43 protein-coding genes and 3 tRNA genes are annotated in these 44,758 nt (G+C 49.1%); 34 read left to right on the forward strand and 12 right to left on the reverse strand.

Translation table 11 applies throughout. The features are described 5' to 3' along the window. Positions 1 to 253 (reverse strand): hypothetical protein (locus B3P58_RS09925; RefSeq protein ID WP_286717281.1); only part of this gene is annotated, 253 nt, incomplete at its 3' end. Positions 254 to 264: 11 nt separating this feature from the next. On the opposite strand from B3P58_RS09925, the gene B3P58_RS09930 reads away from it, so the two are divergent. The 6 genes from B3P58_RS09930 (at position 265) to B3P58_RS09955 (ending at position 6,924) form a co-directional block, all read left to right on the forward strand. Next, complete coding sequence (locus B3P58_RS09930; RefSeq protein ID WP_286717283.1) at positions 265 to 1,431, forward strand: nucleotide sugar dehydrogenase; 1,167 nt, start codon at positions 265 to 267, stop codon at positions 1,429 to 1,431. Between the two features lie 145 nt (positions 1,432 to 1,576). Beyond that, entirely contained in the window at positions 1,577 to 2,875 is a 1,299-nt protein-coding gene (gene tviB, locus B3P58_RS09935) for a Vi polysaccharide biosynthesis UDP-N-acetylglucosamine C-6 dehydrogenase TviB (protein ID WP_286717284.1), read from the forward strand. Positions 2,876 to 2,892: 17 nt separating this feature from the next. Beyond that, positions 2,893 to 3,849 (forward strand): Gfo/Idh/MocA family oxidoreductase, encoded by a 957-nt coding sequence (locus B3P58_RS09940; protein ID WP_286717286.1) that lies wholly within the window; start codon positions 2,893 to 2,895, stop codon positions 3,847 to 3,849. After that, the gene (gene wbpD / locus B3P58_RS09945; protein WP_286717287.1) at positions 3,846 to 4,427 is read left to right on the forward strand and encodes a UDP-2-acetamido-3-amino-2,3-dideoxy-D-glucuronate N-acetyltransferase; all 582 of its coding nucleotides are present in this window, start codon (positions 3,846 to 3,848) and stop codon (positions 4,425 to 4,427) included. The genes B3P58_RS09940 and wbpD overlap by 4 nt, the downstream gene beginning before the upstream one ends. 144 nt (positions 4,428 to 4,571) lie before the next feature. Beyond that, a complete protein-coding gene (locus tag B3P58_RS09950; RefSeq protein ID WP_286717289.1) occupies positions 4,572 to 5,654 on the forward strand; it encodes a DegT/DnrJ/EryC1/StrS family aminotransferase in 1,083 nt (360 codons plus the stop codon). 1 nt (position 5,655) lies between these two features. Next, positions 5,656 to 6,924 carry a lipopolysaccharide biosynthesis protein gene (locus tag B3P58_RS09955; RefSeq protein WP_286717290.1) on the forward strand — a complete coding sequence of 423 codons (1,269 nt, stop codon included), beginning with the start codon at positions 5,656 to 5,658 and terminating at the stop codon, positions 6,922 to 6,924. A 14-nt stretch (positions 6,925 to 6,938) separates the two neighbouring features. Here B3P58_RS09955 and B3P58_RS09960 read toward each other — a convergent pair whose 3' ends face one another. Next, positions 6,939 to 7,175 carry a hypothetical protein gene (locus tag B3P58_RS09960; protein ID WP_286717291.1) on the reverse strand — a complete coding sequence of 79 codons (237 nt, stop codon included), beginning with the start codon at positions 7,173 to 7,175 and terminating at the stop codon, positions 6,939 to 6,941. Between the two features lie 295 nt (positions 7,176 to 7,470). Between B3P58_RS09960 and B3P58_RS09965 the strand changes: the two genes are divergently transcribed. The 14 genes from B3P58_RS09965 to pgm all read left to right on the forward strand — a co-directional run bounded on the left by B3P58_RS09965 (position 7,471) and on the right by pgm (position 19,965). Beyond that, on the forward strand, positions 7,471 to 8,133 hold the full coding sequence (locus tag B3P58_RS09965; protein ID WP_286717292.1) for a hypothetical protein: 663 nt from the start codon (positions 7,471 to 7,473) through the stop codon (positions 8,131 to 8,133). 98 nt (positions 8,134 to 8,231) lie between these two features. Continuing rightward, complete coding sequence (gene wecB, locus B3P58_RS09970) at positions 8,232 to 9,293, forward strand: non-hydrolyzing UDP-N-acetylglucosamine 2-epimerase (RefSeq protein WP_286717294.1); 1,062 nt, start codon at positions 8,232 to 8,234, stop codon at positions 9,291 to 9,293. Between the two features lie 7 nt (positions 9,294 to 9,300). Then, complete coding sequence (locus B3P58_RS09975; RefSeq protein WP_286717296.1) at positions 9,301 to 10,422, forward strand: glycosyltransferase family 4 protein; 1,122 nt, start codon at positions 9,301 to 9,303, stop codon at positions 10,420 to 10,422. After that, positions 10,412 to 11,200, forward strand: coding sequence for a glycosyltransferase family 2 protein (locus tag B3P58_RS09980; RefSeq protein ID WP_286717330.1), 789 nt, complete (start codon positions 10,412 to 10,414; stop codon positions 11,198 to 11,200). The genes B3P58_RS09975 and B3P58_RS09980 overlap by 11 nt, the downstream gene beginning before the upstream one ends. A gap of 10 nt (positions 11,201 to 11,210) precedes the next feature. Then, complete coding sequence (gene rfbB, locus B3P58_RS09985; RefSeq protein WP_286717297.1) at positions 11,211 to 12,329, forward strand: dTDP-glucose 4,6-dehydratase; 1,119 nt, start codon at positions 11,211 to 11,213, stop codon at positions 12,327 to 12,329. After that, positions 12,329 to 13,210 carry a glucose-1-phosphate thymidylyltransferase RfbA gene (gene rfbA, locus B3P58_RS09990; RefSeq protein WP_286717299.1) on the forward strand — a complete coding sequence of 294 codons (882 nt, stop codon included), beginning with the start codon at positions 12,329 to 12,331 and terminating at the stop codon, positions 13,208 to 13,210. The genes rfbB and rfbA overlap by 1 nt, the downstream gene beginning before the upstream one ends. Further along, positions 13,207 to 13,605 (forward strand): sugar 3,4-ketoisomerase, encoded by a 399-nt coding sequence (locus tag B3P58_RS09995; protein WP_286717300.1) that lies wholly within the window; start codon positions 13,207 to 13,209, stop codon positions 13,603 to 13,605. The genes rfbA and B3P58_RS09995 overlap by 4 nt, the downstream gene beginning before the upstream one ends. After that, positions 13,602 to 14,123: a GNAT family N-acetyltransferase gene (locus tag B3P58_RS10000; protein WP_286717301.1), complete on the forward strand. Its 522-nt coding sequence runs from the start codon at positions 13,602 to 13,604 to the stop codon at positions 14,121 to 14,123. Before B3P58_RS09995 ends, B3P58_RS10000 begins: the two co-directional genes overlap by 4 nt. Further along, a complete protein-coding gene (locus B3P58_RS10005) occupies positions 14,120 to 15,238 on the forward strand; it encodes a DegT/DnrJ/EryC1/StrS family aminotransferase (RefSeq protein ID WP_286717303.1) in 1,119 nt (372 codons plus the stop codon). Before B3P58_RS10000 ends, B3P58_RS10005 begins: the two co-directional genes overlap by 4 nt. Before the next feature lie 2 nt (positions 15,239 to 15,240). Then, the gene (locus B3P58_RS10010; protein WP_286717305.1) at positions 15,241 to 15,834 is read left to right on the forward strand and encodes a GNAT family N-acetyltransferase; all 594 of its coding nucleotides are present in this window, start codon (positions 15,241 to 15,243) and stop codon (positions 15,832 to 15,834) included. Continuing rightward, complete coding sequence (locus B3P58_RS10015) at positions 15,831 to 16,991, forward strand: DegT/DnrJ/EryC1/StrS family aminotransferase (protein ID WP_286717307.1); 1,161 nt, start codon at positions 15,831 to 15,833, stop codon at positions 16,989 to 16,991. Before B3P58_RS10010 ends, B3P58_RS10015 begins: the two co-directional genes overlap by 4 nt. Next, on the forward strand, positions 16,984 to 17,577 hold the full coding sequence (locus tag B3P58_RS10020) for a sugar transferase (RefSeq protein WP_286717308.1): 594 nt from the start codon (positions 16,984 to 16,986) through the stop codon (positions 17,575 to 17,577). Before B3P58_RS10015 ends, B3P58_RS10020 begins: the two co-directional genes overlap by 8 nt. A gap of 76 nt (positions 17,578 to 17,653) precedes the next feature. After that, positions 17,654 to 18,163 (forward strand): RNA methyltransferase, encoded by a 510-nt coding sequence (locus B3P58_RS10025; RefSeq protein ID WP_286717309.1) that lies wholly within the window; start codon positions 17,654 to 17,656, stop codon positions 18,161 to 18,163. Between the two features lie 140 nt (positions 18,164 to 18,303). Then, positions 18,304 to 19,965, forward strand: coding sequence for a phosphoglucomutase (alpha-D-glucose-1,6-bisphosphate-dependent) (pgm, locus tag B3P58_RS10030; protein WP_286717332.1), 1,662 nt, complete (start codon positions 18,304 to 18,306; stop codon positions 19,963 to 19,965). A gap of 690 nt (positions 19,966 to 20,655) precedes the next feature. Here pgm and B3P58_RS10035 read toward each other — a convergent pair. After that, positions 20,656 to 22,551, reverse strand: coding sequence for a polysaccharide biosynthesis protein (locus B3P58_RS10035; protein ID WP_286717310.1), 1,896 nt, complete (start codon positions 22,549 to 22,551; stop codon positions 20,656 to 20,658). A gap of 159 nt (positions 22,552 to 22,710) precedes the next feature. Then, positions 22,711 to 22,786, reverse strand: a tRNA-Asn gene (locus tag B3P58_RS10040). Positions 22,787 to 22,985: 199 nt separating this feature from the next. On the opposite strand from B3P58_RS10040, the gene B3P58_RS10045 reads away from it, so the two are divergent. Further along, entirely contained in the window at positions 22,986 to 24,479 is a 1,494-nt protein-coding gene (locus tag B3P58_RS10045; protein ID WP_286717311.1) for a hypothetical protein, read from the forward strand. A gap of 77 nt (positions 24,480 to 24,556) precedes the next feature. Here the strand turns inward: B3P58_RS10045 and dcd are convergent, their stop codons facing one another. The 4 genes from dcd to purM form a co-directional block, all read right to left on the reverse strand. After that, positions 24,557 to 25,138: a dCTP deaminase gene (dcd, locus tag B3P58_RS10050; RefSeq protein ID WP_286717313.1), complete on the reverse strand. Its 582-nt coding sequence runs from the start codon at positions 25,136 to 25,138 to the stop codon at positions 24,557 to 24,559. Positions 25,139 to 25,213: 75 nt separating this feature from the next. Next, positions 25,214 to 26,008, reverse strand: a complete 795-nt coding sequence (locus B3P58_RS10055) for a DUF3108 domain-containing protein (protein ID WP_286717314.1) — start codon at positions 26,006 to 26,008, stop codon at positions 25,214 to 25,216. Between the two features lie 45 nt (positions 26,009 to 26,053). Continuing rightward, positions 26,054 to 26,728 carry a phosphoribosylglycinamide formyltransferase gene (gene purN, locus B3P58_RS10060; RefSeq protein ID WP_225690793.1) on the reverse strand — a complete coding sequence of 225 codons (675 nt, stop codon included), beginning with the start codon at positions 26,726 to 26,728 and terminating at the stop codon, positions 26,054 to 26,056. Continuing rightward, positions 26,725 to 27,777 carry a phosphoribosylformylglycinamidine cyclo-ligase gene (purM, locus tag B3P58_RS10065; RefSeq protein ID WP_145470276.1) on the reverse strand — a complete coding sequence of 351 codons (1,053 nt, stop codon included), beginning with the start codon at positions 27,775 to 27,777 and terminating at the stop codon, positions 26,725 to 26,727. The genes purN and purM overlap by 4 nt, the downstream gene beginning before the upstream one ends. Positions 27,778 to 28,041: 264 nt before the next feature. Between purM and B3P58_RS10070 the strand changes: the two genes are divergently transcribed. Both B3P58_RS10070 and hda read left to right on the forward strand, forming a co-directional pair. Then, the gene (locus B3P58_RS10070) at positions 28,042 to 29,052 is read left to right on the forward strand and encodes a DUF2066 domain-containing protein (RefSeq protein ID WP_230331466.1); all 1,011 of its coding nucleotides are present in this window, start codon (positions 28,042 to 28,044) and stop codon (positions 29,050 to 29,052) included. 9 nt (positions 29,053 to 29,061) lie between these two features. Further along, positions 29,062 to 29,760 carry a DnaA regulatory inactivator Hda gene (gene hda, locus B3P58_RS10075; RefSeq protein WP_304650349.1) on the forward strand — a complete coding sequence of 233 codons (699 nt, stop codon included), beginning with the start codon at positions 29,062 to 29,064 and terminating at the stop codon, positions 29,758 to 29,760. A gap of 150 nt (positions 29,761 to 29,910) precedes the next feature. Here the strand turns inward: hda and B3P58_RS10080 are convergent, their stop codons facing one another. Then, the gene (locus B3P58_RS10080) at positions 29,911 to 31,095 is read right to left on the reverse strand and encodes a pyridoxal phosphate-dependent aminotransferase (RefSeq protein WP_286717333.1); all 1,185 of its coding nucleotides are present in this window, start codon (positions 31,093 to 31,095) and stop codon (positions 29,911 to 29,913) included. Between the two features lie 113 nt (positions 31,096 to 31,208). On the opposite strand from B3P58_RS10080, the gene uvrB reads away from it, so the two are divergent. Further along, positions 31,209 to 33,239, forward strand: coding sequence for an excinuclease ABC subunit UvrB (uvrB, locus tag B3P58_RS10085; RefSeq protein WP_286717317.1), 2,031 nt, complete (start codon positions 31,209 to 31,211; stop codon positions 33,237 to 33,239). Between the two features lie 136 nt (positions 33,240 to 33,375). Here the strand turns inward: uvrB and B3P58_RS10090 are convergent. From B3P58_RS10090 to B3P58_RS10100, 3 genes are all read right to left on the reverse strand, one after another. Next, positions 33,376 to 33,452, reverse strand: a tRNA-Val gene (locus B3P58_RS10090). 152 nt (positions 33,453 to 33,604) lie between these two features. Beyond that, entirely contained in the window at positions 33,605 to 34,567 is a 963-nt protein-coding gene (locus tag B3P58_RS10095; RefSeq protein WP_286717318.1) for a GGDEF domain-containing protein, read from the reverse strand. Between the two features lie 232 nt (positions 34,568 to 34,799). Next, positions 34,800 to 35,669 (reverse strand): sterol desaturase family protein, encoded by an 870-nt coding sequence (locus tag B3P58_RS10100; RefSeq protein WP_286717319.1) that lies wholly within the window; start codon positions 35,667 to 35,669, stop codon positions 34,800 to 34,802. A gap of 180 nt (positions 35,670 to 35,849) precedes the next feature. On the opposite strand from B3P58_RS10100, the gene B3P58_RS10105 reads away from it, so the two are divergent. The 10 genes from B3P58_RS10105 to B3P58_RS10150 all read left to right on the forward strand — a co-directional run bounded on the left by B3P58_RS10105 (position 35,850) and on the right by B3P58_RS10150 (position 44,539). After that, positions 35,850 to 36,845, forward strand: coding sequence for an AraC family transcriptional regulator (locus tag B3P58_RS10105; protein ID WP_286717320.1), 996 nt, complete (start codon positions 35,850 to 35,852; stop codon positions 36,843 to 36,845). A 115-nt stretch (positions 36,846 to 36,960) separates the two neighbouring features. After that, positions 36,961 to 38,892, forward strand: coding sequence for a threonine--tRNA ligase (gene thrS, locus B3P58_RS10110; protein WP_145470285.1), 1,932 nt, complete (start codon positions 36,961 to 36,963; stop codon positions 38,890 to 38,892). Between the two features lie 2 nt (positions 38,893 to 38,894). Continuing rightward, a complete protein-coding gene (gene infC, locus B3P58_RS10115) occupies positions 38,895 to 39,437 on the forward strand; it encodes a translation initiation factor IF-3 (RefSeq protein ID WP_371736697.1) in 543 nt (180 codons plus the stop codon). A gap of 130 nt (positions 39,438 to 39,567) precedes the next feature. Next, a complete protein-coding gene (rpmI, locus tag B3P58_RS10120) occupies positions 39,568 to 39,762 on the forward strand; it encodes a 50S ribosomal protein L35 (RefSeq protein ID WP_145470287.1) in 195 nt (64 codons plus the stop codon). A gap of 21 nt (positions 39,763 to 39,783) precedes the next feature. Continuing rightward, a complete protein-coding gene (rplT, locus tag B3P58_RS10125) occupies positions 39,784 to 40,137 on the forward strand; it encodes a 50S ribosomal protein L20 (RefSeq protein WP_145470288.1) in 354 nt (117 codons plus the stop codon). Positions 40,138 to 40,276: 139 nt separating this feature from the next. Then, positions 40,277 to 41,281 (forward strand): phenylalanine--tRNA ligase subunit alpha, encoded by a 1,005-nt coding sequence (gene pheS, locus B3P58_RS10130; RefSeq protein WP_145470290.1) that lies wholly within the window; start codon positions 40,277 to 40,279, stop codon positions 41,279 to 41,281. A 26-nt stretch (positions 41,282 to 41,307) separates the two neighbouring features. Continuing rightward, a complete protein-coding gene (pheT, locus tag B3P58_RS10135) occupies positions 41,308 to 43,701 on the forward strand; it encodes a phenylalanine--tRNA ligase subunit beta (RefSeq protein ID WP_286717324.1) in 2,394 nt (797 codons plus the stop codon). Between the two features lies 1 nt (position 43,702). Next, entirely contained in the window at positions 43,703 to 44,008 is a 306-nt protein-coding gene (ihfA, locus tag B3P58_RS10140) for an integration host factor subunit alpha (RefSeq protein ID WP_015487305.1), read from the forward strand. Beyond that, positions 43,986 to 44,354 carry a MerR family transcriptional regulator gene (locus tag B3P58_RS10145; protein WP_145470294.1) on the forward strand — a complete coding sequence of 123 codons (369 nt, stop codon included), beginning with the start codon at positions 43,986 to 43,988 and terminating at the stop codon, positions 44,352 to 44,354. The genes ihfA and B3P58_RS10145 overlap by 23 nt, the downstream gene beginning before the upstream one ends. A 108-nt stretch (positions 44,355 to 44,462) precedes the next feature. Beyond that, a tRNA-Pro gene (locus B3P58_RS10150) sits at positions 44,463 to 44,539 on the forward strand. Positions 44,540 to 44,758 lie beyond the last annotated feature (219 nt).

Here is a 44,758-nt window from a genome sequence, read left to right on the forward strand (position 1 = left end):
CGGACCATGCCTGCTGAAACAAATCGTAGGAGCGGGCCATGCCCGCGAAGCGCTCAAATAAATCGTAGGAGCGGCATTTTGCCGCGATAAATCGTAGGAGCGGGCCATTCCTGCCGTAATAAATCGCAGAAGCGGACCATGCCTGCTGAAACAAATCGTAGGAGCGGGCCATGCCCGCGAAGCGCTCAAATAAACCGTAGGAGCGGCATTTTGCCGCGATAAATTGCCGGAGCAGCATCTTTGCTGCGACCATGAGGAATCAACATGAAAATCGCCATTGCCGGAACCGGTTACGTCGGTCTTTCCAATGCCATGTTACTGGCACAACACAACGAAGTGGTTGCCGTTGATATTATTGCCGAAAAAGTTGAGATGCTTAACAACAAGCAATCTCCCATAGTCGATGCTGAGATCGAAGATTTTCTGCAGAACAAACAACTCAACTTCCGTGCAACACTGGATAAAGAAGAAGCCTACGCAGGGGCGGAGTTTGTAATAATTGCCACGCCGACCGATTACGACCCTCAAACTAACTACTTTAATACCAAAAGCGTTGAATCGGTTATTAAAGATGTAATGGCGATTAATCCTGATGCAGTTATGGTTGTTAAATCTACAATCCCGGTAGGTTACACCAAGCGCCTCAAAGAAGAATTAGATTGTGAAAATCTGATCTTCTCTCCGGAGTTTCTGCGCGAAGGCAAGGCACTGTACGATAACCTCTACCCATCGCGGATTATTGTGGGTGAGCAAAGCAAGCGCGCAGAAACCTTTGCAGGCTTGCTGAAGCAAGGAGCGGTTAAGCAGGATATCCCGGTATTGTTTACCGACAGTACCGAAGCCGAAGCAGTAAAATTGTTCTCCAACACTTACCTGGCATTACGGGTTGCTTACTTCAACGAGCTCGACACCTATGCCGAAACCCATGGCCTGGATGCGAAACAGATTATTCAGGGTGTAGGCCTCGACCCGCGTATTGGCAACCACTACAACAACCCATCCTTTGGATACGGTGGTTACTGCCTACCGAAAGATACCAAACAGTTGCTGGCCAACTTTGATGATGTACCTAACAACATTATCCGCGCCATTGTAGACTCCAATACCACCCGTAAAGACTTTGTTGCCGACTCGATTCTGCGCCGTAATCCGAAAGTGGTTGGCATTTATCGCCTGGTAATGAAAACCGGCTCAGACAACTTCCGCGCTTCGGCTATTCAGGGCGTAATGAAGCGTATTAAAGCCAAGGGTATCGAAGTGGTGGTGTATGAGCCGGTACTGGAAGAAAAAGAATTCTTCCACTCACGGGTGATTAATGATCTGGAAGAGTTTAAGAAAATTTCTGATGTGATTGTCGCCAACCGGCCTTCAGCCGAGCTGGAAGATGTGGTGGGTAAAGTATATACCCGTGATTTGTTTGGTAGTGATTAGAGCAGGTACGGCTCATCGCTACGATGACGTAAATTGCGTAGGAGCGACATTTATGTCGCGATAATTTGTAAGGGCTACCCTTTCAGATACTCAGTATTGGTGGGTCCTAAAACTCATAAATAAACATTTCAGCAAGGAATCCTGAATGCTGTCACACGAAAACGCCAAAATTGCCATCATCGGCTTAGGGTATGTTGGCCTGCCACTGGCCGTAGAATTCGGCAAGCACCGTGAAGTGCTGGGATTTGATATTAATCAGGACCGTATTGCGGAACTGCAATCGGGTAAAGATTCAACCTTAGAAGTCGAGTCAGAGAATCTGGTAGCAGCAAAACAACTCAGCTACAGTTGCGACATCGAAGATTTAAAAAGCTGTACTATTTTCATTGTTACAGTGCCAACCCCGGTCGATCAGGTTAACCGTCCGGATTTAACTCCATTGCAGAAAGCCAGCCACACTGTAGGTACGGTGCTGAAGAAAGGCGACATTGTTATTTATGAATCCACCGTATATCCCGGTGCGACTGAAGAAGTCTGTGTTCCTGTATTGGAGAAAGTCTCTGGTCTGATATTTAACGTCGACTTTTTTGCTGGTTACAGCCCCGAACGTATTAATCCGGGTGATAAAGTAAACACCCTGACCAAAATCAAAAAAATCACCAGCGGCAGCACGCCAGAAATTGCTACTGTGGTCGATAGCTTATACGCCAGTATCATCACCGCCGGTACCCACAAAGCTACCAATATTAAAGTAGCTGAAGCTGCCAAAGTAATTGAAAACACTCAGCGCGATCTCAACATCGCCTTGGTAAACGAGCTGTCCGTTATTTTTGACCGTATTGGTATTGACACCGTGGATGTTCTGGAAGCTGCAGGCAGTAAGTGGAATTTCTTACCATTCCGCCCTGGTTTGGTAGGTGGCCACTGTATTGGTGTAGACCCTTACTACTTAACCCATAAAGCTGAAGAAGTGGGTTATCACCCGCAGGTCATTCTTGCGGGGCGTCGTATTAATGACAATATGGCACGCTACGTTGCCCGTAACACTATTAAACACATGCTGAAAAATGGCATTGATGTACCCCGTGCCAAAGTGGGCGTTTTGGGTATTACCTTCAAAGAAAACTGCCCGGATATCCGCAACAGCAAAGTAGCCGATTTAATTAAAGAATTCCAGGCTTGGGGTGCCGAAGTAATAGTGGCAGACCCATGGGCCGATGCTGAAGAAGTTAAACACGAATACGGTGTAGAGCTGGGCACTATTGATGCAAATAATCCGGTAGACAGCCTGGTGGTGGCGGTTGGTCACCATGAGTTCCGTGAGTTGACCTCAGAACAGCTGCGTAGCTTTGTTCGCACTGACAAACCAGTACTGGCTGATGTGAAAAGCCTGTACGAACGTGATGATGTAGCCGCTGCCGGCTTCACCGTATTCCGCCTGTAATTCCGGATAGTAAAAATATGAAAAAGTTTGCTCTGATTGGTGCTGCAGGTTATATCGCACCACGCCATCTTAAAGCGATTAAAGAAACCGGTAACGATCTGGTTGTGGCCATGGACATTAACGATTCCGTCGGCATTATGGATAGCCACTTCCCGGAAGCCGAGTTCTTTACCGAATTTGAACAGTTTTCAGGCTTTGTAGAAGACCTGAAGCAGAAAGGTGAAAAGTTAGACTACCTTGCTATCTGTTCGCCCAACTACCTGCACTTACCGCATATGAAGTTTGCTCTGCAAAATTGCATCGACGTTATTTGTGAAAAGCCGCTGGTACTCCATACCGAAGACCTGGATACCCTGAAGCGTTATGAACAGCAATACGGCGCTAAGGTAAACTCTATTCTTCAGTTGCGCTTGCATCCTTCTATCATCGCCCTGCGCGACAAAGTAGCGGCAGCCCCTGCTGACAAAGTGTTTGATGTGAACCTTACTTACTTAACCTCACGGGGCAAGTGGTACTTAAAAAGCTGGAAAGGCTTTGACGAAAAGTCTGGTGGTGTGGCCACCAATATTGGCGTGCATTTCTACGACATGCTGCACTTCATCTTCGGTAAAATTTTGCACAACGAAGTGCATTACCGCGATGAAAAAACATCGTGCGGTTTCCTGCGCTACGAACGTGCCAATGTGCGTTGGTTCTTGTCGATTGATGCCAACCACCTGCCCGACAATGCCGTTCAGGGGGAAAAACTCACCTACCGCAGCATTGATATTGAAGGCGAAGAACTAGAGTTCTCTGGCGGCTTTACCGACCTGCACACCCAAAGTTACCAGCGTATTTTGGCCGGCCAGGGCTATGGCGTAGAAGATAATCGTGCTGCCATTGAAACCGTGGCGGAAATGCGTAATGCCCCAATCGTAAACAACCCAGCCAACGCCCATCCCCTGTTGGCGAAGGTAAAAGGCGCGCAAGCATGAGCTATTACAAACATGAAAGCGCCATAGTAGATGGTGGCGCTCAAATTGGTGAAGGCAGTCGTGTATGGCATTTCGTGCATGTATGCGGTGGGGCAAAAATTGGAAAGGGCGTATCGCTGGGCCAAAACGTATTCATAGGCAACAAAGTAACCATTGGCGACCAGTGCAAAATTCAGAATAACGTATCGGTATACGATAACGTACACTTGGAAGAGGGCGTATTCTGTGGCCCCAGCATGGTGTTCACTAATGTGTACAACCCTCGCTCACTCATCGAACGCAAAGACCAGTACCGCGATACCTTGGTAAAAAAAGGCGCCACACTCGGTGCCAACTGCACCATTGTGTGTGGCGTTACCATTGGCGAATATGCCTTTGTGGGCGCCGGTGCCGTTGTTAACAAAGACGTGCCCGCTTATGCCTTAATGGTGGGTGTACCTGCCAAGCAGAAAGGCTGGATGAGCGAATTTGGTGAGCAGTTAGACTTGCCACCACAAGGTAATGCCGAAGTAACCTGCCCGCATACCGGTGCAAAATACACACTCAACGGCACCCAATTAACCAAAACAGAAGTGTAGGAACGACATTCCTGTCGGAGTAACCACTGTTTGTAGGAGCGACATTTCTGTCGCGAAAATATTTTTTGTGGAAGCGGGCCATGCCCGCGACAAAACCAAATAACACTATTTCGTAGGAGCGACATTTTTGTCGCGATAATAACCATGCAGTTCATCGACCTTGCCGCCCAACAGGCCCGCATCAAAGACAAAATCGACGCCAATATTCAAAAGGTACTGGCTCACGGCCAATACATTCTCGGCCCCGAAGTAACCGAACTGGAAGAAAAACTTGCTGCTTTCACCGGTGCTAAGCACTGCATTACCGTAGCCAACGGCACCGACGCCCTGCAAATTGCTCAAATGGCCTTTGGTCTTGGCCCCGGCGACGAAGTAATTACCCCTGGATTTACCTACATAGCCACCGCAGAAACCGTAGCCCTGTTAGGGGCCAAGCCCGTGTATGTAGACATTTGCCCGAAAACCTACAATTTAGACCCAACTAAACTAGAAGCTGCTATTACCCCAAAAACCAAAGCCATTATCCCGGTAAGCCTGTACGGCCAATGTGCCGATTTCGATACCATTAATGCCATTGCCAATAAATACGGTATTCCGGTCATCGAAGATGCAGCCCAAAGCTTTGGGGCCAGCTACAAAGGTAAAAAGTCCTGTAACTTAACCACGGTTGCCTGTACCAGCTTTTTCCCCAGTAAGCCATTAGGCTGCTACGGCGATGGCGGTGCCATCTTCACTAACGACGATGAGCTGGCTGTTGTTCTGCGCCAAATTGCTCGTCACGGGCAAGATCGCCGTTACCACCACATTCGGGTAGGCGTAAATAGCCGGTTAGATACCCTGCAAGCCGCTATTTTGTTGCCAAAGTTGGAAATATTTGCAGAAGAAATTCAACTGCGTAACCAAGTGGCTAGCAATTACACTAGGTTATTGAACGAGGCTGGGGTTGATACAACGCCGTTCATTGAAGAACATAACATCAGCGCCTGGGCTCAATATACTATTCAGGTTGAACACCGCGCTGTGGTACAGGCCAAACTGCAAGAGCAGGGTATTCCCACTGCCGTACACTATCCAATACCGCTTAACAAACAACCTGCAGTAGCCGACAGTAGCGCAAGCCTGCCTATTGGCGATGCAGTTGCAGAGAAAGTGATGAGTTTACCGATGCATCCATATCTAACGGTACATGATGTAGATGCAATAGTTAAAAAAATCATATCTCGCTAAGATGAAAGAGAAATTCAAGCTTCTTATTAGTAATAGAATAGTCAAAAATATTGGGGTTTTGACTGGTGGCACGGCAATAGCACAGGTTATTGCCATTGCAGTGCTACCAGTTTTAACTAGAATTTATACTCCAAACGATTTTGAGATATTCGCTCTATTTATATCAATACTGTCGATATTTGGGGTGGCAGCGTGCTTAAGGATTGAAGTTGCAATCCCAATGCCAGAATCTAAAAAAACTGCTATTGCACTTGTTTTATTGTCCATTGGTAGTGCGGTATTAGTAACATTTCTTTCTTTTCTTTTGATTTTGGTTTTATATGATTCGTTAGTGTTGGCAAGCGATGGAAAGCTGGATTCTTATATATGGCTATTACCTGTATGTATTTTTTTGGTAGGTTTATACTCGGCGTTTCAGTACTGGGCTACAAGGCAAAAAGAGTTTTTTCATATTTCTAAAACCCGTATTGCACAATCTGTCTCTGGCTCTGGTGTGCAGGTTGGTTTTGGTGTTTTGAGTCAGCATGGCTCAGCCTTTGGTTTAATAATTGGTCATGTGATTCAACTGAGTGCTGGCGTTATAACCTTAGGATTAAGGTTTTATAGAGATGGTAGGGACTACTTTCACCAAATTACTACAGGATTTCTTGTTAAAACATTTAAAGAGTATATAAGATTTCCAAAATACTCTGTGCTTGAGTCTTTAGCTAATACTTCTGGATTATATTTCGCAATTGTTCTAATGGCGATTTATGCAATTGATGCGGAAGCAGGCTTTATCTTTTTAGCTATAAAGCTATTATCAGCACCACTAAGTATGCTGGGCGGTTCTGTTGCTCAAGTTTACTTGTCTGAAGCGCCAAAACGGAAAGAAAATGGTGAGCTGAAAGTATTCACATTTAGCACAATAAAAAATCTTTTTTTTGTAGGTTTCTTCCCACTTCTTTTAGTCGGACTTCTATCACCATATTTGATCCCGTATGTATTTGGTGCTGATTGGGAAAGGACTGGCATTTTAATTTCATGGATGATTCCATGGTTTCTGCTTCAATTTGTTGTATCGCCAGTTTCAATGGTCTTGCATTTGCAAAATAAGTCATCAGTTGCCTTATGGCTTCAGATTTTTGGTCTGGTACTTCGCGTTGGTTCTGTGGCTTTTGCTTTCTTATTCTTTCCTTTATTTGTTGGTGAAATATTTGCTTTATCTGGATTTGTGTTTTATCTGGTTTATCTTGCTGGTGTTTTTCTTGCTTTTGAATGTGATAGATGAATTTTGCTTTCTTGTTAAATGTATTGGATTTGTATGCTGAGTGTTGATAAAATTATTTCTATTGTAGTGTTTTTTGCTATATTTCCTGCTTTTCTTGCATATAATTTATTGTTGTCGCTTTTTTCGGTTCCTCCGTTTTTAGGGGGGTATTTTACTTTGGTAACTGCTGTGTTACTCCCGTTGTTGTTATACAGAAATAAGATTTTTTCATATGATTTTCTTTTCATTTTCATGCTTTGTTTTTTTTTCATTAGTGCACTGATCAACCATTTTTTCGGCTCTAGTGGTCAGTACTCTGAGGCTTTGTTTCACTGGTCGTTGGTGAGTATTTTTAATGTTTTTTTCTTGTTTCTTTTCTTTAAGAAGATAGATCTGTTGATGTATTCAAAAAATTATTTTTTCGTTGTGTTGTTTGTGTTGGTTTATTGTTGTGTAATCTTGTTAAATTTGAGTGATGGAAATCAATTTAATCCTCGGAGATACAATGAGAATGTTAGTACGTACCTTGTTTTTTCATTTCTATTTGTAGTGCCTGTGTCCATTATTATGGCTAAGACATATCTGAAAAGCTTTGCTTTTTGGAATTTATTTCTAACTGTTTTTTTATTTTTTTTCTATTTGTTGGGATCGAGGTCTGTTGTATTTTTCTATCTTTTGGCAGTTATTGCTACATTGTTATATTTTAATGGGCTTAGTGTAAAGATATGGCTTGGTATTTTGTTGCTTCTTGTTGTTATTATTCTAGGAAGTATTTTCTTTAGTGATTTTTTGACTGATAATCGTGTTGCTAAAATGAGTTTAACTGATTTGAGTGTTAAAAATAGATTGTTGTATTTGGTTTTCGCAGTTGAAGAAATTTTGAAGTCGCCATTTTGGGGTAGTTATGGTGCCTATGCTATTGAATTTGATGATGTAGCTACTTATCCGCATAACTTGATTTTGGCGTGGTTAAATAATGGTGTATTGGGTTTCGTGATCTATTTGGGTGTTGTTCTGTATCCATTATTCTTTTATGTTGGTAATCGCCGATCCTTGCTTGATGTGTCAAGAAAATTTGACTCTTTTCTTGTATTGTTGTTTTTTTCGTTCTTAATGTATTTTTTTACTTTAATAAAGGTTGTTATTTCGGATCATTATTTAACTTTGTATTTGGGCCTTGCTTTGGGTTCATTTAGTTGCGTTGCATATAGGTATAGAACGCTTAAATAGTTTTATCTGTTCAAATTTTTTGAGTTAGTTTCTGTTTTCTAGCTTGCTCATTTATATTATTCTCATATTTTTTAACCTTAAAGAGTTATTTTGCAATAATGAAAATTCTTACAATTATAGGTGCGAGGCCGCAATTCATTAAAGCCAGTGTGGTTTCTCGTGCTATTCAACAAACCACCGGCATCGAAGAAATTATGTTGCATACTGGCCAGCACTTTGATGCCAATATGTCGGATATCTTTTTTAATCAGCTGAATATACCGCGCCCGCACATTCAGTTAGATATTCATGGTGGTAACCACGGTGAAATGACTGGGCGAATGCTTACAGAAATTGAGCAAGCTTTGTTAACCCATAAACCAGATCGCGTGTTGGTGTATGGCGATACTAATTCTACGTTGGCGGGTGCGCTTGCAGCAGCAAAACTGCATATTCCCGTGGCGCACGTTGAAGCGGGTCTGCGCAGCTTCAATATGCTGATGCCGGAAGAGATTAATCGTATTCTTACCGATCAGATCAGTGATTTGCTGTTTTGCCCAACCGATACTGCAGTAAATAACCTGAATAACGAAGGCTTTGCCAGCAAGCCTGTTCAGGTATTGCAGGTGGGTGACGTAATGCAGGATTCTGCCTTGCTGTTTGCAGAAAAAGCAGCAGCCCCCGCTGGTGATCTGCCTGACGGTTTTATTCTGGCTACCCTGCACCGTGCGGAAAATACCGACAATCCGCAGCGCCTGGCGGCTATTGTTAGTGCTTTGAATACACTCCACAAAACGGTGGCCCCCGTTGTATTGCCGCTTCACCCGCGTACTCGCAAGCTTATTGCGCAGCATGGGATTGAGTTAAGTGTTCATTTAACTGACCCGGTTGGCTACTTTGAAATGGTGTGGTTGTTAGACCACTGTAGCCTGGTACTTACCGACAGTGGCGGCGTGCAGAAAGAGGCGTTTTTCTTTGGTAAGGCCTGCGTAACAATGCGCGATCAAACCGAATGGGTGGAGCTTATTGAAGCGGGTGCTAATGAGCTAGTTGGTGCCGATACCGCTAAGATTATTGACGCCGCTACGCTTAATGTCGGTCGAAAAGTTCAAGATACTAACAATCTATATGGTGGTGGCAAAGCAGCTCAGCGGATTGTTGATGTACTTTTAAATAGTTGAATATTTTATGAAAAAAGTTGTTCATTTTTCGTCAGTTCATGGCCGTTATGATATTCGTGTTTTTTTAAAAGAATGCGTTACCTTGGCAAACAATGGCTATGATGTTACTTATGTTATCTCAGATGGCTTGGGCGATGAAGTAAAGGATGGGGTTAAAATAGTTGACTTGGGGCTTCCAGAGTACCGGCGCCTTAAAAGAATGTTTTTAAAAACATTCAGTATTTATAAATACTTGCTAAGTCTTGATGCTGATGTATTCCATTTTCATGATCCAGAGCTTATTCCTTATGGATTGCTTTTAAAGAGGAATAAGCCTAATTCAGTAGTGATTTTTGATTCGCATGAAAATTATGCTGATGATATCTCTGAAAAAGTCTATATCCCATCAATTTTAAGAAGGTTTGTTTCTTCAGTTTATAAGTTTTTTGAACATCAGGCTGTTATGCGATTTGATGCAATAATATCTGCAACACCTTCTATTGATGCTCATTTCAAAAAGCAAAATGCTTTAGGTGTAGATATTAATAATTACCCATTTTTAAGTGAGTTCTCAAATTCTAATGTGGAACTTGAGAAGAAATATGATGTTGTTTATATAGGTGCTATATCTGAAATTCGTGGAGTTCATTTTCTGGTTGATTCTTTATCAATGGGTGGTAAGAAATCATTAGCAATAGCGGGTACTTTTGCTAATGCGGAGATAGAAGAGCGGGTGAAAAAGAGTGCCGGATGGGATTCTGTTACTTATTTTGGTCAGGTAGGTCGTAAAGAAATCGCAAGTCTGTTGGCGAGTAGTAAGGTAGCAGCAGTCACTTTTTTACCCGCGCCTAATCATGTTGAATCCCAACCTAATAAAATGTTTGAGTATATGAGTGCTTCGTTACCAGTGATTGGATCTAACTTCCCATTGTGGAAAGAGATTATTGAAGGTAATAATTGTGGCGTTTGTGTTAATCCATCTTCTCCGGCTGAGATATCTTCTACTTTAGATAGCCTGCTTTGTGATCATCAGAGGCTGAAGTCTATGGCTGATAATGCACGCGTTGCAATTCAAGAAAAGTATAATTGGGAGGCAGAGAGCATTAAGTTACTGTCTTTTTACCGGAATCTTTTTGCTGATGTTAGATAATGCCATGCCTTTAGTTAGTGTGATTATGCCTTGTTATAACCATGAGGCTTATGTGGAACGGGCAATTCTTAGTGTTCTTGAACAAACTTATAAGAATATTGAGTTGATTGTTATCGATGATGGCTCAAAAGACAATAGTTGCGAAGTTATTCGTAGGCTTTCCGAAAATTATAGTTTTACTTTTGTTGAGCAAGAGAATTCCGGTGTTTGTAAGACGTTAAATCGAGGTGTTTTCGAGTTTTCAAAGGGCAGTTATATTGCAGTATTAGCTTCTGATGATTATTGGGCGCTTGATAAAATAGAGAAGCAAATGTCATTGATTTTGGCGGCTGAAGGTTCCGATTTTTGTTACACCCAGGCATTGGAATTTGATTCGGACTCTGGTGAGCAATTACGTGTATTTCCAAAAAAACCTAAGGTTGGGAAAGTGCTGAATAATGTGTTTGTTAGTCAGCATATTCCAGCAGGTTCAATTCTGTTCAGCAGCCGCTTATTTCATGAGATGAATGGTTTTGACGAATCGCTTAGAGAAGAAGACTGGGATTTTGTTATACGTGCTGCTAGTCTGACTAATTTTGTAGCTGTTTCTGAGCCGTTGTTTTATTACCGATCACATCGTGGAAATACAATGAAAACTCGCTCGCGGAGAAGTATATTTCACGACAAAGCTAAAATTTTGGCTAAAAACTATATGCTGGTATCGCCACTGATTTGGTTATTTTCTGTGGTTTTGCATTTTACCTATGACCATTTGATTTATTACTGCAAAAGTAGATGAGGACTTGTGCTTGAAGATTCTGATAACTGGTGGCGCAGGCTTTATTGGCTCTGCAGTCGTTCGCCACATTATTAACGACACCAATGACTCAGTCGTAAACCTCGACAAGCTGACTTACGCAGGTAACTTAGAAAACCTGGCAGAAGTTAGCAAGAGCAAACGCTACATTTTTGAACAAGTGGATATCTGCAACCGTGCGGAATTAGACCGAGTATTTACCCAACATCAGCCGGATGCCGTTATGCACCTGGCCGCCGAAAGTCATGTAGACCGTTCGATCGACGGACCGGCAGCCTTTATCGAAACCAACATCGTTGGTACTTACACCCTGCTGGAAGCCGCCCGTAATTACTGGCAGCAACTGGAAGAACCCCGCAAAGCAGCCTTTCGTTTCCACCACATCAGCACCGACGAAGTATACGGCGATCTGCCACATCCGGATGATTTGGAAAGCGATGTCCCTGTGGGAGCGGGCCATGTCCGCGACAATGGTACTAAGTTACCGTTGTTCACAGAAAGCACCTCATACGCCCCCAGCAGCCCTTACTCAGCCAGCAAAGCCAGCTCCGATCATTTAGTGCGTGCTTGGCGCCGTACCTATGGCTTACCAACTTTAGTTACCAATTGCTCTAACAACTATGGCCCTTATCACTTTCCGGAAAAACTGATTCCGCACGTTATTTTGAACGCTCTTCATGGCAAACCCCTGCCCATCTACGGCAAAGGCGACCAGATTCGCGATTGGCTGTATGTAGAAGACCACGCCCGTGCGTTGCACCGAGTAATTACGAAGGGTGAAGTAGGCGAAACCTACAATATTGGCGGCCACAACGAAAAACGTAATATTGAAGTGGTGCAGACTATCTGCACCATTCTGGATGATTTAGTAGCAGATAAAGCGCCAGATGGTGGATATGCAACATTGATCACCTATGTAAAAGACCGCCCTGGCCACGACCGCCGCTACGCCATCGACGCCAGCAGAATTGCCGATGAACTGGGCTGGCAACCAGAAGAAACCTTTGAAACCGGCTTACGTAAAACCGTAGAGTGGTATTTAAACAATGAACAATGGTGGCAGCGTGTACTCAACGGCGACTACCAACTAGCACGTTTAGGAAACAAATAATGAAAGGCATCATCCTCGCTGGCGGCTCTGGCACCCGTTTGTACCCCATCACTATGGGCGTATCCAAACAACTGCTGCCGATTTACGACAAACCCATGATCTACTACCCGCTGTCGGTACTGATGCTGGCCGGTATCCGCGACATCCTCATTATTACCACACCGGAAGATCAGCCTGCGTTTGAACGCCTGCTGCAAGACGGCAGCCAGTTTGGTGTAAACCTGTGCTACGCCATACAGCCAAGCCCCGATGGCCTAGCTCAAGCTTTCATTATTGGCGAGGAATTTATCGGGACTGACGATGTATGTTTGGTACTGGGCGACAACATCTACTACGGCCAGGGTTTTACCCCAAAACTGAAAGAAGCGGTTAAAAAAGCCAAAGAAGGTAAGGGCGCAACCGTATTTGGTTACCAGGTAAAAGATCCGGAACGTTTCGGTGTGGTGGAATTCGATTCCAACATGAAAGCCATTTCCATCGAAGAAAAGCCTAAACAGCCCAAGTCCCACTATGCAGTAACCGGCCTGTATTTTTACGATAATCGAGTCATTGAAATTGCCAAAAACGTAAAACCCAGCGACCGTGGCGAATTGGAAATTACCTGCGTTAATAACGCCTATCTGGATTTAAACGAACTGAACGTGGAACTGCTGGGCCGTGGCTTCGCGTGGTTAGATACCGGTACACATGAAAGCCTCCTAGAGGCCGCACAGTTTGTAGAAACACTGGAAAAGCGTCAGGGCTACAAAGTCGCTTGTCTTGAGGAAATTGCGTTTCACAACGGTTGGCTATCAAAAGAGAAACTCTTAGAAGGTGGCAAGTTGATGGCTAAGAACAGCTACGGTCAATACTTGCTGGAAGTGGCTGAGGGTAAGGTATGAAACTGATCCGCCTTATCGACCTTCCACCACTGGGGGATGAGCGTGGTTCCTTGGTTGCAATAGAAGCAAATAAGCACATCCCCTTTGAAGTGAAACGTGTGTATTACATTTTTGGCACTCAATCTGGTGTTTCTCGTGGGTTTCATGCGCACAAAAATTTGCATCAGCTTGCTGTTTGTGTAGCTGGTAAGTGCCGTATGTTGTTGGATGACGGTGTAAATAAAGAATCGGTATGGTTAGATTCACCGACAAAGGGCCTTCTGATTGGTAATAACGTGTGGCGGGAAATGCACGAATTCAGTAATGATTGTGTTTTATTGGTTTTAGCAAGTGAATACTATGATGAATCGGACTATATTCGAGATTACTCAGATTTTATAAGAGATAAGAAATGATTTTAGAGTCTAAAACAATTCGTATTCGTTATGTCGAAGAATCAGATGCGGAATTTATACTTAAGCTTAGACTTGATGAAAGGTACAATCAATTTTTATCAAGCGTTAATCCAGATTTTAAAGCCCAGAGGGATTGGATTAGGAAATATAAAGTTGACGAGGCTGATAATAAACAATTTTACTTTATTATCGAACGTCATGATGGCGTGCCTTGTGGTACTGTGCGTGTATATGATTTACAGGATGACTCATTTTGCTGGGGCAGTTGGATTCTTAATGAGGATAAAACACGCTATTCAGCCATTGAAAGTGCCTTTTTGGTATATGAATTTGGATTTGATGTCTTAGGGTTCACTCAATCTCATTTTGATGTGCGAAAAGGTAATGAAAAAGTGATTTCATTTCATGAGAAAATGGGGGCGTTAAAAACTCATGAGTCAGATGTCGATTATTTTTTTAAAATTTCAAAAGAAGCCGTCTTGTCAGCAAAAGAAAAACTAAAGGATAAGTTGTTGTGATCCCATTTTTAGATTTAAAAGCGATCAATGCTCAGTATCGCGACGAATTAGCTCAAGCTTGTGCTCGTGTTATTGATTCTGGCTGGTACATTCAAGGGGCAGAAGTTAAAGCATTCGAGCAAGAGTTTGCAGAATACTGCGGCACCAAACATTGCATCGGTGTAGCGAATGGCTTAGATGCCCTTATTCTGGTTCTGCGAGCCTGGAAAGAAATGGGCAAGCTAAAAGAAGGCGATGAGGTAATCGTTCCCGCCAATACCTATATCGCCAGCATTCTGGCCATCACCGAAAACCGGCTGAAGCCAGTACTGGTAGAACCAGATTCAGCTACATACAACATTAGCCCCGCAAGTATTCGTGCTGCTATCACAGACAAAACCAAAGCGATTCTAGCGGTTCATCTGTATGGCCAGCTTGCAGATATGCCGGAAATTATAAGCATTGCTAATGCACATAATTTGTTGGTACTGGAAGATTCTGCACAGGCACATGGTGCAGAAATCCATGGAAAAAGAGCAGGCAACTGGGGTATTGCCTCTGGTTTTAGCTTCTATCCGGGTAAAAATCTGGGTGCATTGGGTGACGCAGGTGCTGTAACAACTAATGATGATGAGCTTGCCGAAACGATCCGGGCACTGGGTAATTACGGCAGCCATAAAAAATACGAGAACTTATATCAGGGCGTAAACAGCCGGCTTGATGAAATTCAAGCTGCTATGCTGCGTGTAAAGTTGAGGTATCTTGATTCGGAGACGCAACGTCGCCGGGAAATTGCAACTGCTTATGCCGTTGGTATAAAAAATCCTTTGTTATTGTTGCCAGTTTCCTCAAAAGATGTTTCCAATGGTTTGGGAAATCATGTCTTTCACCTGTTTGTAGTTCGTTCTGCTCAGAGAGACTGTCTGCAACAATACTTATCGGGTGTTGGCATTCAGACTATGATTCATTACCCTATTCCACCTCATAATCAGAAGGCTTATTCAGAGGTTTTTAGTGGTCATTTTGCTACTACTAAGATCATCCATTCAGAAGTGTTAAGCTTACCTGTTAGTTCAGTTATGAGTGATTCTGATGTTGCTGCCGTCATTAGTGCTTGTAATTCTTACAGGGTGTGACCATGCCATTTAAATGTATAGATGTAACCTCCGCCCACCTTGATGATGTAGCCTCGATTCATGCTGCTAGTTATCCAGTTGATCATATTAGCGGTAGTATGGGGCGTGATCTTATTGTTAAGTACTACTCCGAATTCTTAACGGATGAAAATTCTTTCTTTGGTTGTGTACGAGAGGGGGTAGGCACTGATCTTATAGGCTTCGTTGTTTTTGGCAAAGGCTTGCCTGTGAGAATTCATAAATTCAAAAGAGAGAATCGCCTTAAGATAATTAAGTTCTTTCTTTCCAGGCCTGCAGTTTCCTTGAGATTTATATTGAAACGTCTCTCTGCAATTATTCAGAAATCTGATCGTTTTGATGAGGCTGAAAACCTTATACTTTCAATAGCCGTTAGTGGTGATTCCGCAGGTGCAGGGTCGTTCTTGATGGGTGCTGTTGATAGTTATTGTAATAGCAATGGTGTTGATAAGCTGGGTTTGTATGTCGCATGTTCAAATGTCAGAGCGCTAAATTTTTACTATAAAGTAGGTTTTAAAGCTCGGGCATTTGTTTCAGGCCAGTATTATATGGAAAAGAATTTTGAGGTTTCTCAATGAATGGTTTTCTTCCGTTTGCTTTGCCAGAGATTGGTGAAGAAGAAATTGCTGAGGTTGTTGATTCCTTGCGCTCTGGCTGGGTTACTACTGGCCCAAAGGCTAAAAAATTTGAAGAACAGTTTAGTGAGTTTTTAGGTGATGCTTCACTACAGTCCATCTCTGTAAACTCCGCTACTTCTGGGTTGCACCTGGCGCTGGAAGCGTTAGGGGTTGGCCCGGGGGATGAGGTCATTGTTCCTGATTACACCTTTACTGCTACTGCAGAGGTGGTACGCTATTTAGGTGCTACGCCTGTTTTTGTTGATGTTGATTCAGCAACCTTCAATATGTCTGCTGAATCCTTTGCTGCGGCCATTACCGATAAAACCAAGGCGGTGATGCCAGTTCATTTTGCTGGGCTGTCGTGCGATATGGATGCCATTATTGAAGTTGCTAAAACGCATGGTATTCGTATTGTTGAAGACGCGGCTCATGCATTGCCTACCCATTACAATGGTAGGCTGATTGGCACACTGGATTCTGACTTCACGGTATTCAGTTTTTATGCCAACAAAACCATGACTACTGGTGAAGGTGGTATGGTGGTAACCCGTGATGCAGAGCTTGCCAAGCGTTGTCGAATTATGCGCTTGCATGGCATAAGCCGGGATGCCTTTGATCGTTATACATCTACTAAGCCGGCTTGGTTTTATGAGATCGTTGCACCAGGCTTTAAGTACAATATGCCCGATATTGCAGCTGCCATTGGTATACATCAGTTAAAGCGTTTACCCGCATTTCAGCTGAAGCGTAATGACATGGCAGGGTTCTATAACCAGGAGTTTTCGGGGTTGCCTTTGGTACTACCTGCGTTACCTGGCAATGGTTCTGAGCATGCATGGCACTTGTACCCTGTTCGTCTTAAGGCTGAAGCAGGCATTACGCGGGACACGTTCATACAGAAAATGGCCGATGAAGGCATTGGTTGTTCGGTGCATTTTATTCCGTTGCATTTGCAGCCTTACTGGCGTGACACTTATTCTCTTACTCCTGAAATGTTCCCAAATGCGCATGCCGCTTATGAGATGGAAGTTTCTTTGCCTCTGTACACCAAGATGACGCACTCAGACCAACAGCGTGTTGTTAGTGCCGTTAAAAAGGTGCTTGGTTGTGATTAAGCGGCTTTTAGATGTGCTGGCATCTTTTTTCGGGTTGCTGATTCTTGCACCTTTTTTTGCCCTGATTGCAATATGGATTAAGTTGGATTCAGCTGGTCCTGTTTTTTTCAGGCAGAATCGAGTCGGTCGTTTTGGCGTGCCATTCAAAATCCATAAATTTCGTACCATGCGTGTGGATGCCGAAAAATCAGGTCGTTTGACGGTAGGAGCAGACTCACGCATTACTCGTTCAGGTCATTTTTTGCGTAAAACAAAAATTGATGAATTACCACAGTTGATCGACGTTCTTCTGGGGCGAATGAGCCTGGTCGGGCCGCGTCCAGAAGTTCAGGAGTATATTGACTGTTATCCTATTGATGTGCGGAAAAAGGTGTTGTCTGTAAGACCTGGTATTACAGACAAAGCTTCTATTGAAATGGTCGATGAAAACGAAATTCTCGCGAAATATAATGATTCAAGACAGGCATATATCGATATCATTTTGCCGATAAAGCAAACTTACTATTTAGAATATGTTGATTCGCAGAGTCTGTATCTTGATCTTAAATTGATTTTTCTGACTCTTAAAAAAATTATCACGCGCTGATTGTAGGCCTTTCAAAATCGGCTATGACAGGTTTCTATTCCCAGCACTCTAAAGACAGGATTTTCACAAAGAATTTATGGTTTATCTTGGTTTAGAAAACCCCAAAGATGCCGGCAATGTTGGCTCGGTTTTACGGGCACTGGGATGCTATCAGGCCGATGGTATCTTCTACACCGGCAGTCGTTATGACCGCGCAGTAAAGCACAGCACCGATACCCGCAATGTGGCGCAGATTGCGCAGATGGCGCATGTGGATAGTCTGCTCATTGCTAAAGACAGGCTGCCGGAGCATACCAGCCTGATTTGTGTTGAGCTGGTTATCGGGGCAACATCACTGCTTGAGTTTGAGCATCCTGAGAATGCCCTTTATGTGTTTGGCCCTGAAGATGGCAGTATTTCGCAGGATATTGTCAGAGCTGCCGATGAGGTGGTTTATATCCCTACGGTGGGTTGTATGAATCTGGCGGCAACGGTAAATGTTGTGCTGTATGACCGTTTGGCAAAGCTTGGGCCTGCTAAGGGAATTGAATCTGGGGATGAGCTGATAAAAAGCAGTCGGGACAACCGCAACAGGTTGCGGTTGTAGCAGTCGCTTATAGCCGCGTCAGGGGGCCGCATAATGGTAACAGACCCGCTGTTGGCAGGTAATCTCGGTCATATGGAACGCTCCTGCCGTTAATGGAAACGGAGGCGCCTCTGTTGTTCCGGGAATCCGGTATGTCGTTTATGCCAGCCTGCTCTGTGGCCGCGAACGTCTGCAGGCGTGTTAATATTGCGGCATACCGGAACGAAATTTATGAGGATACAGGTGTGATTCAGAATTTACTGGATGCTTTTTATACAGTTAAGCCAGACGCCTCTGTCGCGGCGCAGCGGGTTGCTTTTGGCACATCCGGGCACCGTGGTTCTGCACTAAAAAGCACCTTTAACGAATGGCATATCCTGAGCATTGCCCAGGCTGTGGCCGATTATCGTGCACAGGCCAATGTCAGTGGGCCACTGTTTCTGGGTCAGGATACGCATGCTCTGTCGCAGCCTGCCTGGGAAACTGCTTTGCAGGTGCTGGCTGCGAATAATATTGATGTATGTATTGCTGCGGGCGGTGAGGTTACAGCAACGCCTCTGGTCAGCCGTGCCATTCTTAGTTTTAACGCCTCTGAGCCGGCAGGGTTGGCTGATGGACTGATTATTACACCGTCACATAATCCGCCGGAAGATGGCGGTATTAAATACAACACGCCCGATGGTGGCCCGGCCGACAGTGATGTTACGGGCTGGATTGAGCAGCGTGCCAACGAATATCTGCAAAATAATTGTCAGGCAGTAAAACAGGTTGCTTTGGCAGTGGCTCTGCAGCAAGCGCATGAGTACGATTTTATCGGTCAGTATATTGGGCAGTTGGGGCAGGTCGTCGATATGCAGGCGATCCGTAACAGTGGGCTGAAGCTGGGTGTTGATCCGATGGGCGGCACTGCGCTGCCGGTGTGGCAGGCTCTGGCAGCAGATAAAGCGCTGAATACCAGCGTGGTTAATCAGCAGGTTGATCCGGCATTTAGCTTTATGCCTCCGGATCACGATGGCCGTATCCGGATGGATTGTTCCAGCACTGCGGCTATGGCGAATTTGCTGAATATCCGGCAGCAGTTTGATATTGCCTTTGGTAACGACCCGGATGCCGATCGTCATGGTATTGTCGATTCTGCAGGCTTAATGAATCCGAATCATTTCCTGTGCGTATGTGTCGATTATTTATTAACCCATCGTCCACATTGGCCAGCCACTCTTAAAGTGGGTAAAACCCTGGTTACCAGCTCCATGATGGACCGCGTGGTACAGGCGAATAACCGTGAATTGTACGAGGTGCCAGTCGGGTTTAAATGGTTTGTACCAGGGTTGTTTAATGCTGAGCTGGCATTCGGTGGAGAAGAGAGCGCCGGTGCCAGCTTTTTAACCCTGAATGGCAAACCATGGTCTACCGATAAAGACGGTATTGTATTGTGCCTGCTGGCCGCAGAAATTATGGCGGTAACGGGTCTGAAACCATCGGAATATTACGCCAGGCTGGTGCAGCAGCATGGTAATCCTGTTTATCGTCGCATCGATGCGCCAGCAACCCCGGCACAGAAAGCGGCTTTTAAACAGCTGACAGCTGACCGCATTCAGGCTTCACAGCTTGCTGGTTCTGACATTACCGCGGTACATACCCGTGCGCCAGGTAACGGGGCAGCTATTGGCGGAATTAAGGTGTGTACAGAGCAGGGCTGGTTTGCGGCACGTCCGAGCGGGACGGAAGATATTTATAAAATTTATGCAGAAAGTTTTGTCGGTGAGGAGCACTTAGGACAGTTGATTAATGAAGCGCAGAGTTTGCTGAGCGCGGTGCTCTGACAGGAGTTTCGCTGTTTTAAAATCACCTGGCTCCCACGCTCTGCGTACATCTGGCTCCCACGCTCTGCGTGGTAGCCCTTGCGGGCACAGTTGCATTCACACACGGAATGTAGGAGTTGCATTCCCACGCGGAGCGTGGGAACGAGAAAGGAACGGGAAAAGGTAACATCTGGCTCCCACGCTCTGCGTGGTAGTCTTTGTGGGTACAGTTGCATTCACACACGGAGTGTAGGAGTTGCGTTCCCACGCGGAGCGTCACCTGGCTCCCACGCTCTGCGTGGTAGCCCTTGCGGGTACAGTTTCACTCCCACGCGGAGCGTAGGAACGAGAAAAAGCAAAATGCTCGCAACAGAGCGGGCACACCCGGCTCCCACGTTCTACGTGTTAGCCTTTGCGGGCACAGTTGCATTCACACACGGAGTGTAGGAGTTGCATTCCCACGCGGAGCCTGGGAACGAGAAAGAAGGAACGGGAAAAGGTAACATCTGGCTCCCACGCTCTGCGTGGTAGCCCCTGCTTGTACAGTGCATTCATACATGGAGCGTAGGAGTTGCATTCCCACGCGGAGCGTGGGAACGAGAAATAGAGTCTTTCAGAATACCCGCTTTGCGGGTATTGTTTTTTATTTGCATGCTTCGGCTCCGCCATTTTTGAAAATGTTCATCAAAGGGCGGGTATTATCGGAACATTTTAGTGGCTTACTTTTGATGCATTCAGTACCCAGTCTGGGCACTCGCCTTGTTTATTGTAAGCGGCTGGGGCTTCAAGTAGCAGATTGATAACCTCTTCGACTTTAAAGTCGTGACAGGCTTTGTCCAGGCGATTCAGCAAGTTGTGTGTCTCGGGCCAGGATAGGTGTACTTCGTTTGCTGTCATAATTCGTGGATGATCAGTGCCCTCCACATTGTCGCCAATTAGCAGCTCTTCATAGAGTTTTTCGCCTGGGCGTAAGCCGGTAAATTGAAGCTCTATATCGCCATGAGGGTTCTGGTCGGTCTTTTCGGTCAGCCCTGAGAGGCGAATCATTTTCTTGGCTAGGCTGGTAATTTTTACTGGTTCACCCATATCCAATACGAACACATCACCACCTTTGCCCATGGCGCCTGCCTGAATAACCAATTGTGAGGCTTCGGGTATAGTCATAAAATAACGAATAATGTCGGGGTGGGTAACGGTAATCGGGCCGCCATCTTTAATTTGTTTGCGGAACAAAGGCACAACCGAACCGGATGAGCCCAGCACGTTGCCAAAACGCACCATGCAGAACAGGGTATCACTCTGACGGTTTGCCAGTGCTTGCAAAACAAGTTCCGCCATACGCTTAGAAGCCCCCATTACATTGGTGGGGCGAACGGCTTTATCGGTAGAGATTAATACAAAGCGCTCTACGCCGGCAGCTATCGCCGCTTCAGCACAATACCAGGTACCAAATACATTGTTACGCACTCCTTCAACTACGTTATGTTCAACCATAGGCACGTGTTTATATGCTGCAGCGTGGTAGATGGTTTGTACGCAGAAGGTGCGGAAAATAGTTTCCAGGCGATTCTGCTTTTGTACTGAGCCGAGAATGGAAACAATGTCAGTAGCTAATTCATGGGCACTTTTCAGTTGTTGTAGTTCCTGCTCAATGGCATACAGGCTGTATTCGTTTAATTCAAACAGAATCAGTTGTTTTGGCTGTTGCAACAGGGCCTGTCGGCATAGCTCCGAGCCAATTGAGCCGCCTGCTCCGGTAACTAATACGACTTTATTGAGGATATTGTTTTGTAATAGCTCTATTCTGGGATTAACGCAATCCCGGCCTAGTAGGTCTTCGATTTCTACTTCACGAACTTCTTCTATACGTGCTTTACCACTGACGATATCGTTTACAGAGGGAGCGGTAAGAACCTCCAGCTTGCTTTCCGTTAGCTTTTCAATCAGCTGCTTACGTTCAGATATACTGGTTCGGCCGAGAGCCAGTAAAACTTTTCTAATATTATGATGCTCAATGATGTCTTCTATATTGTTGGCACCATAGACCTTGAGGCCATGAATATTCATATTTTGCTTTTTATTGTCGTCATCAATAAAAGCAAAGGGGCGATAGTGGTCACTGCCCGCTAGTGCTTTGGCTAATGCTACCCCCTGCTGCCCCGCACCATATATCAGAACCGGTTCACATTGACCTTTGCTTAATTGACCAACAATGCTGCGGATAAATAATCTGGGGGTCCCCAAAAGTGCGAAGGCTGTAAAAAAATAAATAATCAGACTGGAGCGGGGGAAGTTTGCATGAGTGAAGAATGAACTGCTTGCCAGTGCAATAGCAGAAATGGCAATACCCAGAGCCATGGTCGTAAACGCCTGACCGGCCATAAAGCGGACAACAGCACGATACAGGCCGAGTCTGACGAAGACAGCCAGCGTCAGAAGGGTTGTGATCAGCGCTGCGGAAATACCCGCGTTGTCTATTCTTGGAGTAATGGTTCCATAGCGCAGAGCCAGAGCCAAGTATATAGCCATAGGAATCGCTATAAGGTCATAGGATACAGAAATGAAGCGCTTTGTCGGGCGGGAGGCATTCAGCAGGAAATTAATCATGGGGCTGAAATTCATTTTATGGTGATTTCCCTGAAGTTTAACAATTTTTACCGCGTCTGTGCTGCAGCGGACTGTAAATTATAACGGTACTTTCAGGGTGCAATAGTCTTTATCTCATCCTGAGATTATGCGTGTGCATTAGGAAGGTAGTTACTGAAATGGCTCCCCGAGTTGGACTTGAACCAACGACCAATAGATTAACAGTCTACTGCTCTACCGACTGAGCTATCGGGGAACATCAGCAAGTGCGCGCATTATGCTGATGCAGATTTTCTCTGTCAAGCATCTGTTTGATTTTGTTGGCTTTTAATTTTTAGTGGTAAATTTTGAGGAGGCTGATTGCAGGACGATTAACAACTTCGGAGATGCTTTATCTGTCATAAATTTAAGGTATTCTTGGCGATCAGATTTCGCTTTAGTGCAATGGAGCTCGTATGAACCAGCAATACCCCGCTAATTCTGCGGTTACGACCCCTGTCGTCGGCCCGGACGATGAAATTAATTTGACGGACCTGTTCCGTAATATCTGGCGTCAGCGGGGACTGGTGATCGGAGTTGCCTTATTCGTGGGATTGGCTGTTGTGGCATTCCATTTTTCCAAGGCGTCATTTTCTGTATCACAACAGGTTGAATACCCCATTGCACTGACTTTCCTGAGCGACGGTAAATACCCGAACGGAACGGTATTCAGTCCCCGTGATATTATTGCCCCGGCGGTGATCAACGCACTTACTGCGCAGGGCAAGATTTCAGCATCGGCTGATACATTAGTGAATGCTCTTAATGTTTCTTATTCAAACTCACTCTTTCAGGCAAGCGAAGACAAGTTGAATGTGTTATTGGCTAACGCCAAAACACCGCAGGAAATACGTGCTGCTGCCGATACGGCTTTGACTGAACTGCACGATAAGTCCCATGGGTTTCTTACCCTCAGTCTGAATCTTCAGAGGTCTGGGCTTACTGTGGCGCAAGGTGCAGAGGTACTGGCTGATGTGGTGGACACATGGGCACAGCTGTCGATTGAGCGCGGCTTAACGAATGTCGACATTGACCGGCCTTTGGTTGCTTTCAGTGCGGCTGAAGGCATGAATCTGATTGACGTCTACGATGGTGCCACCACCTATCTGGAGGCGCTGCGTTCCGCAGTAGGTAAGTTGTCCAAAATGCCTGGTTCCGGCAGCATGGTTGTCGACGGGCGCACTCTGGATGATGTACGCCGCCAGTTGGTGATGCTGGAAGGCAGTGATATCGGCCCTTTACGTGAGTTTGCCTATTCAAATTCTTCTGAGCTGGCTGCTAAAGATCCGGCAATCATGGTACGTCTGTTTTCCCGTCAGCGTTTGTTGCGTCTGGAGCATGAGCGTTTAACTAAGTTGGTTGCATCCTACGATGCCGCACTGAATCAGCTGTCGAGCACCAGCACTCAGGACCTGAATAAAACTGCTGGCAGTAATGAATCTTCCGGGGCGCAGTTTGACCAGTCATTTTTAGACTCCCTGTTGGCGCTGGGTAATAAACTGGGTGGTGTAGAGATGCGTCAGGATTTATTCAAGCGCCGTACGGCTGCGACCGAAGAGTTGCTGGAACTTGAGAAAGAGATTGCGATTCTGGCGGGATCTGATGATAAGACCTATGGCAACCTGGATTCACAGTCAATTTTAAAGGCTGCTTTGGAAGGCGTTGAGACCAATCTGAACACAATCCAGCAGCAGCTCGATCATTTTATCGGAGCTTATCGCGAGCAGACATTACAAAGTGGTGGGCAATTGTTTGTGGCAGATGCTGCGCCGGTAGTGCGTGGTGGAAGCTTTCAGATGGGGCGGAAAATGGGGCTGCATCTGGCGCTGGGAATTATTCTGGGCGGAATGCTTGGGGTTATGCTGGCATTGATCCGGGCGGCTATGCTGTCTTCACGCGTAAAGGGTTAAGGCTGCACATCCTCAGGTGATGGATACAAAAAAGCCCGGCAATCTTGCCGGGCTTTTTTATGCCTGCTATCTGAGGGTCAGTCCTTCGCAATCCGGCTGAAGGTTGCCCCTTTCTGATCGCGATACTTGGCATTTTCACGCTTGTTATAAGGGCGCAGTGCCGGGCTTGAAAGCATCTCAAATGACATGGCGCAGATCACCATGCCCGGACGCAGCGCCAGAGGCAGCTTGCCGTTATTGTAGAACTCCAGCACGATCTGCCCCTGCCAACCCGGATCAATCCGTCCGGCAGTTACGTGCACCATCAGGCCGAGACGGGCGAGGGAGCTGCGGCCATCCAGCCAGCCGACCAGATCTTCGGGTACGCTGACCGATTCCAGCGTCGCGCCCAGTACCAGTTCACCCGGGTGAATAAACAAAGCCTCATCGGCTTCAATCTCGATCTCTTTACTCATAATACGGTTGATATCGCGTTCAAGCTGAATGCGGTCACCGGACAGATCGAGGTGGGTCACTGAGTTGTTGTTGAATACGCGGAAGCGGTGGTCGAGGCGCAGATCTACGCTGATGCCGGCAATGGCATCGCTGGCTGGCTGTGGATTGATAACAATGCTGCCATCGGCAATGCGCTGTTCAATATCGCCGTCGCTGAGTCGCATGCTGTGCTTCCTGTTGAGTGAAAAAGAGGGCGCAGTTTACCTGAAAAGCGCAGCAGCGCGAAGCGGGTGAAATGTTCAGCCCTTGAGGTCGGTAATATCAATCTGATAGCGGGTTTTACCTTTTTCTTTATCGACCAGGCGTACCAGCTGATAGCCGCGATCGATGGCAAACCAGGCAAAGACTTCGCGGCCTTTTTTCTGACGTATCTGTTCAACCTTGATGGTTTTCAGCTTACCTATCCGGGTACTCAGCTGCTCTTCGCCGATAATTCTGAACTGGAAATCTTTAACACGTTTTTTCTCAAATACGGGGTAGCTCAGCTCATGATTGTTGGCTCGGTTCTCAGGGCTGCCTGTGTCTTTTCTGAGGGTAGAAAGATCGAGACTGGCCTGCAGCATATAGGTTAGGTTGTCATGAACCTCGTTTTTCCATGCCTTCGGATAGTCTTTGTTGTTTTCCAGGTCTTTGATCAGCTTCAGTTGTGGGGAAAATAACAGCGTGCGGTCAGCCTCGTTAAACAAGCCGGTGGCGCGGTAGCGATATTCCAGTGGTTTTATCTGGCCGTCATTAAAGCTGAATTCGGATGTCTCTTTCAGCGCGGCGGCGCTGGTTTCTGCTTCAAACGTTAACAGCCAGTGGCCACTGGGGAGTTGGCGTAAGTTGCGTTCGGCTTCTACATCAATGCTGAACCAGCCGAGTTTCCACTCTGTTTTGTAGCGTGCAGAAAAAGGTTTAAGGGTTGTGAATTCACGATGGCTGGCAGCAGATTTTTCTTTGTCAGCAGTCTCTTCTGCGGCTGTTGCAAAAGAAAAAGTGGGGCAGGCGATCAGGGCAAAGGCCAGAAGGCGGGGAAGTAAAAAGGAAGTCATAAAGGTCAGCCAAGTCCATTTGGCCAACAGTATATCGGAGCAAAATCAGGACGTCAGTTGCAATCCGGTGGCGGGAATCACATTTCCATCCAGGCGGGCATTGTTGCCGGCCATGGTCAGGCGGCCTTCAACAAACCATTTAACCGCAATCGGATAAATCACGTGTTCCTGAATTTGTACGCGTTTCTGCAGGCTGGCGGCATCGTCGCCGTCGTATACCGGCACCACGGCCTGAATCACGTTAGGTCCGCCATCCAGTTCTTCGGTTACAAAATGCACCGTCACACCATGCTCACTCTCGTCATCATCAAGGGCGCGCTGATGGGTATGCAGCCCCTGATATTTCGGCAGTAATGACGGGTGAATATTCAGCATGCGGCCATGATAATGAGCGACAAAATCCGGCGTCAGAATACGCATAAATCCGGCCAGCACCACCAGATCGGGAGCGTGCTCGTCGATTTCTGCCATCAGTGCGCGGTCGAAGTCTTCACGGCTGCTGAATTCTTTGTGATCCAGTACGGAGGTCGGCAGATCGCGGTCGCGGGCTTTCTGCAGGCCCGCGGCTTCCGGACGGTTACAGATAACCGCAGCGATTTCGGCTTCCATACTGCCACTTTTAATGGCATCGGCAATGGCAACCATATTGCTGCCACTGCCGGAGATCAGAATCACGATACGCGGTACGGCAGGCTTATCGTGGGTGCTGCTGTCGTTCATAGACTGCGGTTACCGGTAAATTCAACCTGTTCGTCAGCCTCACCTTTGGCCTGAACTTCACCAATCAGCCATGCCTGTTCGCCTTCGGCGTTGAGCAGGGCGATAGCGGCATCGGCTTTTTCTTCCGGCAGCGCGACAATCATGCCGACACCACAGTTAAAGGTGCGGAACATTTCTGCGGTAGCCACTTTGCCGTTGCTCTGCAGCCATTCAAAAACCGCAGGCCATTTCCAGCTGTTGGTATCGATAACGGCTTTGCAGTCGTCAGGCAGTACGCGCGGAATGTTTTCCTGGAAACCGCCGCCGGTAACGTGGCACATAGCGTGTACGTCAGAAGCGTTAATCAGCTTCAGTGCGGATTTCACATAAATGCGGGTTGGCGCCATCAGCGCATCAGCAACCGGCTGACCATCCAGATCGGCACTCAGGTCGGCACCGGATACTTCAATAATCTTACGGATCAGCGAGTAACCATTGGAGTGCGGGCCGCTGGACGCCATAGCGATCAGCTTGTCGCCGGCTTTTACTTTGGAGCCGTCGATGATGTCGTCTTTCTCAACGATACCTACGCAGAAACCGGCGAGATCGTAGTCTTCGCCTTCGTACATGCCCGGCATTTCGGCGGTTTCGCCACCGACCAGAGAGGCTCCGGCCTGTTCACAGCCATCACCGATACCACTGACCACGGCCGCGGCTACGTCCACGTTCAGTTTGCCGGTGGCGTAGTAGTCGAGGAAGAACAGCGGCTCAGCGCCGGCAACCACCAGATCGTTCACACACATGGCTACCAGATCGATACCGATGGTGTCGTGCTTTTTCAGATCCATTGCCAGGCGCAGCTTGGTGCCTACACCGTCAGTGCCGGATACCAGAACCGGTTGGCGGTAGCCCTGTGGCAGTTCGAACAGGGCGCCGAAACCACCCAGTCCGGCCATCACTTCCGGGCGGCGGGTACGTTTGGCAACGCCTTTGATGCGTTCGACCAATGCATTTCCGGCGTCGATATCGACACCAGCGTCTTTGTAGCTCAGGGATTGTTGTTCACTCATGCCGTCGTCACTGGGTGGCCCATAGAAAGGCGCGTATTCTAACGATTTGTGCGCCGTCCTGCATCATGGAAATGAGCAAATCTGAGAGTGGCCTAAAGCTGTCTGTATGGTCAGATTTTCGCGCAGATGTTGTGAGTAAAGACGGCGGGAGGCACATTCTTATTTTGCGGCCTGCGGCACAATTTCGGTCATGATAGTGGTTATGTTGAACATTCGTGGCACAATACCGCCCGATTTAAATCTTCAGCTGTAAGGAACCTGTCTGTGCGTGCAGCCAGTCTGATTTTATTGTTGTTTCTAAGCCTTGGCAGTCATGCAGTGACCGTCTCTGACCTGTATCAGGTACGCGTGCCGGTTGCCGATCAGTCGCAGGACAGCCGCCAGAGCGGTATTCAGGATGCACTGCAGCAGGTGCTGGTGAAGGTCTCCGGCCAGACGGCCAGTGTGCAGAATGAGACAGTACAGGCTGCTGCGGCCAATGCTGACCGTTACGTAAAAAGTTTCCGCTACAGCCGTGACGAAGCCGACGACAGTCTGCTGCTTGAAGTTTTATTTGCTCAGAACCTGATTGATTCCCTGTTAAAAGACGCGCAGCAGCCGGTGTGGGGTAAAAGCCGTCCGCTGGTATTGCTGTGGCAGGGCGTTGAAGATGAATTACAGCGCAAGGCTCTGAATCAGAACAGCGGTGCGTGGCGTGCACGGCTTGAGCGTGCCATGAGTGAGCGTGGTATTCCGCTGTTATGGCCAGCGCAGGATCTGGAAGACGAACTGGTGTTGCCGGTGGAGCGCCTGTGGGGCCTGTTTAAAGATGACGTACAGAAAGCCTCCGCCCGTTACGCCGCCGATGCCTTTATGGCCGGGCGTTTGTCTCCGGGGCGTGATAATGGCTGGCTTTATCAGGGCTTTATTCAGCATAAGGGTGACTGGCTTGACCTGCAGGCCGAAGGCGATGACGTGAATGCGGTGCTGCTGCAGGTGGCCGATCAGGTGGCCGGTTTTCTGTCCGCCCGTTACGCCCTGCGCAGTGATGGTATTGCCGGTGGTCATCAGTTGATGATTCAGGGCGTGCAGAATTTCCGCCAGTATCACGATGTGATCAGTTATCTGAACGCCAATGTGGCGGTGAATTCGGTACGTGTGCTGGCGGTTAATCAGCAGGATTTAACACTGGAGCTGGATCTGGCGGCCGATTGGGCGCAGGTCTGGAGCACTCTGGCCCTGGATAAGCGCCTGCTCGCCACAGAGCAGGAGCAGGTTTTTAGCTGGCAGCCGTAAATGCAGATCATGGATCATCATCAACAACTGACCCTGTCGGTCGCGGTGCGCGATGATGCGCGCTTTGCTAACTATTACGCCGGCCCGAACGAGCAGATCGTGCAATCGCTGCAGCAGCAGTGGACGGTGCATGGCGAGCCTTACCTGTACTTGTGGGGCGCGCCGGGAGTTGGCTGCAGTCATCTGCTGCAGGCTTCCTGTCATTATGCTGAAGGGCTGGGACATCAAAGCGTCTATCTGCCGCTGGACGAACTGGTGGAATACAGCCCGGCGGTTCTGGATGCGATGGAGCAGTTACCGCTGGTTGCGCTGGATAATATTCAGGCCGTTGCCGGTCGCCCGGATTGGGAAGAAGGGCTGTTTCATTTGTTTAACCGTATCCGCGACCGTCAGGGGCACTTACTGATCGCCGCCAGTCAGGCGCCGGGTCATATCGGTGTGCAGCTGCCCGATCTGTCATCCCGTCTCAGCTGGGGCATGGTGTATCAGGTCGAGCCGCTGGAAGATAACGATAAAGTACTGGCTCTGTTGCTGCGCGCCAAGCGCCGTGGTCTGAATATGAGTGATGAAGTGGCGCGCTTTATTCTGACCCGTGGTCCGCGTGATATGCAGGGCCTGTTTGATTTGCTGGAAACCCTCGATCAGGCCTCTTTGTCGGCCCAGCGTAAGCTGACCATTCCTTTTATTAAGGCGGAAATGGGCTGGTAAGCTTTTTTCCTCGTTCCTGCGCTCCGCGTGGGAATGCAACTGTGCCAGTAAGGGCTACCACGCAGAGCGTGGGAGTCAGGTGAACAGCAGACATAAAAAAACCGCCAGCAGGCGGTTTTTTTATGTGCGTGAACCGTGTCGTAAAAGCACTCAGCTGAGTGCTTTTTTGATGCGGTTCAGGGCATCTTCCAGAGTTTTCATGCTGGTCGCGAATGACAGGCGCATATAGCCCGGTGAGCCGAAGGCAGAACCCGGAACCAGCGCGACACCGGCTTCCAGCAACAGTTTTTCGGCAAAGTCGACATCGTTATCGATACCTGCTTTATCCATAGCGCCTTTGACATTCGGGAATGCGTAGAAAGCGCCGTCGGCCGGGATGCAGCTGAAGCCCGGAATCTCGTTCAGGGTTTTCACCACGTAGTCGTGACGTTCTTTAAAGGCTTCAACCATTGGCAGAACGCAATCGCGGCCGCCATTCAGTGCTGCTTCTGCCGCTACCTGGGAAATAGAAGTCGGGTTAGAGGTGCTCTGTGACTGTACCTTCTTCATCGCGCCAATCAGCTTGGCCGGACCGGCGGCATAGCCGATACGCCAGCCGGTCATGCTGTACGCCTTGGATACACCGTTCAGCACGATGGTGCGGTCGTACAGTTCAGGGCAGACGGTGAGAATGTTTTCGAAGGCAAAATCCGCCCACCAGATGTACTCGTACATATCATCGGTGGCGATCATGATCTGCGGATGCTTTTTCAGAACGGCGCCCAGGGCCTTCAGTTCGTCAGCGGTATAAGCCACACCAGACGGGTTGGACGGGCTGTTCAGCACCACCAGTTTGGTTTTATCGGTGATCGACGCTTCCAGCTGCTCGGCGGTGATTTTAAAGCGGGTGCTTTCATCGGTTTCGATAACCACCGGCACGCCACCGGCAATCACGACCATGTCCGGGTAAGAAACCCAGTATGGCGCCGGAATCACAACTTCATCGCCCGGATTGATGTAGGCCAGAGCCAGGTTAAAGAAGCTCTGCTTACCACCGCAGGACACCAGAATCTGGTTGGCTTCGTAGCTCAGGCCGTTGTCTTTCTGCAGCTTGTTAATAATCGCTTTCTTCAGACCCGGAGTACCGTCCACCGCGGTGTATTTGGTAAAACCGTTGTTAATAGCCTCAACCGCCGCCTGCTTGATATGCTCGGGGGTATCGAAATCCGGCTCACCGGCACCCAGGCCAATAATGTCTTTGCCTGCAGCCTTGAGTTCGGCAGCACGGTTAGTCACGGCCAGTGTTGGGGAGGGCTTGATCTGTTGAACGCGATCAGACAATTGCAGATCCAAAATGTGTATCCTCAATAACGCGATGGTCGGCGGCAGCAACGGGCGTAAAGCGCCAAGTCCTGCCGGTAAAAAAAACCGTATAATGCTACTTGATTTAACCTATAACTGGAATCCTGATGAGCAAGGCATTTGAGCTTTCTGCCAAATATTCTCCCGCCGGTGATCAGCCGGAAGCCATCCGTCAGCTGGTCGGTGGTGTCAATGCCGGTCTGCTGAAGCAAACCCTGCTGGGTGTGACCGGTTCAGGCAAGACCTACACCATGGCCAATGTAATCGCTCAGTGTCAGCGCCCGGCCATTATCATGGCGCATAATAAGACCCTGGCGGCTCAGCTGTACGGTGAGTTTAAAGAGTTTTTCCCCAATAACGCGGTTGAGTATTTCGTTTCTTACTACGACTACTACCAGCCGGAAGCCTATGTGCCGTCGTCCGACACCTTTATCGACAAAGACGCTTCGGTTAACGAGCATATTGAGCAGATGCGGCTGTCAGCAACCAAAGCGCTGATGGAGCGCCGCGATGCGGTGATTGTGGCTACCGTATCGGCGATTTATGGTCTGGGTGATCCGGACTCCTATCTGAAAATGATGCTGCACATTGTGCGTGGCGACCGCATTGATCAGCGCACCGTGCTGCGCCGTCTGGCTGAGCTGCAATACACCCGTAACGATATGGATTTTCATCGCGGTACTTACCGGGTGCGCGGTGATGTAATTGATATCTTCCCGGCGGAGAGCGATGACGAAGCGGTACGTGTTGAACTGTTTGACGATGAGGTTGAGCAGATCAGCAGTTTCGACCCGCTGACCGGTGAGGTGCTGAACCGTCTGGCGCGGGTAACTATCTATCCGAAAACCCACTATGTAACGCCACGCCAGCGCATCCTTGATGCGGTCGAAGGCATTAAGGTCGAACTGGAAGAACGCCTGCAGTATTACCGCGACAATAATTTACTGGTTGAAGCGCAACGGCTTGAGCAGCGTACCCGTTACGATATCGAGATGATGCAGGAGCTGGGTTATTGCTCCGGTATCGAAAACTACTCGCGCTATTTATCCGGGCGTGAAGAGGGCGCGCCACCGCCAACGCTGTTTGATTATATTCCCGACGATGCGCTGGTGTTTGTCGATGAATCCCATGTGACGATTCCGCAGATCGGCGGTATGTACCGCGGTGACCGTTCGCGTAAAGAAACCCTGGTGCAGTTTGGTTTCCGTCTGCCATCGGCGCTGGATAACCGGCCAATGCGCTTTGAAGAATGGGAAGCCATTGTGCCGCAGTGCATTTTTGTGTCGGCGACGCCGGGTAATTATGAAAAAGAGCATCAGGATGCGGTGGTTGAGCAGGTGGTGCGTCCGACCGGTCTGATTGACCCTGAAATTGAAGTGCGTCCGGCCACCGGCCAGGTGGACGATGTGCTGCATGAATTGCGCGAGCGCGTCGCCAACGGCGAGCGCATTCTGATTACCGTGCTGACCAAACGTATGGCCGAAGACCTGACCGAGTTTTTGCTGGAGCAGGGTGTGCGTGTGCGCTATCTGCACTCCGATATTGATACGGTTGAGCGTGTGGAAATTATCCGCGACCTGCGCCTGGGCGAGTTTGACGTGTTGGTGGGTATTAACTTATTGCGTGAAGGTCTGGATATTCCGGAAGTGTCGCTGGTGGCGATTTTCGATGCTGATAAAGAAGGCTTCCTGCGTTCTGAACGCTCGCTGATTCAGACCATCGGTCGGGCTGCGCGTAACCTCAACGGTAAGGCCATCCTGTATGCTGACCGCATAACCGATTCGATGCAGAAAGCCATTGATGAAACCGACCGCCGCCGTGAAAAGCAGGTGGCTTTCAATACCGAGCATGGCATTACTCCGGTTGGGGTGACCAAGTCGGTGGAAGACATTCTCGAAGCGGCGCCACCGCCGGGTAAAAAAGGCAAAGGCAAAACCCGTGGGCGTAAAGTGGCTGAAGATCAGGCCGGTTATGCGGCGGATGATTGGCAGGCATTGTCTGCCGCTGAGTTGGTTAAGCGCGTGGCTAAAGTTGAAGATCAGATGTTTAAAGCGGCGAAAGATCTTAATTTTGAAGAAGCGGCGCGTCTGCGTGACTTATTGCATCAGATGAAAAATAAGGTGATCGAGAACAGCTGAGGCTGTTCTCGTTTCGCTGACGAGTCTGATAAAAAGCCACGTGCAGAAATGAAGCAGGGCGCAGAATGAAACAAGATGAGAACTGAAGTAAGGTGCAGAAACGAAAAAACCGGCCAGGGGCCGGTTTTTTTAATTCTGGTAGGACTAGCCAGATTCGAACTGGCGACCTCTACCATGTCAAGGTAGCGCTCTAACCAACTGAGCTATAGTCCTGAAGTGGCGCGTATATTAACGATGCCTTTTCATGGGTGCAAGTGCTTTTCGCCATCGGTTAATGAATTTCTGTCTGATAAGTGCTTGAAAAACAATCACCTGCGCAGTGGTTCTGCGTTTGCAAAGGATGGGTGGCATTGCCGGTGATGGTGTTAAGGTTTGCTGATCTGATGTGATGATATGCGGTTACGGCCAAGTTTTTTGGAAAGGTAAAGCTGCTCATCAGCAGTGTTCAGCAGGTCAGCCAGCGTCATATCGTCGCAATGCTCACAGCTGCTTATACCAAAGCTTGCCTGAACATTAATGTCCATGCCGTTGATGGGTAATACGTCATCGGTCAGTGCTTGCCGGATGCGCTCTGCCAGGATACGTGCCTGCGGCATATCGGTCTGTGGCAGCAGGATGGCAAATTCTTCGCCACCAATGCGGGCCAGAATATCTGCATTTCTTACGGTGGCTTCAGCCAGCGTCGCAACCCGCTGCAAAACGGCATCACCGGCACTGTGTCCCCAGGTATCATTGATCTGCTTAAAGTGATCCAGATCGAACATAATGATTGAGGTAGGGCGGTTGAAACGCAGGGCTTCTTTAAGAACCTGTTCGCCCAGTTTAAAAAAGGCGCGGCGGTTATTCAGCCGGGTCAGGGCATCGGTGCCGGCCAGATATTCAGCTTCGCGGCGGGCTGCTTCCAGTTCCTGCTCCATACGTTTGCGGTCGGAAATATCGGTCGCAATTTCAATACGCACCAGGCGGCCATCGACCCAGCGGATGGCTTCATCGCGACACTGATACCAGTGCTTGTTCTGAGTGTTCTGGAATTCCCAGACGTATACCCCCGTTGGCTGTTGATGCTCATCCACCAGTTTGTGATTGGTGCAGAACGCACAGGGGCCTTGCTGATCTTTTTGCAGATATTCCCAGCAGCGTTTGTTACCGGGTTCGCCCCATTTCTGGCGGGCATAATCGTTGATAAACAGCAGTTCATGGGTCGACATGTCGGCGACATAAATCAGCGCATCAAGGCTGTTCAGAACGGTGACAACGGCAGAGTCCTGGGCCGCTTGCTGTACTGCGTCCGGTGGAGTATTTGCGGTTGTGTCAGGGGGCTTAGTCATGTCGGAAATGTTGGCCAGTATATCGGTGAGCTTAGACTGCTCTGCTGGGTGCGGCAATGACTGCTGCGGAATTTCGCTCTGTCTTGATTTGCAGCAATGGCGGGAGGAGGTTATGAATTTTGCTGATTATTTTATCAGTGTGTGTGCTGGTGCGGTTTTCGTTGTTGTTGGTGTATTTTCTGGTGCAGTTGCTGGCGTAGTTAAGGACGCCCGCAGACGTCCTTAATCATAATTATTTTAACCCGTTGCGGCTGCCGTATTGCTGCTGTGCCCAGTCGGGATGTTTATACAGAATCCGCAGGTCTTTATAACGCCAGACATCGCGGAACATATCCACCCAGTCGTGCACCTGCAGGTAGAAAGGGTTGTAAGGTTTTGCCGGCATACGGGTCACGCCGTACTTAATTTCGCCGGCGTCATCTTCTGCCCGGAAAGTACCGAATATTTTGTCCCAGAAGATAAAAATACCGCCGAAGTTGGTATCAATCTGCTTCGGGTTGCTGCCGTGATGGACGCGGTGGTGTGACGGGGTATTCATAAATTTTTCCAGCCAGCCCAGCTTGCGCACCTGCTCGGTGTGCAGGAAAAACTGATAAACAAGATTGCCTTCAATCGCGAGCAGAACCCAGTTTTTATCAAAGCCAATCAGCGCCGCCGGAATCCACCAGAACAACCAGGAGCCGGACAGGGCAAAGGTAAAGTTCTGGCGCAGCGCAGTGGAGAAATTCATATGTTCAGACGAATGATGGGTAACATGCACATTCCAGAACCAGCGCACTTTGTGCATCAGCACATGGTTGACGTAGAAGCAGAAGTCGATAAACACAATCAGCGCCAACACGCTGAAAAATGACAATTCCGGATTCCATTGCAGGCCATAGTCGTACACCCACAGATAGAACGCCTGAATAAACAAAGCAATGGCGATGCCGTCGACCAGCTTGTAGGAAAAACCGGTGGTCAGGTTGGCGAGGGTTTCGCGCGCATGGTAAATGCCGGTTTTACCCTGACGGCGGGCATACCAGTATTCCGCCAGCATAACGCCAAGAAACAGACCGCCAAAGGCAACGACGAAAAACAGGGCGTGCAGAACATCTTGCATGCGTGACTCCTTATTATTGTTTTAGGCCTCTACTTTAGGGCTTGGCTGGAATGCTGAATTGACATTTACCGTCTTTATTTTGACAATCACTGCCATCTTGCGGGTGTGGGCGGTGTGATGTTGCCGTTGTGCGTATGGATGTTGGGTTGATGAGGACGTTGGGTCGATGGAGAAACAGGTATGACAATGCTGGCGCAGCTGCAGGTCAGTGGTGATCTGGCCGGTCTGGCGCGCTGTTTTCTTGAGCAGGAGGGCGATACCCGCTGCGATCTGTATGCCTATCTGCAGGGCTTTACCGCCGATAGTCGCATCAGCTTCAGCCAGTGGTGGGAGCTGCTTGAGCGTTTGCAGCAGCGTTATCCGCAGCGGCATATCGGTCTGGAACTGGGGTTGCTGGTGCGGCCGGAGTTTGTCGGCGTGCTGGGTTATCTGTTGCTGTCGAGTGAAACGGTGGCTGACGCCCTGCAGGGGTTTCAGCGTTATCAGCGGCTGCTGCACGATGGCGACCGGGCAACGGCCAGCCTGCAGGATGGGTGTCTGCGTCTGAGCTGGAGTACCGACTACGGCCCGTCGTCGCGCTTGTCGGATGAGGTGCTGGTGGTGGGTATGCTCACCTTTATCCGTCAGATGACAGCGCGAGCCGATTTAAGCCCGCAGGTGGTGCATTTTTCGTTTGCCGAGCCGGCCGATACCAAACCTTATCGCCAGACGCTGGGCTGTGAGGTGCTGTTTCAGCAGGCGCAAACTGCCATTCTGATCCGGCCGGAATATCTGGCGTTGCCGGTCAATAACCACAATGCCGGCTTAAAGCAATTGCTGGAGCAGCAGGCCCAGGCATTAATGGATGTGCTGCCGCAGAGCGAAAGCTTTGTGCAGAGTCTGCGTACGGCGCTGCTGAAAGCCTTACAGAGTGGCGAACCAACCTCGCGTACAGTTGCCCGTTTACTGCATCTTTCCGAGCGCACATTATTCCGTCGTCTGGAAGAGCACCAGCTGGCCTTTAAAGAGGTGCTGGCGCAAACGCGCATGCAGCTGGCGAAAGAATATCTGTGTGAAGGCCGCCTGACCCACAGCGAAATTGCATTACTGCTGGGCTATTCCGAACAGAGTGCCTTCAGCCGGGCGTTTAAGCGTGAAAGCGGAGTATCGCCGCGCCAGTGGCTGCGTCAGCGCTGAGGTTTGCGGCGTGATAAAACCCGCGGTTTACAGCGCGCGGCGCGGTCTGTAGAGTACGTCCTCTTTTTTTATTCATGTGGCCTGTCGTGGGGGCCACCACTGACAAGGATCTGATATGCCTGTTATTACCCTTCCTGATGGTTCCAAACGCGAATTTGCCCAGCCGGTAACACTGCTGCAGGTGGCCGAAGATATTGGCCCTGGCCTGGCAAAAGCAACGGTATGTGGCCGTATTAATGGCCAGCTGGTGGACGCCTGTGAACTGATCACCGAAGACGCGAATATCACGCTGATCACCGGTCGCGATGAAGAAGGTCTGGAAGTGATTCGTCACTCCTTTGCGCACCTGGTCGGACATGCGGTAAAGCAGCTGTACCCAACAGCAAAAATGGCAATCGGTCCTGTTATCGATAACGGCTTTTATTACGACATCGAGTTTGAACGTCCTTTTACTCCGGAAGACGTAACCGCCATCGAAAAACGTGTTGGTGAGCTGATCAAGAAAGACTACGAAGTCATCAAGAAAATGACGCCGATTAAAGAAGCGCGTCGTGTTTTCGTTGACCGTGGCGAAGACTACAAAGTTGAGCTGATTGACGACCTGATTCAGAAAGGTGAAGAGGCCGTTGGTCTGTATCATCACGAAGAATACATCGACATGTGTCGTGGCCCGCACGTGCCGAATACCCGTGTTATGCGTGTATTTAAGCTGATGCGTGTTTCCGGTGCTTACTGGCGTGGTGACTCGCAGAACAAACAGCTGCAGCGTATTTACGGTACTGCCTGGAACGACAAAAAAGATCTGAAGGCCTACATCACCCGTATCGAAGAAGCGGAAAAACGCGATCACCGTAAGCTGGCCAAGCAGCTGGATCTGTTCCACCTGCAGGAAGAAGCGCCGGGTATGGTGTTCTGGCACCCGAATGGCTGGACTATGTGGCAGGTACTGGAACAGTACATGCGCAAAGTGCAGCAGGACGCCGGCTATCAGGAAATCAAAACACCGCAGGTCGTTGACCGCTCGCTGTGGGAAAAATCCGGCCACTGGGAACATTATGGCGATGCCATGTTCACCACTGAGTCCGAGAAGCGTACTTACGCGGTTAAACCGATGAACTGCCCGTGTCATATTCAGGTGTTCAATCAGGGGCTGAAGAGCTACCGCGATCTGCCGCTGCGTCTGGCGGAATTCGGTTCCTGTCACCGTAACGAGCCGTCCGGTGCGCTGCACGGCATTATGCGTGTGCGTGGCTTTACCCAGGACGATGCGCACATCTTTGTGTCGGAAAAGCAGATCCGTCAGGAAGCCTCTGACTTCATCAAGCTGACTCTGGCCGTGTACAAAGACTTCGGCTTCGATGCGGTTGAGATGAAGCTGTCCACCCGTCCGGAAGGCCGTATTGGTGATGATGCACTGTGGGATCAGGCCGAAGCGGCACTGGAAGACGCGCTCAACGATGCGGGTCTGGAATGGGAGTTGCAGCCGGGTGAAGGTGCTTTCTATGGCCCTAAAATTGAATTCTCACTGCGTGATTGCTTAAACCGCGTCTGGCAGTGTGGTACTGTGCAGCTCGATTTCATGCTGCCGGAGCGTCTTGGGGCTCAGTACGTCGATGAAGACGGCGAGCGTAAAACACCCGTGATGCTGCACCGGGCGATTCTGGGCTCTTTCGAACGCTTTATCGGAATTCTGATCGAGCACTATGCGGGTGCGATGCCGCCATGGCTGGCACCGCAGCAGGTATCGGTTCTCAATATCACCGACAATCAGGGTGAATATTGTCAGAATCTGGCCCAAAACCTGAAATCAAAAGGCTTCCGGGCCGTTGCGGACTTGAGAAACGAGAAGATCGGCTTTAAAATCCGCGAGCACACTTTGCACAAGGTACCCTACCTGTTGGTTGTAGGGGATAAAGAAGTAGAAGCAAACACCGTCGCTGTGCGTACCCGTAAAGGTGAAGACCTGGGTGTAATGAGCATCGATGCCTTTATAGAACTCTTAGAAGGCAGCATTGCACAGCGCGGACGGTTTGGAATGGAGAACTGATCATCAGACGCGATAACAGAAAGGGCGGCCGTCAAGACAATCGAGCTGCCATTAACGATCAAATTCGTGCAACCGAGGTACGTTTGATCGGCGCCGATGGAAGCCAGGTTGGTATCGTCAGTATTGAAGACGCTTTGCGTATGGCGGAAGAAGCAGCCCTGGATCTGGTACAGATTTCAGATGGCGATCCGATCGTATGTAAGGTGATGGACTTCGGTAAGAAGCTTTACGAAGAGAAGAAGCAAAAAGCCGAAGCCAAAAAACGCCAGCATCAGGTCCAGATTAAGGAAATGAAGTTCCGTCCGGGCACTGAAGAAGGTGATTATCAGATTAAATTACGTAATCTGACACGTTTCCTTGAGGGTGGTGATAAAGCGAAAGTGTCTCTGCGCTTCCGCGGTCGTGAGATGGCTCACCAGCATATCGGGATGGAGTTGATGAAACGCATTGAAGAGGACCTGAAGGAACTCGGCACTGTGGAACAACACCCGAAAATGGAAGGCCGTCAAATGGTGATGGTCATCGCCCCGGGTAAGAAGAAGTAGTCTGGTTCCTAAATGAATCACATAACCCCGGCTCAGTGCCGGGTTTATGCGTTCTACCGACTGCTCATTATGGCAGGTGTTATACAGGGTCTTAGTTTCTGTATGCACCATAACCTTTTGGAGTAACACAATGCCTAAAATCAAAACTAAGAGCGGCGCAGCCAAGCGCTTCAAGAAGACCGCGAACGGCTTCAAACACCGTTGTGCGTTCCGTAGTCACATCCTGACCAAAAAGAGCACCAAGCGTAAGCGTCATCTGCGCGGTATGTCTCAGGTTCACGCCTCTGACGTTAAGCTGGTAGCACGCATGCTGCCTAATCTTTAATCGGTATTCAGGAGATAAACTATGGCTCGTGTAAAACGTGGTGTGATCGCTCGTCGTCGTCACAAGAAAATTCTGAAGCAGGCTAAAGGTTATTACGGTGCGCGTAGCCGTGTATTCCGTGTAGCTAAACAAGCTGTGATCAAAGCTGGTCAGTATGCTTACCGCGATCGTCGTCAGCGTAAGCGTCAGTTCCGTCAGCTGTGGATCGCGCGTATCAACGCCGGTGCACGTACTAACGGTCTGTCTTACAGCAAGTTCATCAACGGCCTGAAAAAAGCCGCTGTTGAAATTGACCGTAAAGTACTGGCTGATCTGGCGGTTAACGAAAAAGCAGCGTTTGCGGCTCTGGTTGAAAAAGCCAAGTCCAGCCTGTAATTTCACCGCTTAGCCGGAAAACGGTAATGGTCAGTGTGTAAGCTCTGACCAACGCCTGCGAAATAGGGGATGAGCTTAGGTAATCTAGGTGATTCCCCTATTTTTTTGTCAATCTGACGTCAATTGATGGATAGCAACGATGGAAAACCTTGAGGCCCTGACACAGCAAGCCCTGGCCGCCGTAAGTGAAGCGCAAGATGTAGCGGCGCTGGATCAGGTACGGGTTCAATTTCTGGGCAAAAAAGGGGAAATCACTTCCCTGATGAAAAACCTTGGCAGCGTGGCGCCGGAAGATCGTCCGAAAATGGGTGCGATCATCAACGAAGCCAAAGACCAGGTTGAGAATGCAATCAGCCAGCGTAAACAGCTGCTGGAAAGTGCCGCTCTGGATGCCAAGCTGGCCGCTGAAACCATCGACATTACTCTGCCGGGCAGAGCAATGCAGGAAGGCAGTCTGCATCCTGTTACCCGCACCATCGAACGTATCGAATCCTTTTTTGCCGGTGCCGGCTTCCAGGTGATGGAAGGTCCGGAAATCGAAGACGAATTCCATAACTTCGAAGCGCTGAATATTCCGTCGCACCATCCGGCGCGTGCTATGCACGACACCTTTTATTTTGATGCCGGACGTCTGCTGCGTACCCACACCTCGCCGGTACAGGTGCGCACCATGGAAGCCCAGCAACCACCGCTGCGTATTATCTGCCCGGGCCGTGTTTACCGCTGCGATTACGATCAGACCCACTCCCCGATGTTCCACCAGATGGAAGGGTTACTGGTTGATAAGGGCGTCAGCTTCGCCGACCTGAAAGGCATTCTGCAGGAATTTATGGCCGCCTTCTTTGAGAAAGACATCAAGGTGCGCCTGCGTCCGTCGTATTTCCCGTTTACCGAACCATCTGCGGAAATCGACATTGAATGGGTGATTGAAACCCCGGAAGGCACCAAAACCCGCTGGTTGGAAATCGGCGGTTGCGGCATGGTGCACCCGGAGGTATTCCGCCATGTAGGCATCGATCCGGAAGAGTACACCGGCTTTGCCTTTGGTATGGGAATGGAGCGTATGGCGATGCTGCGTTACGGCGTTAACGACCTGCGTCTGTTCTTCGAAAATGATCTGCGCTTCCTGCAGCAGTTCCGTTAATCGCTTATTACAGGATTTAGTACAACATGAAATTCAGCGAACAATGGTTACGCGAGTGGGTGCAGCCGGCTGTCAGCACTGAAGAACTGGCCGCCCAGGTAACGATGGCAGGCCTCGAAGTCGACGGCGTAGAAGCCGTTGCTGGTATGTTCTCCGGCGTTGTGGTGGGCCAGGTGGTCAGTCGCGAACAACACCCGGATGCCGATAAGCTCAGCCTGTGTCAGGTGACCGATGGCAATGAGACCTTCCAGATTGTCTGTGGTGCGGCGAACGTCCGTACCGGCCTGAAGATCCCGCTGGCGAAAATCGGCGCGGTGCTTCCCGGCGATTTTAAAATCAAAAAAGCCAAACTGCGCGGTGTCGAATCTTTCGGTATGTTGTGTGCCGAAGCCGAGCTGGGTATGGCCGAAAGCTCCGATGGTCTGATGGAGTTACCGGAAGACGCGCCGGTTGGCGCCGATTTCCGCGAATACATGAACCTCGATGATGCCATCATCGAAGTGGATCTGACCCCGAATCGCGCTGACTGTCTGAGCATGGCCGGTCTGGCACGTGAAGTGGGCGTACTGAACAAAGCCGATCTGACCGAGCTGGTCGTTAACGCTGTCGCGCCTGCCATCGATGACAAACCTGCCATCGAAGTCTCGGCAGCCGAGCAGTGCCCGCGTTATCTGGGTCGTATCGTCAAAGGCGTCAACGTAAAAGCCGTTACCCCTTTGTGGATGGTGGAAAAACTGCGTCGTGGCGGTATCCGCTCCATTGATCCGGTGGTTGATGTTACCAACTACGTGATGCTGGAGCTGGGTCAGCCGATGCACGCTTTCGATCTGAAGCAGATTGACGGTGGCATTCGTGTTCGCATGGCAGAGCAGGGCGAAAAACTGACGCTGCTCGATGGCCAGGACGTTGAACTGAACGCCGACACTCTGGTGATCGCCGACCACGCCAAACCGCTGGCCATTGCCGGCATTATGGGTGGTGAGCACTCTGGTGTGGCGGACGATACTCAGGATCTGCTGCTCGAAGCGGCCTTCTTCGCGCCGCTGGCGATTGCCGGCCGTGCCCGTAACTATGGCCTGCATACCGATTCTTCCCACCGCTTTGAGCGTGGTGTCGATTACAACCTGGCGGCCAAAGCTATGGAACGTGCGACGGCATTGCTGCTGGAGATCTGCGGTGGTCAGCCAGGCCCTGTGGTGGAAGTGGCGAGTGAAGCGCATCTGCCGAAAGCACCGACCATTCATCTGCGTCGTGCCCGTGCCGAGTTGATTCTTGGCCTGAAACTGGCCGATAGCGAGATTGAAGATATCCTCACCCGTCTGGGTATGCAGTTGACCGCAACCGACGATGGCTGGGATGTGGTTGCACCAAGCTACCGCTTCGATATGGCGATTGAATCTGACCTGATCGAAGAACTGGCCCGTATCTACGGTTACGAGCGTCTGCCGGTGCGTCTGCCAAGTGCGGCCTCGCCGCTGGCGCGCGTGGCTGAAAACCGCCTGAGTATGGGCGATCTGCGTCGTCATCTGGTGGCGCGCGGTTATCAGGAAGCCATTACCTACAGCTTTGTTGAACCTCAGCTGCAGAAATCCATGGATCCTGAACATGCACCGATTGCACTGCTGAACCCGATTTCGGCAGAAATGTCGGTGATGCGTACCGATCTGCTCGCCGGTCTGGTACAGGCGGTCAGCTACAACCTCAAACGTCAGCAGCCGCGTGTGCGTCTGTTCGAAACCGGCCTGCGCTTTGTGCCACAGGCCGATGGTCAGCTGGATCAGATTCCGACCCTGGCCTTCGCCCTGACCGGCAATCGTCTGCCGCAGTCCTGGGCTGATACCGATGCCGGCGTCGATTTCTTTGATGCCAAAGGCGATGTGGAATCCCTGCTGGCACGTACCGGTCAGCTGAGCCGCTACCGTTTTGTTGCGGCAAGCCATCCGGCACTGCATCCGGGCCAGACCGCTCGCATCGAAAAGCTCGACGCGGACGGTCAGTGGCAGGAAGTTGGCGTAATGGGTGCGCTGCATCCGAGCCTGCAGAAGCCTCTGGGCGTTAAGCAGGCGCTGTATCTGGTGCAACTGGATCTGGCGGCAGTGCGTGAAATCGCGATTCCGGATTTCTCCGAACTGTCGAAGTTCCCGGAAATGCGCCGCGATCTGGCTCTGGTGGTCGCTCAGGATGTGCAGGTTGATCAGGTTTTACAGGCAATCCGTGCGAAAGCAGGGGATTACCTGACAAAGCTCAACCTGTTTGATGTGTATGTCGGCAAAGGCATTGATCCAGATAGAAAAAGTCTGGCTTTGGGGTTGACCTGGCAGCATCCTTCGCGCACATTAACTGATGAAGAAGTGAACGATTCTGTTTCATCAGTACTGGCTCATCTTGAAGAGAGTCTGGGAGCAACGCTAAGGGGTTAGCATGACCGCTTTGACCAAAGCAGAACTGGCAGAAAAACTGTTCGAAGATCTTGGTCTCAACAAGCGCGAGGCGAAAGATATGGTGGATCTTTTTTTTGATGAGATCCGCGATAGCTTAAGCCGTAATGAGCAGGTGAAGTTGTCGGGTTTCGGCAACTTTGACCTGCGTGATAAGCGTCAACGGCCGGGTCGCAATCCAAAAACAGGCGAAGAAATCCCTATCTCCGCCCGTCGTGTTGTGACCTTTAAGCCGGGGCAAAAACTTAAGGTTCGGGTAGAGGCATATGCTGGAACCCAGCCACAATAACGAACTCCCCCCCATTCCCGCCAAGCGCTATTTCACCATCGGTGAAGTAAGTGAATTGTGCGACGTGAAACCTCATGTTCTGCGTTACTGGGAACAGGAATTTCCGCAACTCAGCCCGGTGAAACGCCGTGGTAACCGCCGTTATTACCAGCGTCAGGACGTGATTCTTGTGCGTGAAATCCGCGCTTTGCTCTATCACGAAGGTTACACCATCGGTGGTGCCCGCCAGCGTCTGAGCGAAGAGGGTGAATCCAATGCCGTGGCGATGGATCAGGCGCTCATCAAAAACATGATTGCCGAGCTTAAAGAGCTGGCCGATTTACTTACCCCGGACAGCCATTCCTGAAGCGTTCACAGCGCTCTGCCTTTCTAAAAAAATCTTTAACTTTTCAGTGGCTTAAGTATACTTGAGCGCGTTCATAAGCGGCTTTTAAGCTCGTTTCTGAACATGTGTCGGGGCGTAGCGCAGCCTGGTAGCGCACTTGCATGGGGTGCAAGGGGTCGCGAGTTCGAATCCCGCCGTCCCGACCAATTTTCAGAATTCCTATAAAAAGGCCAGTCAGCGATGACTGGCCTTTTTTATTTTTATTGCACTGAACAGCGCTTAATCATAAATCTTTTTTATCCCGCTTTTATTCATCCCTCAGCGCCTCAATCGGACTTAATTTAGCCGCCTGCCAGGCCGGGCCCATGCCGGCCATTAAACCAATCAGGGCGGAAAAAATAAGGGAAATCATCAGGTACAGCGGG

This window comes from Thalassolituus sp. UBA2009 (genome assembly GCF_002335285.1).
Taxonomy (GTDB): Bacteria; Pseudomonadota; Gammaproteobacteria; order Pseudomonadales; family Oceanobacteraceae; genus Venatoribacter; species Venatoribacter alkanivorans.

What these genes read in the sequence shown, in the direction of transcription:
- B3P58_RS09930 (WP_286717283.1), top strand. Translation starts at nt 265, where the DNA reads ATGAAAATCGCCATTGCCGGAACCGGTTACGTCGGTCTTTCCAATGCC.
- tviB (WP_286717284.1), top strand. Translation starts at nt 1,577, where the DNA reads ATGCTGTCACACGAAAACGCCAAAATTGCCATCATCGGCTTAGGGTAT.
- B3P58_RS09940 (WP_286717286.1), top strand. Translation starts at nt 2,893, where the DNA reads ATGAAAAAGTTTGCTCTGATTGGTGCTGCAGGTTATATCGCACCACGC.
- wbpD (WP_286717287.1), top strand. Translation starts at nt 3,846, where the DNA reads ATGAGCTATTACAAACATGAAAGCGCCATAGTAGATGGTGGCGCTCAA.
- B3P58_RS09950 (WP_286717289.1), top strand. Translation starts at nt 4,572, where the DNA reads ATGCAGTTCATCGACCTTGCCGCCCAACAGGCCCGCATCAAAGACAAA.
- B3P58_RS09955 (WP_286717290.1), top strand. Translation starts at nt 5,656, where the DNA reads ATGAAAGAGAAATTCAAGCTTCTTATTAGTAATAGAATAGTCAAAAAT.
- B3P58_RS09960 (WP_286717291.1), bottom strand. Translation starts at nt 7,175, where the DNA reads ATGAAAAAAAAACAAAGCATGAAAATGAAAAGAAAATCATATGAAAAA.
- B3P58_RS09965 (WP_286717292.1), top strand. Translation starts at nt 7,471, where the DNA reads ATGGCTAAGACATATCTGAAAAGCTTTGCTTTTTGGAATTTATTTCTA.
- wecB (WP_286717294.1), top strand. Translation starts at nt 8,232, where the DNA reads ATGAAAATTCTTACAATTATAGGTGCGAGGCCGCAATTCATTAAAGCC.
- B3P58_RS09975 (WP_286717296.1), top strand. Translation starts at nt 9,301, where the DNA reads ATGAAAAAAGTTGTTCATTTTTCGTCAGTTCATGGCCGTTATGATATT.
- B3P58_RS09980 (WP_286717330.1), top strand. Translation starts at nt 10,412, where the DNA reads ATGTTAGATAATGCCATGCCTTTAGTTAGTGTGATTATGCCTTGTTAT.
- rfbA (WP_286717299.1), top strand. Translation starts at nt 12,329, where the DNA reads ATGAAAGGCATCATCCTCGCTGGCGGCTCTGGCACCCGTTTGTACCCC.
- B3P58_RS09995 (WP_286717300.1), top strand. Translation starts at nt 13,207, where the DNA reads ATGAAACTGATCCGCCTTATCGACCTTCCACCACTGGGGGATGAGCGT.
- B3P58_RS10000 (WP_286717301.1), top strand. Translation starts at nt 13,602, where the DNA reads ATGATTTTAGAGTCTAAAACAATTCGTATTCGTTATGTCGAAGAATCA.
- B3P58_RS10010 (WP_286717305.1), top strand. Translation starts at nt 15,241, where the DNA reads ATGCCATTTAAATGTATAGATGTAACCTCCGCCCACCTTGATGATGTA.
- B3P58_RS10015 (WP_286717307.1), top strand. Translation starts at nt 15,831, where the DNA reads ATGAATGGTTTTCTTCCGTTTGCTTTGCCAGAGATTGGTGAAGAAGAA.
- B3P58_RS10025 (WP_286717309.1), top strand. Translation starts at nt 17,654, where the DNA reads ATGGTTTATCTTGGTTTAGAAAACCCCAAAGATGCCGGCAATGTTGGC.
- pgm (WP_286717332.1), top strand. Translation starts at nt 18,304, where the DNA reads ATGCCAGCCTGCTCTGTGGCCGCGAACGTCTGCAGGCGTGTTAATATT.
- B3P58_RS10035 (WP_286717310.1), bottom strand. Translation starts at nt 22,551, where the DNA reads ATGATTAATTTCCTGCTGAATGCCTCCCGCCCGACAAAGCGCTTCATT.
- B3P58_RS10045 (WP_286717311.1), top strand. Translation starts at nt 22,986, where the DNA reads ATGAACCAGCAATACCCCGCTAATTCTGCGGTTACGACCCCTGTCGTC.
- dcd (WP_286717313.1), bottom strand. Translation starts at nt 25,138, where the DNA reads ATGCGACTCAGCGACGGCGATATTGAACAGCGCATTGCCGATGGCAGC.
- B3P58_RS10055 (WP_286717314.1), bottom strand. Translation starts at nt 26,008, where the DNA reads ATGACTTCCTTTTTACTTCCCCGCCTTCTGGCCTTTGCCCTGATCGCC.
- purN (WP_225690793.1), bottom strand. Translation starts at nt 26,728, where the DNA reads ATGAACGACAGCAGCACCCACGATAAGCCTGCCGTACCGCGTATCGTG.
- purM (WP_145470276.1), bottom strand. Translation starts at nt 27,777, where the DNA reads ATGAGTGAACAACAATCCCTGAGCTACAAAGACGCTGGTGTCGATATC.
- hda (WP_304650349.1), top strand. Translation starts at nt 29,062, where the DNA reads ATGGATCATCATCAACAACTGACCCTGTCGGTCGCGGTGCGCGATGAT.
- uvrB (WP_286717317.1), top strand. Translation starts at nt 31,209, where the DNA reads ATGAGCAAGGCATTTGAGCTTTCTGCCAAATATTCTCCCGCCGGTGAT.
- B3P58_RS10095 (WP_286717318.1), bottom strand. Translation starts at nt 34,567, where the DNA reads ATGACTAAGCCCCCTGACACAACCGCAAATACTCCACCGGACGCAGTA.
- B3P58_RS10100 (WP_286717319.1), bottom strand. Translation starts at nt 35,669, where the DNA reads ATGCAAGATGTTCTGCACGCCCTGTTTTTCGTCGTTGCCTTTGGCGGT.
- B3P58_RS10105 (WP_286717320.1), top strand. Translation starts at nt 35,850, where the DNA reads ATGACAATGCTGGCGCAGCTGCAGGTCAGTGGTGATCTGGCCGGTCTG.
- thrS (WP_145470285.1), top strand. Translation starts at nt 36,961, where the DNA reads ATGCCTGTTATTACCCTTCCTGATGGTTCCAAACGCGAATTTGCCCAG.
- rpmI (WP_145470287.1), top strand. Translation starts at nt 39,568, where the DNA reads ATGCCTAAAATCAAAACTAAGAGCGGCGCAGCCAAGCGCTTCAAGAAG.
- rplT (WP_145470288.1), top strand. Translation starts at nt 39,784, where the DNA reads ATGGCTCGTGTAAAACGTGGTGTGATCGCTCGTCGTCGTCACAAGAAA.
- pheS (WP_145470290.1), top strand. Translation starts at nt 40,277, where the DNA reads ATGGAAAACCTTGAGGCCCTGACACAGCAAGCCCTGGCCGCCGTAAGT.
- pheT (WP_286717324.1), top strand. Translation starts at nt 41,308, where the DNA reads ATGAAATTCAGCGAACAATGGTTACGCGAGTGGGTGCAGCCGGCTGTC.
- ihfA (WP_015487305.1), top strand. Translation starts at nt 43,703, where the DNA reads ATGACCGCTTTGACCAAAGCAGAACTGGCAGAAAAACTGTTCGAAGAT.
- B3P58_RS10145 (WP_145470294.1), top strand. Translation starts at nt 43,986, where the DNA reads ATGCTGGAACCCAGCCACAATAACGAACTCCCCCCCATTCCCGCCAAG.